At 37.9% G+C, this 45,758-nt stretch carries 42 protein-coding genes and 1 rRNA gene; 15 read left to right on the top strand and 28 right to left on the bottom strand.

The window, feature by feature from the left end; genetic code table 11:
* Nucleotides 1–110: ribosomal RNA gene (locus U8D43_RS17720) — 16S ribosomal RNA — on the bottom strand; the annotation flags it as partial.
* A gap of 757 nt (nucleotides 111–867) precedes the next feature.
* Nucleotides 868–1,734: a nucleotidyltransferase-like protein gene (locus U8D43_RS17715; RefSeq protein WP_335872510.1), complete on the bottom strand. Its 867-nt coding sequence runs from the start codon at nucleotides 1,732–1,734 to the stop codon at nucleotides 868–870.
* Between the two features lie 154 nt (nucleotides 1,735–1,888).
* Between U8D43_RS17715 and U8D43_RS17710 the strand changes: the two genes are divergently transcribed.
* Nucleotides 1,889–2,233, top strand: coding sequence for a YgzB family protein (locus U8D43_RS17710; RefSeq protein ID WP_335872509.1), 345 nt, complete (start codon nucleotides 1,889–1,891; stop codon nucleotides 2,231–2,233).
* A gap of 26 nt (nucleotides 2,234–2,259) precedes the next feature.
* Here U8D43_RS17710 and perR read toward each other — a convergent pair whose 3' ends face one another.
* The 6 genes from perR to U8D43_RS17680 form a co-directional block, all read right to left on the bottom strand.
* Nucleotides 2,260–2,700 (bottom strand): peroxide-responsive transcriptional repressor PerR, encoded by a 441-nt coding sequence (perR, locus tag U8D43_RS17705; RefSeq protein ID WP_335872508.1) that lies wholly within the window; start codon nucleotides 2,698–2,700, stop codon nucleotides 2,260–2,262.
* A gap of 829 nt (nucleotides 2,701–3,529) precedes the next feature.
* Nucleotides 3,530–4,006 carry a thioredoxin-dependent thiol peroxidase gene (gene bcp, locus U8D43_RS17700; protein WP_335872507.1) on the bottom strand — a complete coding sequence of 159 codons (477 nt, stop codon included), beginning with the start codon at nucleotides 4,004–4,006 and terminating at the stop codon, nucleotides 3,530–3,532.
* A gap of 62 nt (nucleotides 4,007–4,068) precedes the next feature.
* Nucleotides 4,069–4,473 (bottom strand): ion channel, encoded by a 405-nt coding sequence (locus U8D43_RS17695; protein WP_335872506.1) that lies wholly within the window; start codon nucleotides 4,471–4,473, stop codon nucleotides 4,069–4,071.
* A 175-nt stretch (nucleotides 4,474–4,648) separates the two neighbouring features.
* The gene (locus U8D43_RS17690) at nucleotides 4,649–5,434 is read right to left on the bottom strand and encodes an ABC transporter permease (RefSeq protein WP_335872505.1); all 786 of its coding nucleotides are present in this window, start codon (nucleotides 5,432–5,434) and stop codon (nucleotides 4,649–4,651) included.
* A 2-nt stretch (nucleotides 5,435–5,436) separates the two neighbouring features.
* A complete protein-coding gene (locus U8D43_RS17685; protein WP_335872504.1) occupies nucleotides 5,437–6,228 on the bottom strand; it encodes an ABC transporter permease in 792 nt (263 codons plus the stop codon).
* A gap of 411 nt (nucleotides 6,229–6,639) precedes the next feature.
* Nucleotides 6,640–7,650 (bottom strand): ABC transporter ATP-binding protein, encoded by a 1,011-nt coding sequence (locus U8D43_RS17680; protein WP_335872503.1) that lies wholly within the window; start codon nucleotides 7,648–7,650, stop codon nucleotides 6,640–6,642.
* A 135-nt stretch (nucleotides 7,651–7,785) separates the two neighbouring features.
* Here U8D43_RS17680 and U8D43_RS17675 point away from each other — a divergent pair, with 135 nt between their 5' ends.
* The 3 genes from U8D43_RS17675 to U8D43_RS17665 all read left to right on the top strand — a co-directional run bounded on the left by U8D43_RS17675 (nucleotide 7,786) and on the right by U8D43_RS17665 (nucleotide 15,285).
* Nucleotides 7,786–9,081, top strand: coding sequence for a glutamate-1-semialdehyde 2,1-aminomutase (locus U8D43_RS17675; RefSeq protein ID WP_335872502.1), 1,296 nt, complete (start codon nucleotides 7,786–7,788; stop codon nucleotides 9,079–9,081).
* Between the two features lie 267 nt (nucleotides 9,082–9,348).
* Nucleotides 9,349–13,800: a glutamate synthase-related protein gene (locus tag U8D43_RS17670; protein WP_335872511.1), complete on the top strand. Its 4,452-nt coding sequence runs from the start codon at nucleotides 9,349–9,351 to the stop codon at nucleotides 13,798–13,800.
* Nucleotides 13,801–14,217: 417 nt separating this feature from the next.
* Nucleotides 14,218–15,285: an FUSC family protein gene (locus U8D43_RS17665; RefSeq protein ID WP_335872501.1), complete on the top strand. Its 1,068-nt coding sequence runs from the start codon at nucleotides 14,218–14,220 to the stop codon at nucleotides 15,283–15,285.
* A gap of 81 nt (nucleotides 15,286–15,366) precedes the next feature.
* On the opposite strand, the gene U8D43_RS17660 is transcribed toward U8D43_RS17665, so the two are convergent.
* The 10 genes from U8D43_RS17660 to fabL form a co-directional block, all read right to left on the bottom strand.
* Nucleotides 15,367–16,269 carry an ABC transporter permease gene (locus tag U8D43_RS17660; protein WP_335872500.1) on the bottom strand — a complete coding sequence of 301 codons (903 nt, stop codon included), beginning with the start codon at nucleotides 16,267–16,269 and terminating at the stop codon, nucleotides 15,367–15,369.
* 15 nt (nucleotides 16,270–16,284) lie between these two features.
* Nucleotides 16,285–17,289, bottom strand: coding sequence for an ABC transporter permease (locus tag U8D43_RS17655; protein ID WP_335872499.1), 1,005 nt, complete (start codon nucleotides 17,287–17,289; stop codon nucleotides 16,285–16,287).
* Between the two features lie 109 nt (nucleotides 17,290–17,398).
* Nucleotides 17,399–19,006, bottom strand: a complete 1,608-nt coding sequence (locus tag U8D43_RS17650) for an ABC transporter substrate-binding protein (protein ID WP_335872498.1) — start codon at nucleotides 19,004–19,006, stop codon at nucleotides 17,399–17,401.
* 35 nt (nucleotides 19,007–19,041) lie between these two features.
* On the bottom strand, nucleotides 19,042–20,025 hold the full coding sequence (locus U8D43_RS17645; RefSeq protein ID WP_335872497.1) for an ABC transporter ATP-binding protein: 984 nt from the start codon (nucleotides 20,023–20,025) through the stop codon (nucleotides 19,042–19,044).
* Nucleotides 20,000–21,019 (bottom strand): ABC transporter ATP-binding protein, encoded by a 1,020-nt coding sequence (locus U8D43_RS17640; protein WP_335872496.1) that lies wholly within the window; start codon nucleotides 21,017–21,019, stop codon nucleotides 20,000–20,002. The genes U8D43_RS17645 and U8D43_RS17640 overlap by 26 nt, the downstream gene beginning before the upstream one ends.
* 733 nt (nucleotides 21,020–21,752) lie before the next feature.
* Nucleotides 21,753–23,501 carry an ABC transporter ATP-binding protein gene (locus U8D43_RS17635; RefSeq protein ID WP_335872495.1) on the bottom strand — a complete coding sequence of 583 codons (1,749 nt, stop codon included), beginning with the start codon at nucleotides 23,499–23,501 and terminating at the stop codon, nucleotides 21,753–21,755.
* A gap of 248 nt (nucleotides 23,502–23,749) precedes the next feature.
* Nucleotides 23,750–24,280 carry a nucleoside tri-diphosphate phosphatase gene (ntdP, locus tag U8D43_RS17630; RefSeq protein WP_335872494.1) on the bottom strand — a complete coding sequence of 177 codons (531 nt, stop codon included), beginning with the start codon at nucleotides 24,278–24,280 and terminating at the stop codon, nucleotides 23,750–23,752.
* 118 nt (nucleotides 24,281–24,398) lie between these two features.
* Nucleotides 24,399–24,650, bottom strand: a complete 252-nt coding sequence (locus U8D43_RS17625) for a YgaB family protein (RefSeq protein WP_335872493.1) — start codon at nucleotides 24,648–24,650, stop codon at nucleotides 24,399–24,401.
* Nucleotides 24,651–24,987: 337 nt separating this feature from the next.
* Nucleotides 24,988–25,200 (bottom strand): gamma-type small acid-soluble spore protein, encoded by a 213-nt coding sequence (locus U8D43_RS17620; RefSeq protein WP_442893630.1) that lies wholly within the window; start codon nucleotides 25,198–25,200, stop codon nucleotides 24,988–24,990.
* Nucleotides 25,201–25,275: 75 nt separating this feature from the next.
* Entirely contained in the window at nucleotides 25,276–26,022 is a 747-nt protein-coding gene (gene fabL / locus U8D43_RS17615) for an enoyl-[acyl-carrier-protein] reductase FabL (RefSeq protein ID WP_335872491.1), read from the bottom strand.
* Between the two features lie 144 nt (nucleotides 26,023–26,166).
* Here fabL and yfhS point away from each other — a divergent pair, with 144 nt between their 5' ends.
* The 3 genes from yfhS to U8D43_RS17600 are packed head-to-tail and all read left to right on the top strand — an operon-like array spanning nucleotide 26,167 to nucleotide 26,756.
* Entirely contained in the window at nucleotides 26,167–26,391 is a 225-nt protein-coding gene (yfhS, locus tag U8D43_RS17610) for a mother cell protein YfhS (protein ID WP_335872490.1), read from the top strand.
* Between the two features lie 36 nt (nucleotides 26,392–26,427).
* A complete protein-coding gene (locus U8D43_RS17605) occupies nucleotides 26,428–26,550 on the top strand; it encodes a hypothetical protein (RefSeq protein ID WP_335872489.1) in 123 nt (40 codons plus the stop codon).
* Entirely contained in the window at nucleotides 26,547–26,756 is a 210-nt protein-coding gene (locus U8D43_RS17600; RefSeq protein WP_335872488.1) for a hypothetical protein, read from the top strand. Before U8D43_RS17605 ends, U8D43_RS17600 begins: the two co-directional genes overlap by 4 nt.
* Nucleotides 26,757–27,309: 553 nt before the next feature.
* On the opposite strand, the gene mutY is transcribed toward U8D43_RS17600, so the two are convergent.
* Together mutY and U8D43_RS17590 are read right to left on the bottom strand one after the other, a co-directional pair.
* Nucleotides 27,310–28,416 (bottom strand): A/G-specific adenine glycosylase, encoded by a 1,107-nt coding sequence (gene mutY, locus U8D43_RS17595; protein ID WP_335872487.1) that lies wholly within the window; start codon nucleotides 28,414–28,416, stop codon nucleotides 27,310–27,312.
* Nucleotides 28,417–28,461: 45 nt separating this feature from the next.
* The gene (locus U8D43_RS17590) at nucleotides 28,462–28,767 is read right to left on the bottom strand and encodes a hypothetical protein (protein ID WP_335872486.1); all 306 of its coding nucleotides are present in this window, start codon (nucleotides 28,765–28,767) and stop codon (nucleotides 28,462–28,464) included.
* A gap of 68 nt (nucleotides 28,768–28,835) precedes the next feature.
* On the opposite strand from U8D43_RS17590, the gene U8D43_RS17585 reads away from it, so the two are divergent.
* Entirely contained in the window at nucleotides 28,836–29,819 is a 984-nt protein-coding gene (locus tag U8D43_RS17585) for a metal-dependent hydrolase (protein ID WP_335872485.1), read from the top strand.
* A gap of 26 nt (nucleotides 29,820–29,845) precedes the next feature.
* Here the strand turns inward: U8D43_RS17585 and U8D43_RS17580 are convergent, their stop codons facing one another.
* The gene (locus tag U8D43_RS17580; protein ID WP_335872484.1) at nucleotides 29,846–30,115 is read right to left on the bottom strand and encodes a YfhJ family protein; all 270 of its coding nucleotides are present in this window, start codon (nucleotides 30,113–30,115) and stop codon (nucleotides 29,846–29,848) included.
* A 132-nt stretch (nucleotides 30,116–30,247) separates the two neighbouring features.
* On the opposite strand from U8D43_RS17580, the gene U8D43_RS17575 reads away from it, so the two are divergent.
* Both U8D43_RS17575 and U8D43_RS17570 read left to right on the top strand, forming a co-directional pair.
* Complete coding sequence (locus tag U8D43_RS17575; protein ID WP_335872483.1) at nucleotides 30,248–30,415, top strand: small, acid-soluble spore protein K; 168 nt, start codon at nucleotides 30,248–30,250, stop codon at nucleotides 30,413–30,415.
* A 22-nt stretch (nucleotides 30,416–30,437) separates the two neighbouring features.
* On the top strand, nucleotides 30,438–30,596 hold the full coding sequence (locus tag U8D43_RS17570; protein WP_335872482.1) for a YpzG family protein: 159 nt from the start codon (nucleotides 30,438–30,440) through the stop codon (nucleotides 30,594–30,596).
* A 40-nt stretch (nucleotides 30,597–30,636) separates the two neighbouring features.
* On the opposite strand, the gene U8D43_RS17565 is transcribed toward U8D43_RS17570, so the two are convergent.
* Nucleotides 30,637–30,966: a YfhH family protein gene (locus tag U8D43_RS17565; protein WP_335872481.1), complete on the bottom strand. Its 330-nt coding sequence runs from the start codon at nucleotides 30,964–30,966 to the stop codon at nucleotides 30,637–30,639.
* Nucleotides 30,967–31,122: 156 nt separating this feature from the next.
* Between U8D43_RS17565 and U8D43_RS17560 the strand changes: the two genes are divergently transcribed.
* Complete coding sequence (locus tag U8D43_RS17560) at nucleotides 31,123–31,791, top strand: SDR family NAD(P)-dependent oxidoreductase (RefSeq protein WP_335872480.1); 669 nt, start codon at nucleotides 31,123–31,125, stop codon at nucleotides 31,789–31,791.
* 1 nt (nucleotide 31,792) lies between these two features.
* Here U8D43_RS17560 and recX read toward each other — a convergent pair whose 3' ends face one another.
* Nucleotides 31,793–32,593, bottom strand: a complete 801-nt coding sequence (gene recX / locus U8D43_RS17555) for a recombination regulator RecX (protein ID WP_335872479.1) — start codon at nucleotides 32,591–32,593, stop codon at nucleotides 31,793–31,795.
* A gap of 91 nt (nucleotides 32,594–32,684) precedes the next feature.
* On the opposite strand from recX, the gene U8D43_RS17550 reads away from it, so the two are divergent.
* The 3 genes from U8D43_RS17550 to U8D43_RS17540 all read left to right on the top strand — a co-directional run bounded on the left by U8D43_RS17550 (nucleotide 32,685) and on the right by U8D43_RS17540 (nucleotide 34,210).
* Complete coding sequence (locus tag U8D43_RS17550) at nucleotides 32,685–33,581, top strand: TIGR01777 family oxidoreductase (protein ID WP_335872478.1); 897 nt, start codon at nucleotides 32,685–32,687, stop codon at nucleotides 33,579–33,581.
* Nucleotides 33,582–33,808: 227 nt separating this feature from the next.
* Nucleotides 33,809–33,934 (top strand): YfhE family protein, encoded by a 126-nt coding sequence (locus U8D43_RS17545; RefSeq protein ID WP_335872477.1) that lies wholly within the window; start codon nucleotides 33,809–33,811, stop codon nucleotides 33,932–33,934.
* Between the two features lie 93 nt (nucleotides 33,935–34,027).
* A complete protein-coding gene (locus U8D43_RS17540; RefSeq protein WP_335872476.1) occupies nucleotides 34,028–34,210 on the top strand; it encodes a YfhD family protein in 183 nt (60 codons plus the stop codon).
* Nucleotides 34,211–34,402: 192 nt separating this feature from the next.
* Here the strand turns inward: U8D43_RS17540 and htpG are convergent, their stop codons facing one another.
* Nucleotides 34,403–36,286: a molecular chaperone HtpG gene (gene htpG, locus U8D43_RS17535; RefSeq protein ID WP_335872475.1), complete on the bottom strand. Its 1,884-nt coding sequence runs from the start codon at nucleotides 36,284–36,286 to the stop codon at nucleotides 34,403–34,405.
* Between the two features lie 571 nt (nucleotides 36,287–36,857).
* On the bottom strand, nucleotides 36,858–37,937 hold the full coding sequence (locus U8D43_RS17530) for an SDR family oxidoreductase (protein ID WP_335872474.1): 1,080 nt from the start codon (nucleotides 37,935–37,937) through the stop codon (nucleotides 36,858–36,860).
* A 1,133-nt stretch (nucleotides 37,938–39,070) separates the two neighbouring features.
* On the opposite strand from U8D43_RS17530, the gene trhO reads away from it, so the two are divergent.
* Nucleotides 39,071–40,048 (top strand): oxygen-dependent tRNA uridine(34) hydroxylase TrhO, encoded by a 978-nt coding sequence (trhO, locus tag U8D43_RS17525; protein ID WP_335872473.1) that lies wholly within the window; start codon nucleotides 39,071–39,073, stop codon nucleotides 40,046–40,048.
* Nucleotides 40,049–41,002: 954 nt separating this feature from the next.
* Here the strand turns inward: trhO and U8D43_RS17520 are convergent.
* The 3 genes from U8D43_RS17520 to U8D43_RS17510 form a co-directional block, all read right to left on the bottom strand.
* Nucleotides 41,003–42,145, bottom strand: a complete 1,143-nt coding sequence (locus U8D43_RS17520) for an IS110 family RNA-guided transposase (protein ID WP_335872472.1) — start codon at nucleotides 42,143–42,145, stop codon at nucleotides 41,003–41,005.
* Nucleotides 42,146–42,577: 432 nt separating this feature from the next.
* Nucleotides 42,578–43,324 (bottom strand): DUF4405 domain-containing protein, encoded by a 747-nt coding sequence (locus U8D43_RS17515; RefSeq protein WP_335872471.1) that lies wholly within the window; start codon nucleotides 43,322–43,324, stop codon nucleotides 42,578–42,580.
* 207 nt (nucleotides 43,325–43,531) lie between these two features.
* Nucleotides 43,532–43,918, bottom strand: coding sequence for a hypothetical protein (locus U8D43_RS17510; protein ID WP_335872470.1), 387 nt, complete (start codon nucleotides 43,916–43,918; stop codon nucleotides 43,532–43,534).
* Nucleotides 43,919–45,758: the final 1,840 nt, after the last annotated feature.

The following is a 45,758-nucleotide window of genomic DNA, read 5'->3' as shown; positions in this document are numbered from 1 at the left end:
ACCCGTCCGCCGCTAACAATGAGGAGCAAGCTCCTCATTGTTCGCTCGACTTGCATGTATTAGGCACGCCGCCAGCGTTCGTCCTGAGCCAGGATCAAACTCTCCATAAAAGTTAAGTTTGACTTGCTCATAAAACATTTTTTTGTAAGAATCAAGTTCTTACGTTTAAATTAACGTTGACGTTTCGTCTTTTCAGTTTTCAAAGTTCAATCATTCTTCGTAACCGCTTCTCTCTCTCGGCGACTTTATTATCTTAACACCCTCACTCGTTCGTGTCAATAACTTTTTTTCGGAAGTTTTTTAAGTGTTTTAGAGATAATTATCAGTCGCTACCAACCAAGTAAGATGCTCGTTCAGCAGCGACGTTTATTAATATAACATCATTCAAAAATAACGTCAATCTTTTTTTGTTATTTATATATTTTTTTATCATCATAAAATGCAACATCCTTATACAGTCATAGGGAACCTCAAATGTACAACTTTGGTTGAATCGTTCAATAGGTGTTTCATAACCCGAAATTTTTCACGGAATTCATCCATCTATATTCCTACTCTTTGGAGTGTCGTTTCTAAAGTAATTGATGAAAGGGATACCTATTTTTAATAAACCTATGTATTTCGCCTTTAAGACGTCCTATTGTTTATCTTGCATACGACACATATGGGTGAGTAATATAAACTGGTATGCCCTCCCGAATTACCAATTACCATTATTGCACTAAACTCTGATCCATTATCGGCAGTAATACTTTCGAATACATATGTGAGGCAATCTTCAAAAGAGTTAAATAACAACAATATATCCGAAAAGAGGCTTTAATAAAGAAGTGACTAATTCACAATTCTCACAATTAAAAACTAACTTCATTTAACAGATTTGTATAGTCGATGATACACGTACTGACCTTTTGTTTCCGTTTTATGAATATCAATGAACTTCTTTTCTATTAAGTATTCAAGTAACACACCAAGATCAACAGAGTAGTGCTGTAGATGCTTGTGATTTTGCAACTCTTGAATTGTCCAAATTTCCTGTTCCTTCATTATGTCCATAATATGTGCTGAACAACTCGCTGTCCGAGAATGAATCATAAATTCACTAGCGATAAACAATAGCTCTAACCTTTTTTCGATTGGCTCTTCACTACTTACTAACTCACTATATAATTTAAATATTTCGGGTTCAATTTGTTTCACTTGCTTCCAAACTGTAAGTTCAGGATGGAAGCCGTTTTCAATAACAGACAAACGCGCTAAGTGATGTAATGAATGAACTATATGATTATAGGCATCTAAATAATGTTTTGCTTCAAAGAAAGCTTTCCCATCAATATACCGTCTTATTAATTTCGCAAATTCCATTCCCATCTTAATTTTCCTTCCATAGAAAGGGAAATCTCTTAACTCGATTTTTAGTTTCTCTATATATTCATTTCTGTCGAATAATACCTTTCCGTTAAATAGCCAGTCAACCATTTTTCGATTAGATCCTAAGAGTAGCCATTGATTTAATTGGGCTTCTGTAATAACATGCATTGCTGCCTTTTTTTCTTCATAAATGTAATGTTTGGTAAACACTTCATTCTCTGCTTCTTTCACAATAATTAGTAACACTGCATCGAATAGGTCTGTTACTGGGCTAGTGTCTCTCCTTTTTTCAACCAGTAACACACCTAAAGTATTCGGTTGACTTGCCCTTTCTTGATAAATCGGTCTCAAAATGTGTTCCATATCAAAACTCCTTCAACTACTTGTTTGGTACTAAATAATTTCGACAGTGATTTAGAATCTCCTGCTGCGAAATCAGACAAAAATCGACAATGTGCGTTATACATATTAACACAACACAATAATATGGTATAGTAGACTTTTAGGAGGGAAAGAAATGGCAAAATACTCTAATAAAATTAATAAAATTCGTACATTTGCACTAAGTCTCATCTTCATTGGAATTATCATTATGTATGTGGGTATCTTTTTTCGAGAAACGCCCCTTATCATGACCTTCTTTATTATCTTCGGGTTTCTAGCCATTATTGCTAGTACCGTCGTTTACTTTTGGATTGGTATGTTATCGACTAAAGCAGTACAAGTCGTTTGTCCGAACTGTGGCAAAACAACAAAAGTACTTGGTCGAGTTGATATGTGCATGTATTGCAACGACCCTTTAACCTTAGATCCTAACCTTGAAGGTAAGGATTTCGATGAAAAATATAATAAAAAAAAGTAGCTGACATTGACTTGTCAGCTACTTTTTTAGTGAGATTTTTTTGTGTTTTGACATGTTGGGCAAAGCCCATATATTTCTAAACGGTGATGACTGACAATAAAATCAGTTACATGTGAAGCTAAATCTTCCACTTCATTAAGGCCTGGATAATGAAAGTCTACAATATTACCGCATCCTTCACAGATAGCATGATAATGCTCTGTTGTCACAAAATCAAATCGACTGGAAGAATCACCGTAGGTAAGCTCCTTCACTAAACCCACTTCGCGAAAGACTCTTAAATTATTGTATACAGTTGCAACACTCATGTTTGGAAATTTCCCTTCAAGTGCTTTATAGATATCATCTGCTGTTGGGTGCGACATTGATTGAATTAAATATTCCAAAATGGCATGACGCTGAGGAGTGATGCGGACTCCAGTGCCTTTTAAAGTATCAATCGCTTCTGTTAACTGTAAGCTTGACATTGCCCCATGCACCTCTCTTCTAATAAAATTATGATTACTACATTATAATATTTATAAATAGTGTACTAATTACTAATACCTTTTGTCAATATTTCTACTTTCATATAGAAGAAATATCCGCTTTCCCATCGTTAATTATACACTACTTTATGTATCTTTGTTTTGAGCATCATTTAAGAAAAGCGGAAGTGGCTCGCCCAGCAGCGGCAGGCAAATGTTATTCAACGGAGAAGGTCCTAACCTTTGGAGTTGGATGTTATTTGTCCCATAGCTGCTAGCCACTGTAGCTGGATCACGAAAAGCGGAAGTGGCTGCCCAGGGACGGCAGGCATCTGGCAGGACACGCAGTGAAGCCTGCTTCACGTAGTGGACTGACAAATGCCCGAGTCCCTAGCCACTGCAGCTGGATCACGAAAAGCGGAAGTGGCTGCCCAGGGACGGCAGGCATCTGGCAGGACACGCAGTGAAGCCTGCTTCACGTAGTGGACTGACAAATGCCCGAGTCCCTAGCCACTGTACTGGATCCGTCTATTTTTGAGGGAAATCAACAGTGAAATGGAAGGTTTAATCAAAAATATGATGAAATAACCACACTATATACGAAAAGAGCCATAATAAAAAACTAGCCCTTCGATTAAAGGAGAATACCACACTGTTTTCCCCTATACATCTACGACCCACGCTCTTGTTTGAGGCTAAAAAAAAGACCAGAGTTACTGGTCTATCAAAGAAATTTCTTGTTGAGGAGGTATGCCCTACTTTAAGGTATGTACTTATTGCAAAAATGAGTGGACAAACGCCTTTTTCTTTTAAAAATAGGCTGTTTATCTTAATTATTCACTATATCGCTTTTGATAAATGCCAATGCTGCTTCAACATGATCCTTTACTCTAACTTTGCGCCATGCCTTCACTAGCATTCCTTCTTCATTGATGACAAACGTCGATCTCTCAATTCCCATGTATTCTTTTCCAAAACTTTTTTTTAGTTGCCAAACATTATATAACTCTGCAACTTTGTGGTCTTCATCCTCCAAAAGGGCAAAGGGTAAATTGTACTTATCTACAAATTTCTGATGTCGTTTAACTGGATCTGGGCTTACCCCGAGTATGACAGTATTCAGAGCGCTAAAATCTTCGTGCAAATCTCTAAAATCACACGCTTGAGTCGTACACCCTGGAGTCATGTCTTTTGGATAAAAGTATAAAACAATTTTCTTCCCAAGATAATCTGATAACTTAACCAATTCACCTGTGTTTGACATCAATTCAAATTGTGGTGCCTTTGTTCCTATTTCCACAGCCATTATTATCCCTCCATTTTTCAATTCCTTTTAAGCGTACAGAATACTATCATGAAAAACAATGATTAGCTTTTATCAAGATTAAGGACAGTTCGAACAACAAAGGCAGCTGGAATGATATAGCCTAACAATGATTCAACTAGAGCAATTGCTCGACCAATTCCTATTGGTGATACATCTCCATAACCTAGCGAAAAGAGAGTCACACCGCTAAAATAGAGCGATGTAAAGAATTGATGACTATAGTCCCCTTTTAAATTATGACCATTTTCTAATAAGATGGATATCCCTTTCATTTCTACAATTAAATATAGCAATGCAAATCCGAGCATAAAAATCACATACACAATTGCTAAAAATAGAAAATGATGTAAAGAGATATGGTGTGCACGAGTCTCGGTTGGAGTAAAAAGTGTCCGGAGGCTAGCAAACATTAGAATGATAATTATCATACCTATTATATAGAGCATTCTACTTCCTCCTCATCTAATAGCTTGTCACCACATTGTACGCGAGGGAAGGAAGAAAAATGCTTATCTACTAATACTAAAAGCAGATTGCACCATGAGCTAAACACGAAAAAAATTTGTGAGAATTTTATACTTCTCTACCCAATAAAAAAACGATCGCCTTGTTAGACAATCGTTAGTTTCCAGCACCTCTGTACTGCTTGACGCCTGAATTCCACAACAGGACGGCAAAGGACAAGAAAAAGATGCCCATGATAGGCGTTAAAAAAGCATATCCATACCACTCCTCTTTTCCTAAGAAAAAAGCTGATGGATATACCCCTACAAAAGCAAAAGGTAAAATCCAAGTTAAGATAAAACGAATAACTGAATGATAGATATCAACAGGGTAACGTCCATAATTCCCGATATTATACATCATTGGCATAATTGACGTTTTCGCATCTGACCAGAAACCAATACTAGCTAAAGCAATGAAGATGCCCGCATATATCATCGCACCGCCGAGAACAAATAAAACAAAAATAAGAGGGTCATACCAAGATAACACAAGGCCTAGAAGATGCCCTGAATACAACATGACCCCTAATCCCGTAATAATCCCAAATAGGGATTCCAACTCCATTCGTTCTAGCACAACTTGAAAAAGACTATGAATGGGGCGAGTCAATATGCGATCCATCTCTCCCTTTACGATATAACGATCATTAAAATCCCATATATTAAAAAATGAAGTAAAGATTGCATAAGGAACGAGAAAAAAACCATAGATGAAGATTATCTCTTCACGGCTCCATCCACTGAGAAATTGCGTGTGGCCAAAAACCACTAAAATAAATATTAAGTTAACAGCTTGAAACAAAAGATCAGAAAAAATTTCAACCACCAAATCGGTTCGATATTGCAATCTTGTTTTCATATACTGGGCGACATACTGAAAAAACATTGATACATAAAACATAGTCACCCTCCTTGAATAATGAGTTGTTTTTTAGCTATCTTCCACAGAAGGTTTATCGGAATAAATAAAATCACTACCCAGATAAACTGAAGAAAAAGTGCCGTTAGAAGCTCATTTCCGGAAAAATTTCCTGTAAAAATCATGCTAGGAATATAACTTATTCCTTGGAAGGGAAGATACTTCATCACGGATTGTGCCCATATAGGGAAAAAAGTGATTGGTAATAACAGTCCAGAGAACAAATCAATCACGACTCGTTTGGCTCGAATCAAACCGTCATTATTGTATAAAAAGAAGGTCGTTATACCGGTTAATAAATTTATTTGTGTGTTAATTAGAAAGCTAAACATAAGTGAAACTGCAAAAAACAGCCATGTGATGATGTTGGTTGAAAGCGTTAATGAAAAAACGAATGAAACAATAACCATTCCTGGTATAGAGAAGAATAGCAACCGAAAGACGCCCTCACCAAACCCTTGCATTGTTTTCATCCCTAAGTAACTATACGGTCTAATCAATTCCACAGCCACTTTCCCTTCTTTAATTTCTGTTGCAATTTCTCGATCGATATTATTAAAATAAAAGGCTCTTGCCATCCACGCTACAGCTACATAAGTGGTCATTTGTGAAACAGATAATCCTTGAATGTCTTCTTTACCTCCATAAATCGCTTGCCATAAAAAATAATAAGCGCCGATATTAATAGAGTATATTAATATTCCACTATAATAATTCGTTCGATACGCTAGCATCATCAAAAAACGAATGCGTATCATTTCTATATATTTTGCCATGAGTGTTCTCCTTGAGTTAGTGATTGTCCTATCCAACAAAGAACTGTTAATACCCGGTTATAAAGAAAGGCTATTTCCGCCGATATGGTCATCTATCCGATAAGTAAAACAAACGTGAGATTCATGCCTCCTAACTCTTTTCCTCACGCGATGCAGACCTTTATAGCTTGTATATTTCTGACAGGGTAAAGAGACCTACTTGCTGCCGATTTTTTTGGAGAGTGACATAGGCTAGCAATGAAAACGAAAAAAGCCAAATGGAAAGAAATATACATCTCTAGAGTACATCAATTAATTCCCTACACAATTTGGATCTATCTATTTTCATGGATTCATTCTGGATCTCCGAGTGATTTCAGCTTTTCAAGCCAAGCTAAAATACTTAGAAGCCTTGAATATTTCTCTTTATGTTTACGATTCATTTCCCTTTACATAAATGTTACGAATAATTTCCTCTGTTGTTGTTTCTCTAACCTTCATATCTCTCACCTTATATGCTGTTACAATTCTACCGATTAGATCCGCTATTTTTTCATCTCTAGCAGGAATGGTCGCAATAAATGCTTGCTCCCCTGGGTCTTCTTTCCACGCTACTCCTAAATCTTTTGTTAAATTGATTAACTCTGTCACCGCTACCGTTTCTAAAAACTGAAACTGAAACTCTTTATAGTCTCCTGAACTTTCTTTTAGTTGCTGAAGAGAACCATCATAGATAATTTTCCCTTCATCTAGCATCACGACGCGTTCACAAAGGGCCTCAATATCGGATAAATCATGTGTAGTTAATAGGATGGTTGTATTAAATTTTTTATTTATTTCTTTTAAAAATTCTCTTATTTTTAACTTAACCAACACATCTAATCCAATGGTTGGTTCATCTAAAAATAATAAAGGGGGATTATGTACGAGAGCCGCGGCAAGTTCACATCGCATTCGTTGACCAAGTGAGAGTTTCCGTACTGGCTTATCCAGTAATGGTGCAATGTCTAACGTTTCAATTACATGTCCCATATGCTCTTCATAATCTTCGTCTGACACTTTATATACTTTTTTTAATAATTGAAACGATTCTTGGACAGCAATATCCCACCATAACTGTGATCTTTGACCAAATACGACTCCAATTGTGCTAACAAATTTTTCTCTTTCTTTATGTGGGTTCATCCCATTTACTACTATTTCCCCTGCCGTCGGGGTTAAAATCCCCGTTAGCATTTTAATCGTGGTCGATTTCCCCGCTCCATTTTCACCGATATACCCGACCATTTCACCTTGTCTGACCGTAAAGTTGATGGCATCAACAGCAACCTTCGTTTGATAATTTCTAGTAAATAAATCCCGAAACGCTCCCTTTAAGCCTGAGCGGCTGGAATATGATTTAAATTCTTTTGTTAATGCATCTACATATATGGCATTTTCCATCTATTGTACCTCCCTCACTAAACTGCCAGAACTAGTTTATCATATCCTCTGCTAAAATTAAGACAAGTATGCTTGTTGCGCAAACAAAAGCGGAGGTCTAGAATATAAGCATGTTAAAAGATTAGGAGGCTTTTCATGAATTTTTCAAAATCAGAACTTTTACATAGTGAGGCTCTGGAGAATATTTTAGGTGGGGTCAATAGTCCATCAAGATCCTTTAAAGCAGTAGGAGGGGGCTCACCAGTGGCAATGGAAAGAGCAAATGGAGCTTATTTCTGGGATGTTGATGGCAATAAATACATTGACTACTTAGCTGCATATGGCCCCATCATTACAGGTCATGCTCACCCCCATATCACAGAAGCAATCACCAAAGCGGCACAAAACGGGGTGCTTTACGGTACCCCCACCCCTCATGAAGTAAAATTTGCTAAAATGATTTGCGAAGCAATTCCATCGCTTGAAAAAGTTCGGTTTGTGAACTCTGGAACAGAAGCCGTGATGACAACAATCCGCGTGGCGAGGGCGTATACAGGTCGTGATAAAATCATTAAATTTGCTGGTTGCTACCATGGTCATTCAGATTTAGTTCTCGTTGCTGCCGGTTCAGGCCCTTCGACTCTCGGAACACCTGATTCAGCTGGTGTTCCGAAAAGTATTGCCAACGAAGTGATTACCGTTCCATTTAATGAAGTGGAACCATTTAAGGAAGCATTAGAAAAATGGGGCGATCAAGTCGCCGCTGTTTTAGTCGAACCGATTGTCGGTAATTTCGGAATCGTCGAACCAACACCAGGCTTCCTTGAAAAAATAAATGAACTAACGCATCAAGCTGGTGCACTTGTGATTTATGATGAAGTGATAACCGCCTTCCGTTTTATGTACGGTGGAGCACAAGATTACTTAGGTGTAAAACCTGATTTAACAGCGCTAGGAAAAATTATTGGCGGTGGCCTTCCAATTGGGGCTTATGGGGGCAGAGTTGATATCATGGAAACTGTTGCTCCACTAGGTCCTGCTTACCAAGCTGGAACTATGGCTGGCAACCCCGCATCCATGTTATCTGGAATAGCGTGTCTTGAAGTTTTAAAGGAAGATGGGCTATACGACCAATTAGATCGACTCGGAAAAGTATTAGAAGAAGGAATACTTGCATCCGCAAGATTGCATAACACCGAGATTACCATCAATCGATTAAAGGGTGCATTAACGATTTATTTCTCAAATGAAAAGGTAGTTAACTATATTCAAGCAGAGAACACTGACGGGGAGATGTTCGCTAAGTTTTTCAAATTAATGCTACATCAAGGAATCAACTTAGCCCCGTCTAAATATGAAGCTTGGTTTTTAACAATTGCCCACACAGAAGAAGATATAAAGAAAACACTCGTCGCAGTTGATAATGCCTTTCAACAGCTTTCAAACGAATAAACATGCAAAACACCCTCGGCTTCTCCTAAGATGTTGAGGGTGTTTTTTTCACTCATTTTTGTAAGCGGTTTCATTCGTTATGCCAGTTTTACTGTTTAATTTTTATCCATAAATATGCATGAAAAATTGAATTTCACAAAAAATTATGATAAGATTGCATTACTGTTCTGAAAATTTAAAATTATTAAATTGTTATGGCTTAATACTAATTATCCTTCTCGGAGGTGTCAATCATTGGTAATAAATAATCAAAAATGGAATCCAAGCATGTTTCAAGATTTTCACAAAGGCGCACATGATGCTTGCGGAATTGTCGCGAGTATTGAGAAAAAAAACAACCCTAGTTTCGCGAATGTACAGCGTTGTATTGATGCGCTGATTACCCTCGATCATCGGGCTGGCTTCATCAATGGCGAAGGTGACGGAGCCGGTATCCACACTGATATTCCACGTGCTCTCTGGAAAGAAAAGCTCATTTCAAACGGAATATCAGCTGAAATATCGGATTCTCCTCGATTCGTTATTGGACATATCTTTATCACTCGTAATTCTAAGACGACAGACATCCCTAATAATATTCTTACATTATTCCAAGAAAATAATTTTACCGTTGTATATGAAGACACAGAAAATGTTAGTCCGGATAAGCTTGGGCCAATTGCGCAACAAGAAAACCCGATATTTCTTCAAGTCGCACTACTTGCCCCCAACTCATTCACTGAACAACAATTATATAAAAAACTTTTTGAGCTCACGATTGAACTTGAGCAGAATGAAGAAATTCACGTTGCTTCACTTAGCCCTGATTTTGTTGTCTATAAAGTTATGGGATCGGGAGAAACCTTACCCGAATATTTTCATGACTTATGTAATCCCTTAATGGCTTCAACTATGACACTTGGACATAATCGATACTCTACGAATACTCTATCTAACTTTTTTCGTGTACAGCCATTTAGCGTATTAGGCCACAACGGGGAAATAAACACGATTGCTAAGCTCCGCGACGAGGCTATGATGATTGAAGTCCCACTCGTGAAAGGCGGTAGCGATTCACAAGATTTGAATCGGACGATTGAGACTCTTATTTCTCGTGATGGTTTTAGTTTATTTCAAGCTATGGAAATGGTTTTTCCACCTATTAATAATGAAATGGGTCAATATCCTACTTACCTTCAAGATCTATATACTTATTTACGTGAATCATGGGGACATTTCGCACAAGGACCTGCCGGTATTGTGTCACGCTTTAAGGATGAAGCTGTCTTTAGTGTTGATTCCCTCGGTTTACGTCCACTATGGATGCTAGAAACTTCAAGCTCTTTTGTGTTCTCTTCTGAGCCGGGTGTCATCGCATCTCATGAATTTGTCTCTGACCCTAAACCATTAGCTCCAGGTGAAAAAGTTGGACTTAAGTGGATGGGAAATGACATAAGAGTTTTTTACTATCAGGACTTTCAACAGCAAGTCTATCAATCTTTTGCCACTTCTCTTAATCTAAAAGACTATGCGAAAAGACTACAACCCCAGCATTTAAACAGAGAAGTGTTGCTGTCATCTTCTCCAAAAATTCATAACGGACAATACCATGCCTTTGGATGGGAAAGAGATCATATCCAATTAGTCGAACAAATGGCAGAAAAGGGAATCGAGCCGATTCGCTCTCTTGGTCACGATTCACCACTTGCAGCGATTAATCCCAATCGAAAGAATATACCTGACTTTATTAAGGAAAGTGTAGCAGTCGTTACGAATCCAGCGATTGATCGTGACCGAGAAACCGAGCACTTTTCGACAAGAACTATGCTAGGCAAACGTCCTTCTTATACAGAAAAGCATGAGCCTGATTTATTTATTGAACTATCCTCCCCTATTTTATTAGAAGGAGCATTAGGGCTAGAGTGTGGTATTCAAACTCAACAACCTACCCTTGACCAGATACAATCATTTTACACAAGCAAAGATGAGTGTACGATTCTTTCCACAACCTATTCACCAAATGAGAACGTTGAAGATGCGCTTAAACGGTTAAGTTTAGATGCTATTGAAAAGGTTGAAAAAGGTATGACACTCATTATTCTTGATGACTCTCTTAGCCATCAGAATCAGCATTTATGGCTAGATCCCCATCTATCTCTTGCTGCAATTGATCAAGAACTTACAGCTGCAGGCTTAAGACGAGATTGTTCAATTATTTTACGTTCAGCAGCCATTCGATCTCTGCATGATTTGATTACAGCTTTTGGTTTAGGTGCAGATGCAATTAGTCCTTACCTAATGTTTTTAACCGTAACGGAAGAAAATCTATTCACACCACTCTTGAATTTATTCGAAGCATTGAATAAGGGCTTGGAGAAAGTCATTTCAACAATTGGAATACATGAGCTCCGTGGATACGGACGACTCTTTTCCTCTATAGGTCTCGATGCTCGTATAGCTGACACACTAAATATCGTCAATTTTTTTGGTGGAGAAAACCTCTCATTTAATTTTACAGCTATGAAGGAAGATTCGATTCAACGCTCAATCGATTATTCCAATGAGTCACTTCGGATAGCAAAAAGCTTTAGTATTTTCCCCCGATTGTGGAAGTCAATTGGCGACGTTGCAAGAACAGGTGATTATACAAACTATCGCGAGAAGCTTTCGCAATTAGAAGGGAAAAATCCAATTACGATCCGACATTTGCTCTCATTAAAGACTATTCCTTCGACCATCGCTCCCGCAGAAGTCGATTTGTCTGTTGGAGAACATAGCTTACCATTCATTATTGCTTCAATGTCCTTTGGATCTCAAAATGAAGTGGCTTTCCGTGCCTATGCAGAAGCCGCAGACCAATTAAATATGGTGAGCCTTAATGGTGAGGGCGGAGAGATAAAGGATATGTTAGGTAAATATCCAAAAACCCGTGGTCAACAAATTGCGTCCGGTCGTTTTGGCGTTAACGCCGAGCTATTAAACTCCTCCAACCTTTTAGAAATCAAGATTGGGCAAGGAGCTAAACCTGGTGAGGGTGGTCACCTTCCTGGTTCAAAAGTGACGGCTAAAATCGCTGAAGCAAGAAATGCAACGATAGGATCTGATTTAATTTCTCCATCTAACAATCATGATATCTACTCAATTGAAGATTTAGAGCAAATGATTCATGAATTAAAAACAGCCAATGACCAAGCCAAGGTAGCTGTAAAAGTACCAGTTGTTCCAAACATCGGCACCATTGCGGTTGGAATTGCCAAAGCTGGTGCGGATATTATTACCCTCAGTGGGTTTGACGGCGGAACAGGGGCTGCGCGAATTCACGCACTCCAGCATGTTGGCTTACCTGTTGAAATCGGGGTCAAAGCTGCGCATAATGCTCTTTTAGAAGCGGGGATACGAGATACTGTGGAAATTTGGGCAGATGGTGGAATCAAGAGTGCTCAAGACGTAATAAAAGTCATGCTATTAGGGGCTAATCGCATCGGTTTTGGAACCTTATCAATGATCGCAATTGGCTGTACGACTTGTCGTGGTTGTCATTTAGATACGTGTCACGTCGGAATCGCTACTCAAATTGAAACCGAAGCTCAAGCAGAAGAACATGGACTGCGCCGTTTTGTTCCTCGAGAAGGTGACTTAGCTGTTCAAGGTCTGATGAATTTATTTTCAGCTTTCGGCGCAGAGCTACGAGAATTATCTGCTTCTCTTGGTGTGAAAAAATTACAAGATCTTGTTGGACGTTCAGACCTTCTAGAGCAAACAGTAAGTGAGAATCGTTTGAATCTCACTACACTATTAAAAACCTTAGATTTACCACAACTTCAACATGTGACTTCTTCACTGAAAGAGGCAATGCTGACAACAGCTGCAACCGCTGTAGGTGCAGAGTATAGGGGAGAAGATATTACTCAAAGTTCTTCCGCATCTTTCAGAACCGTCAATTCGAAGCAACGAGTACTAGGTAGCCTTGAATCTGGTCACAGAGCGAAAGGTCGTATCCAAAGTAACTCTTCTTCCTTAGATCCTGTAAGTTTATCTTTCGGAAATGGATCAATTCCAGGAAACGGCCTCGGAGCTTACACCTCCGAAGGAATGACCATTTCTGTATCAGGTGGAGGTCAAGATGGTATCGGCAAATCCACATTTGGTGGAGATATCGTTATCTTAAAAGGAATAGGTCCTAATGGCAACTCTCTAAATGGTTCTGTTGGGAAAGGGTTTGGATATGGAGCTCAAAAAGGACTACTTGTTGTTCAGGGCAATGCAGATGCAAGAGCAGGAATCCGTCTCTCTGGTGCCGATATGATTATTGGAGGATTAATCAAGCAGCAAATCACCGCAAATGAAATGGGTAATATTGGTGTCAATGCAAATATTAAAGGATTTGCTTTTGAATATATGACTAACGGTCGTGGATTAGTGTTAGGAGATCCTGGTCCTTGGATTTGTGCAGGTATGACAGGAGGGGTCGTCTATTTACGCTATCAACCTGAACTTGGACTTACAAAAGATGCCTTACACCGTCGAATAGCAAAAGGGGCAAAAGTTAGCATAAACCCCGTCGATGAAAAGGCTTCACTAGAAATTAAGGAACTATTATCAACCTATATTTCTCTTTTAGAAGAAGCTAGGCAGGATGAAGTACACGAGTTAAAAGCATTGCTTAGCTCACCTGCACAGCACTTCCTACAAGTCAACCCAGTCAAAGAGCAAGCTGATCCATCCGTTTCTACAGAATAATAAATCTATAAAAAAGGGGCTTCATTTTAGCCTCTTTTTTGTTAGCTTAAAATTCGAACAATCAAATGTATTTATTCTATTTGGCTGTTTTCACAAGGGTTGCTGTTTTTCGAACGAGTATTTAAACAATGATTAGCTTTACTATGGAGGTATCTTCTCGTTTATTTTTGATTAGAATCACCAGAAAAATAGAGGAATCCATTAAAAACTAGACTAATTTCAACAATCTATACGAACATATCCTACTTTTAACGGATGAACTCTGTCCTTTTGAAAATGGGAAAAGTAGTTACTATTTTTTGCGGATTTTTCTTGCATATCTGCTCATATGGATGTATAGTCTATTTTGTTTATCCTTAACTGCTAAGGAAATTAATATGTATATTAGTCTTTTATATAGAAAGGAACCTTTCCATCATGAAGCTTGGAGCCCGAATAATGAAAACGGGAATTGCAATTGTATTATCTTTATACATTGCAGAAGCATTTGCACTACCTTCTCCTGTGTTTGCTGGAATTGCCGCTGTTTTTGCAGTTCAACCGACTATTTATCGTTCATTCTTAACCATAATCGAACAAATACAAGCTAATTTGATTGGGGCTATTCTAGCTGTAAGCTTCGTCTTATTGTTTGGAAATCATATTGTCATTATTGGTTTAGCTGCGATTGTTGCCATTTTAATCATTTTGAAATTGAAGCTAGAAAACACCATAGGCCTTGCACTAGTGACTCTAATCGCCATCATGGAAGTAACAGAAGAAAACTTCTTCGGCTTTTCAGTTATCCGATTCTCAACGATTATGATTGGAGTGCTATCTTCTTTTGTCATAAACTTATTATTTCTACCTCCAAAGTATGAAACAAAAGTGTATAGTCAAATTGACAGCATCACAGAAGAAATCCTTAAATGGACCAGACTAACAACTAGGCATGCCTCTGAACACCATTTATTGAAGAAAGATATTGAGAAAATCAAAGAAAAAATAATCAAACTAGATTCCTTGTATTTAAACTATAAGGAGGAACGTAATTACTTCAAATCCAATGAAGTCGCAAAAAACCGCAAACTTGTGATCTACCGACAGATGATCGCTACCACGAGACGAAGCTTTAATATATTGAAAAAGCTAAACCGTTTTGAAAATGAAGTCAATCACCTTTCCGATGAAATCGATACCTTCATTCAAGATCAGCTCGATCGCTTACAAAACTATCATGAACAACTTCTGTTGAAATTTATCGGTAAAACACGCAACGATATTAATACTGAAGCTGTCTGTTTGGATCGAACTACATTTGCGACCGTATTAGCCCAAGAAGTTGAGTTCCTCCAGAAAAATCAGCATATGAACTCTTATCATTTACTTCATATTCTCACTTCCATTATGGAATATGAAGAACATCTGATTCATTTAGATAAACTGATTACAAGTTTTCAATCCTTCCATATTGATGAAAATGAAATTGATATTAAAGAAGAATAAAAAACGCTCCAATATCGGAGCGTTTTTTCGTTGTAAAAGAAGATATCCAGATTGAATTCAAGAATGTCTATTCTGCAGTGCCTAGTTCTTCATCCTTGGATCTAGCGCATCACGTAGTCCATCTCCCATTAAGTTAAAACCTAACACCGTTAACATAATCGCAAGACCTGGGAAAATCATGGTCCATGGAGCTTGTATTAGGTAGTTCTTAGAATCAGCGAGCATTTTCCCCCATTCAGGGTCTGGTGCTTGAGCTCCTAACCCCAAGAAACCTAGCGCCGCTGCTTCAATAATCGCCGTTGCAATTGCTAGTGTTCCTTGAACAATAATGGGTGCCATACTATTTGGAAGTACATGGGAGAATAGAATTCTTCTGTCTTTCATCCCAATAGCCTTGGCAGCCATCACATACTCCTCTTGCTTGACACTCAATACCTTCGAACGAATCAGTCTCCCAAAATTCGGGATATTAATGATTGCTATTGCAATTAAGGCATTTCGCAAAGATGGACCAAGAGCCGCTACAACAGCAATCGCTAACAAAATACTCGGGAAAGCCAACATAATATCAAAGAAACGAGATATTATGACATCGACCCACTTACCGTAATATCCTGCAATAATTCCAAGTGTACTCCCAACGACAGCTGAAAGAACAACCGCAAAGAACCCTACCGATAGAGAAATACGTGAACCATGAATGATTCGCGACATTATATCTCTTCCGAAATCATCTGTACCAAACCAATATTCGGCAGAAGGAGGTTGTAATACTTGTGTACGATCCCCAAGCTTTTGATCATTTATTCCTTCTGGTGCTATCCATGGTGCAAAAATGGCCAAAAGAATAAAAAATAATACAATAATAAACCCTACAAGAGCTAACTTATTTTTCTTGAAGCTTCTCCACGCATCTTTCCAGGGAGATATGGTTTCCTCTTTTGGAAGGGCAACCGTTTCTGTATTTGTCGCTATTTGTGCCATCTTTTCTGCCTCCCCCTAGTTGTATTTAATTCGTGGGTCCACCGCTGCATACAACAAATCCACAATCAAATTAATTACGACAAAAATGGTGGCAATCACTAATATTCCTGATTGAATAACCGGATAATCACGGAACGATATGGCTTCATAAATATAACGACCAATTCCTGGCCATCCAAAGATTGTCTCTGTTAAGATTGCCCCACCTAAAAGTAATCCCATTTGTAAACCAATAACCGTTAATACCGGGATAATAGCATTTTTCAATGAATGCTTGTAAACCACCCAAAACATTTTAACTCCTTTGGCTCTCGCTGTTCGAATGTAATCTGAACGCATAACTTCTAACATACTTGAACGAGTCATACGCGCAATAATTGCCATTGGAATTGTTGCTAACGCCACCCCTGGTAATACTAAATGCTTTAGAACCTCGCCTAATTGATCAAATCGCCCTTGAAGTATCGTGTCCAATACATATAAATGCGTAATGGATTCAACTGGATTTCGGATATTATCCCTTCCAGTCGTAGGGAGAATATCTAGCTGAAGCGCAAAGATCCATTGTTCCATTAATCCTAACCAAAATATAGGCATGGAAACACCGATTAGGGCTAGAACCATAGCCGTGTAATCAAACCATGAATTTTGAAACCAAGCCGAAATAATACCCGCATTCACCCCAATAATAACAGCGATAATGAGAGCAAAGAGAGAAAGCTCAAATGTTGCTGCTAAGTATGGCCAAATTTCTTCTGAAACCGGTACTTTCGTGCGAAGAGAATCGCCTAAGTTTCCTTGAAGCAACCCTTTCACATAATCTACATATTGAACATACAAAGGATTATCTAATCCTAAACTTGCTCGCAATGCCTCTATTGCTTCTTTTGTTGCCTGCTGACCTAAAATTACTTGGGCAGGATCTCCAGGTATCGCATGAATTATAAGAAAAACGATAATCGTAATCCCAATTAATACTGGAATTAACTGAAGCAATCTTCGAAATGTGTATTGGAGCATATAGTTCACCTCTTTTTTCTACTAGGAAGTAATACAGCCACATTAGAGTTTATTATTATGTAGGAAAGGGAGAGGCAAAATGTCCTCCCCCCCCCCCGTTCATTTCTTCTTATTTAAATTCAACTTCGTGTAATTTATCTGATCCCGTTGGATGTGGATAGAAGCCACTTAACTCATTTTTACCTGCTAAGATAGGTGTTGAGTGAACAAGTGGTACCCAAGGTGCATCCTCATGAATGATAACTTGAGCTTCTTTATAAAGTTCATTTCGTTTATCTTCATCTGTTTCTGTTTGTGCTTCAATTAATAGGTCATGAACTTTAGGGTTTTTGTAGTAAGCATAGTTATTACTTCCGATATTATCCTCATCTAGTAGTACATAAAGGAAGTTATCCGCATCACCGTTATCTCCTGTCCAACCAAGTAAGAAAGCATCTGCTTCTCCGTTACGAGCTTTTTCTAGATAAGTTGCCCACTCAAATGATACGATTTCAGCCTTTACACCAATGTCAGCAAGATTTGCTTGAATGGCTTCCGCTGCTTTTTGACCATCTGGCATATATGGACGTGGAACTGGCATTGCCCAAAGTTCCATTTCAAATCCATCTTCCATACCCGCTTCTGCTAACAATTCCTTCGCTTTTTCAGGATTGTAATCATAACCTTCGATATCGTCGTTGTAACCAGAGATTACTGGCGGCATTGGATTTTTCGCTACTTCTGCTTGACCTTCATAGAACGCATCAATAATCGCTTGTTTGTCAATTGCATGGTTTATCGCTTGACGTACTAATGGATTATCAAACGGTGGACGCGTACTTGTTAACCCTAAGTACCCAACGTTCATTGATGGACGCTCAAATAATTGAAGACTATCATCCGAATTGATTCCTTCCGCATCGCTTGGGTTAATGCCATCTGCTAAGTCAATTTCTCCTGCTTTTAAAGCATTTAATCGAGCAGAGTTTTCAGGTATTGACTTAAATACAACTTCGTCTACTTTCGGAAATTCACTATTCCAATAGCCGTCATACTTTTTAATGACAACCTTATCATTTCTCTTCCATTCCTCGAATTGGAAAGGACCTGTTCCAGCACCTTTTGGCTCGTCTCCAAATTTATCGCCAAGATCTTTAACTGCTGTAGGACTTGCAATCGCAAATGGGCTCATCGCTAAGTTCTTTAAGAACGGAGCCTGTGGACGTTTTAATGTAAATACAACAGTTGTTTCATCTTCCGCTGTTACAGCTTCAATAACATGACCTTCGTCTCCCTTAAATCCGCCAAACATAGATCCATAGTACGGAAACTGGTCCTCTGTTCCATTCATCCAACGTTCAAAGTTAAATACAACCGCTTCAGCATTAAAATCCGTACCATCTTGGAATTTCACGCCCTCACGTAGCATAAATGTATAGGTAAGTCCGTCTTCAGAAGGTTCCCATTCTGTTGCAAGAAGTGGTTTGATTTCTGTATCTTGTTGACCGAAATCAACTAATGTTTCGAAGATATTCTTTGTTACTTTTAGTGACTCTCCATCTGTTACAACTGCAGGGTCTAAGGCCACTGAATCTCCACCGCGGCCAAAAATTAGTGTTTTGTTTTCCCCATCAGAATCTTTACTTGAATCACTGGATGACTTATCCCCACAACCAGCTAGCACCGTGGAAATTGTCAGTAAAAGCATAAGCATGAATAACCAACTTTTTCTTTTCAAAAAAACCCCTCCTATATTGTCTTTTTATATTTACGCTACGCACCTTCTGTTTCTGTGAACAAATGGCATGCAGCGAAGTGACCATCTTCCTGTTTCGTTAATGCTGGTTGCTTTACAGAGCAGACATCCAATTTATAGGGACATCTTGTATGAAAGGCACAACCAGAGGGAGGATTTGAAGGGCTTGGTATGTCTCCCTGTAAAATAATTGACTCTCTTTTATATTGTGGATCTGGAATCGGTACCGCTGAAAGAAGTGCCTGAGTGTATGGGTGCTTTGGATTATCATAAAGATCCTCACTATTTGCAATCTCGACTACTTTTCCAAGATACATAACAGCTACTCGATCACTAATGTGTCGAACTACACCTAAGTCATGTGCAATAAAAATATAAGTGAGACCAAACTCTTTCTGTAGATCCTCCATTAAATTCAGCACTTGAGATTGGATCGATACATCTAGGGCAGAGACAGGTTCATCCGCAATGATCAGTTTCGGTTTGGTCATCAGTGCACGAGCAATCCCAATTCGTTGACGTTGTCCTCCACTAAATTGATGTGGGTATCTTTTAGCATGATAAGAACTAAGTCCTACAATTTCTAAAAGTTCATGGACTCTCTTGATTCGTTCTTCTTTAGTTCCAATTCCATGCACAATGAGAGGTTCTTCAAGAATTTTCTCCACATTATGTCTAGGATTTAACGAGGCGAATGGGTCTTGGAAAACCATCTGCATATCACGTCGAAGTTTTCTTAAATCACCTTTTGATAGATTGGTAATCTCTTGATCCTCAAATCGTACTCTACCACCTGTTGGTTCGATCAATCTCATTAGCATGCGACCAGTCGTAGATTTCCCGCAACCACTCTCGCCAACAATCCCTAATGTTTCTCCCTTATTCACTGTAAAAGAAACACCATCGACTGCCTTCACTTCATTAACCGTCTTCCCTAAAAAGCCACCTTTAATGGGGAAATTTTTCTTTAAGTCTTCAACTTGTAACAGAACTTCGGTCATCGCTACGTCCCTCCTTTGTGTCTTCATATAAGAAGCAACGCGTACAATGGCCATTTTTTGTTTCATATAAATCAGGAGTTTCCATTGTACATCGCTCAAAGACCTCTTCACATCTTGGAGCAAAGCGACATCCTACTTGAATGGATCCGGGCTTAGGTACATTACCAGGGATGGAATAGAGTTTATCCTTTTTAAATCTCATATCTGGTACAGACTGAATGAGCCCTTTGGTATAGGGGTGTTGAGGGTTTTGAAATATCTCCGCAACAGTACCTTTTTCTACCACTTTTCCTGAGTACATCACAATAATTCTTTCGCAAACTTCAGCAACCACACCCAAGTCATGCGTAATTAACATGACCGCTGTATTCGTTTCTTTATTTAAGTTCTTCATCAAAGCTAGAATCTGAGCTTGTATCGTCACATCCAATGCTGTTGTTGGTTCATCAGCAATTAATAATTGTGGTTCACAAGCCATGGCCATCGCAATCATAACCCGTTGCCTCATTCCACCTGACAATTGATGAGGATATTCCTTTAAGAGTTCCTCAGCACGTGGTAAACCGACTTGCCTCATAATTTCAACCGCACGTTTTTCAGCTTGGATTTTACTACTATTTTTATGTATTTTTATCGCTTCTACTAGCTGGTTCCCAATTGTGAAAACAGGGTTAAGAGAAGTCATTGGTTCTTGAAAGATCATCGCAATTTCATTTCCTCTTAAATCACGCATTCTTTTCTCAGAAGCCTCTGTTAACTCCTCATCTTTAAAAAGAATTTTCCCTTCAACAATTTTTCCTGGTGGACTCGGAATTAATCCCATCACCGAAAGCGACGTAACACTCTTACCGCACCCTGATTCTCCAACAATTCCTAAAATTTCTCCGGGATAGATATCAAAAGAAATAGAATCTACTGCTGGTACTTCTCCGTCATCTGTGAAAAACGATGTTTTAAGTTTTTCTACTTTGAGCAAAGGAGTTTGGTTTGCCATTGGCGACCCTCCTACATTGTTGTAATGTTTTAATTTTTCTGAAATTATTACCTTATTATACATTTAATTCAACAATTATCAACCACTTTTACAGAATTTTCTTAATATAATTTAACTTTTTTACAATATTTAGGTTTTTTGTCACACATTTGTAATGTTAATTCTCAAAATTGATTCTGTATCAATAGGAGAATTTTCATTCACCTTAAAGTCGATGTCGCAATAATAGCCCTTCTACAGTTGTCAGTATCATACTGAAAGTGTTGATATTTTCATTCAAGGCTTTTTTTGCAAAGTTTGTTGCTTCTCTAAACAGAAAAAACCAGAGCAATCTTGTATGATTGCTCTGGTTCAAATCCCTATTCACACTGTAAACTAAGTGTTTCCAGAAGGCTCTTTTCGTATATTTTTTTGCTATCGACACAAAGAAAAAACAGGCAGACAGGTTTTTTCGACTGATTTCTTACATTTCATCTAGTAATGAAGAGTTTTTCATTAGGAAAAGAGCATACATTCAGACAGGTCAAAGGTAATATTCCAACTCGTAAAGCGACAATCTTTGCGAAAACAGTCTTTCATAAAGAATGTTGCTTTTAGCAATATATATATCATTAATAGGCTTGGTTCCGAGGCATCTTTTTGAAAAAAATCTACTCAAAAACTGAGATTCCATCGATAATTTAGTTGAATAGCAACAATGTATACGAAAAGACTATTCTAGAAGAGCCTTAAGTTAAGTATCCAATTGTTGAACCTGAAATAATTTATAATATTGACCTTTTTTCTTCATCAATTCATCATGCTTTCCAATCTCTGCAATTCGACCATTATCCATTAAAATAATTCTGTCGGCATGTGTAATCGTTGATAGTCTGTGAGCAACAATTAAGGTTGTACGAGAATGTACTAAGTTTTCTAGCGCTTCTTGGATTAAATGCTCACTTTCTAAATCCAACGCCGAAGTAGCTTCATCTAAAATAAGAATAGGTGGGTTTTTCAGAAAAACTCTCGCAATAGCTACACGCTGTTTTTGTCCTCCGGAAAGCTTCACACCACGCTCTCCTACTTTCGTGTCATATCCTTGTGGTAAATTCAAAATAAAATCATGAGCATTCGCAGCCTTTGCAGCAGCAATGACATCTTCTTCTTTGGCAAAGGGATTTCCTAACAGAATATTCGTACGTACGGATTCACTAAACAGAATATTGTCTTGCAAAACCATCCCAATTTTATCCCGCAAAGACCTTACTTCAAATTGACGAATATCGCTTCCGTCTAGTAATATCTCGCCATCGGTTACATCATAGAAACGAGGAATTAAGCTAATCAGGGATGATTTCCCGCCACCGCTCATCCCGACAAAAGCAATGGTTTCACCCGACTGAATTGTAAGGTTGATGTCTTTTAGAATCATCTCTTCATTATCATCATATGAAAAACTAACATCATTGAAAGAGATTTGACCTTTCGTATTTTTACATTCAATTGCCCCAGGAGTATCGTCAATATCATATTGTTCATCAATAAATTCAAATACTCGGTCCATGGATGCAATTGCCTGTGTCAAGGTTGTAGATGAGTTGACCAGTCTTCTTAAAGGATTGTATAACCTCTCGACATAGGCAATAAAAGCAGCCATTGTCCCAATCGTTAAGTCTCCTTGAATTACTTGGTACCCTGCATATCCAATGACAATGAGGGGAGCCAGATCTGTAATCGTATTTACCACAGCAAACGCTTTGGCATTCCAGCCCGTATGAGCCATCGCTTTATTAAGGAAGTTTGTATTTTGAGATTGAAATTGCTTTTGCTCATAATCTTCCAACGCAAAACTTTTAATGACCGGCATTCCTTGAACACGCTCATGAAGATAACTTTGCAAGTCTGCCAAGGCTTGAGATCTTTCTTTAGTTAAACTGCGTAGATTTCCGAAAAAATACCGAACCGAAATCGCATAAAGCGGAAATACTATAAGCGATACTAGCGTTAATGAAACGTCTTTACTTAACATAATGGATACCGCAATCACAATTGTTGCTGCATCTAACCAGAGGTTCATTAACCCTGTAATCACAAAATTCTTCGTTTGTTCTACGTCATTAATAACTCTTGAAATAACTTCTCCTACTCTTGTGTTCGAGTAATACTTAAAACTCAACTTTTGGATATGAGTAAACAATCGATCCCGTATGTCATACAAGATCTTACTTGCCGTCCACTGAGCATAATATTGACGATAATATTCAACAGGTGGTCGAAGAAAAACAAAGATGAATGCCATCCCACCCATTGCTACAAAAAGCTTGGTGATTTTTTCATCTTGTGACAAAGCCGCATTTCCGACCACATCATCAATCACATACTCGATTAAAAGGGGGATTAATAAAGGAATGGCAAATTTAAAGAGGCCAATCATTAATGTTCCAATAATTTGGAGCTTATAAGGTTTTACGAATTCCATGTATCTCTTGATGCTACCCACCTAAAAAACTCCTCCTTCCATGCTTAATAAAGCAAGATTAAAACCTATTTATTTGTTCTTTCCATTGTTCATTGTTGGTTTTGAAGTAAAATATTGATGGAACCCTCAATTTTGACAATGAATTCTTCCAAAAAAATTAATAATTTTCACCACAATCTACTTTTGTCTAAGTTTTCATAGGCTAGGAAAACAGCCTAACATAAAAAAACCTGTTGATCTCTTGCCAACAGGTTTTTGCCTGTATAGGTTTAACGTCGATGCGTTAGATAACGTTCATACCATATATCTACAAAATCAGGTGCAAATGGTCCTTTTCTTTGACGAATCCAGCGAACAAGTTTATCTACATTTTGTTGTAGAATCTTATCGATAACATCTGGGTAGCCCATCTGTTTTCCATGAGTTTCATATTCATCTTCATCGAGTAGCGTAAAGGTCATATCTGGATATACTTTGATATCAAGATCATAGTCAATATATTTTATTGCTTCATGATCAAAAACAAATGGTGAGCTTAAATTACAATAATAATAAATGCCATCCTGTCGAATCATACAAATAATATTAAACCATAGTTCTGAATGAAAGTAACAGATTGCCGGTTCTCTCGTAATCCAGGTTCTCCCATCAGATTCCGTAACCATTGTACGATCGTTTCCGCCTATGATCATATTACGAGTTCCCTTTAACACGGTCGTCTCTTCCCAGATTCGATGGACCTTCCCGTCATGTTTGTAGCTATGTATTTGTAATGCTTCGCCTTCAGTGGGAACAGCCATTGAATTTCCCCTACTTTCTTAACAATTTCCTGATCAAATAAGTCTATTTTCTTATTATAACGCTTTAAAAATAATTTTAAAACAAAAGAGCTATCGTTTTTTACGATAGCTCTCCATTCTAGTGCGTGGCTTTTTCTTCACTATAGGTACGAATCACATCATTTGTCTGTCTATTAAATTCTGCCTGAATGACGTTAATTTCTTTATTCATCTCTAATAATTCTCTTTTTATTTGCTCTAATTCTACGAGCTTCCCTAGTTCAATGAGTTCTTTTTCTGCAAGCTGATATCGCTCAATTTCAGATTGAAGCAAAAGCAACTTCTCCATTGTTTTTAATTGCTTCTCTATTAATTGGTTAAAAGCACTCACTTTCCCTCTCCCACCTTTAAAACAATTTTCTATCTTTATACAAGACTGTTTTCGCAGAGGTAGTGGCAAATAAAACCTTTGACTTGTCTGACTTCGTGCTATCTTCCTAATGAAAAACTCTTCATTACTAGATGAAAAGTAAGAAATCAATCGAAAAAACCTTACTCCCCTGTTTTTTCTTTGTGCCAAGAGCAACAAAGTATACGAATAGAGCCTTATACAATGTTTCGGTTTATCTTAACAAAGTCCTTTGACTTCTTTTGTCGATAAAAGAGAAGTTTTAATTCCTTCAATAAACAAAAAAGCCTAGGCGATTTTCCTAGGCTTTTTGATTCTATTATTGATTTGGTTGGTTCTGTTGACTTGGTGCTTGTGCTTGTGCTTTTTTTGCTTGTGATTGTGCGTTTTGCTGTTTTACTTGCTGTAAGTCTGTTTCAGATGCAAATTCTGTACCGTATTGCTGAGCTTGTTGACCTGCTTGAGCATTTTGTTGTTTTACCTGTTGTACGTTTGTTCCAGCTGCAGTTTGTTGTTTGTTGTTTTTTGCCACTGATATCACCTCCACGAATAATAATCTAACCATGAAGGAGAGGAACTATCCCAAAAAACAAAAGAAAAAAATATTTTACATCAAAATAGAGCGACCACCATCTACAATAATTGTCTGACCACGAATCATAGAAGCTTCTTCTGAAAGAAGAAAAAGAACAGAGTGAACTAAATCATTTATTTCCACCATTCGACCAGCCGGTGTTTGATTGCGCGCATCCTCTAATAGTTCTTCACGATTAGGAAAATGTTTTAACGCATCTGTGTCAATGGCTCCTCCTGATACGGCGTTAACGACAATATTTTTTGAAGCCAGTTCCACAGCTAAGTAACGAGTTAGAGCTTCTAGGGCTGCTTTCGAAACCCCTACTGTCGTATAATTTTCTAAATAGCGAATCGATCCTAATGAGGAAATGCTAACAATTTTCCCTCCCCCATTCTTCTCCATTCTTTTTGCTGCCTCTTGAGCACAAAACAGAAGTGCTTTGCTATTAATGTTCATCGTCCAATCCCAATGAGACGGTTCAAGCTCCATCACAGGCCTTAACACGCCTGAAGCAGCATTACTGACAAGAATATCGAGTCGCCCAAATTCTTCGTCTATTCTGGTAAACATGTTTTTGATTTTATCAACATCACCTACATTCGCTCTCACAAGTAATGCCTTCCTTCCGAGCGCTTCAATCTCATTTGCTACTTCCTCAGCAGCACTCTTACTTCTCGCATAATTTATAACAATATCGTATCCTTTTTTCGCAAGTTCCAAGGCTATAGCCTTCCCCAATCCGCGACTACTTCCTGTTATAAGTGCAACCTTATTCATCTTTTTTCATCCCTTCTTCGTATATTTTCCCGTTTTTTTCAAAAAATAGAGTATGGCAAATATCAAGTAGTACTTCACACTACCCTCTAGAATAGCACGAAATCTTTCAACTTCTAAATCACGATACTAATGGAGGTTAAAACTATGTACGTCGGACGAGATATGACCGAGCTTTCTATGCTACCAAAGGACCAATGGAAAAAAAGTGAACTTGCCTTTTTTCATCATTCCTTCCAACAAATTGTGCCTTATTTAAACGTAGAAGGTCAAACCATCCATCAACAAATAGTCGAAGAAATCGAAGAACGAGGCGGGTTAAAAAGAACCGAAGCCAACTGGACCCACGGAACACAAACCACATATGAATAGAAAAGCGAAAGTGGCTCGCCCTGCGGCGTCAGGCAAATGAAGAACTCGGAGGTGATGCCTGCATCGCTGGAGAGTTATTCATTTGACCCAGAGCCGCAAGCCACTGCAGCTGGATCAAGAAAAGCGAAAGCGGCTCGTCCTGAGGCGGCAGGCAAATGACAGAACACGCAGTGAAGCCTGCTTCACGTAGTGGGCTGGCATTTGACCCGAGCCTCAGAGCCACTGCAGCTGGATCAAGAAAAGCGAAAGTGGCTCGCCCTGCGGCGGCAGGCACCAGGTCAGTACACGTAGTTAGGTGTGCTATCAAAAGTAAGGCAAACGTATTCTTTTGTGATAGCATTTTTGGAATACATTATTTCTATTAAATTCAATAGCCCCTGAGACCCTCTTTTTCCTCAGTGATCTCACCAAAAAAAATCTGAAAGTTGACTCAAAACCTATCTTTGTATCGGTATATATTCTTCTTTGAAAACAGCCTTTTCTAAAGTGTGTTCTCTTGTTTTTCAGAGATCTATTGTCATTACTTCATTTGAAATTGATGAGACCTCTGAGTTGATTTCACTAATAAAGCTTGTTGAAAAAGACTATTCCATCAAAGTTTGTCGCTTTTCAAGCCAGTCTCTAAACATTGGTATAGCTCTGCATCGGGTCAATTTCCCGTCTATTTTTGATGGGAATCGACAGTGACTTGAAGGGTTCAATCAAAAATGAGATGAAATAGCATACTGTATACAAAAGGCTGTTTTCGCAAAAATTGTGGCTTTTCGAACCAGCCCATAAGCTGTTAGATAGCTTTGCTTCGAGCAGCCTATGGGCTATTTTTGATGAATATAAATAACAAAACGAAGAATTTAATCTAAAAATAGATAAAATAGCAACTATACATACGAAAATTGCCTTAAAAAAGAAAAAAGCCTTCTATTCAGGCTTTTCTCCAGCTGCTTTAAAAGCCTTCCACATTTTCTGATGTGAGACCGGGAGAGCAAAATCATCTTCAATTTGTTGAGAGGTGATTGATCGCAAATCATCACGTTCAACGAAGGATTTCACTTTTCCCCGATAGACCTCCACATTCCAAGTTAGGTGTGAAAATACATGATCAATCTTTGTTAAAATTGCATTCTCAAAGCTAGCTTCAATGTTATATTCTTCCTTAATGAATTGCTCTAATTGTATTTTTCCATATCCAAATGAGTTAATCTCACAATTTGGAAATTCCCATAGATTTGCGAGTAAGCCTTGTTTTGGTCGTTTATGGAGAATGACTCTTCCTTCTTCATCTTCCAATATGACGGCTGCGAGTTCTACCTTTTTTGTGCTTTTTTTCTTTGTCTTAACGGGAAGTTCGTTTTGATTCCCCTGTTCAAATGCTTGACAATGCTCCCGAACCGGACATAACAGGCAAGATGGAGAGGTTGGACTACAGATTAACGCACCTAGTTCCATAAGAGCTTGATTAAAAAAGGATGGATTCTCGTGTGAGATCAACTCTCTTATTGCGGATTCAAAGACCTTTCTTGATGAAGATTTCGCGATATCATCCCAAATAGATAAGATTCTAGAGATGACTCTCATCACATTCCCGTCCACAGCAGGCTCTGGAAGCCCGTAAGCTATACTTAAAACTGCACCGGCAGTATAAGGTCCGACACCTTTCAATGTTGAGATTTTAGTTGGAGTATTCGGTACAATGCCGCCATACTTTTCATGTACTTCCTTAACAGCCGATTGGAGATTGCGGGCACGAGAATAATATCCAAGACCTTCCCATGCTTTTAACACACTTTCTTCATCCGCTTCAGCAAGAGCCTCAATCGTTGGGAATTTACTGAGAAAAGCAAGAAAATAAGGAATAACCGTATCCACCCTTGTTTGCTGGAGCATAATTTCAGAAACCCATACTTTGTATGGATCTTGGTCTTTTCTCCATGGTAGATCTCTTTGTTCAGCTTCAAACCAACCGATGAGGTCTTGTTGAAATTGCCGTATATCTATACCTTCTAGCTGTTGTTTTCTTTTTTGCATGTTTTACCTCCATGATGTTAGCGATACTTCATATTTGGGAATATACTAACTGTATACTTTTCTCAACCCATAACACTGAATTTTTTTGACACCACCATTAATACAACGATCTAATTTTCCAAATAATAAATGACAGGGAGTCGTTCTCACTTTTTTAATGGCATGAAAATAAGCTTCTGTTGGGATATTGAAGCTCTCCATATATATATTTTCTCCTAGTACTTGCCATTGAACATTTACTGCACCATAATCGGAAAGACTAGTCAAAATATACTTTATCTCATGTTCATAGACGTTTTTTTCTTCGGCTATTATTTCATATTGAATGACCATTTGATAAGTATTATTCATTGAAATTCCCCCTAGTTTTCCTTATCATTTTTGATAAACAACTCTATTTTACGAAAGGAGATGGTGGCTTGGACACTGGCACGCACGTTGTGATGGGGTTTGCTTTAGCCGGTTTAGCAACATTAGATCCCGTTGTAGCAGAGAGCACCGCCACATCGCAAGCAGTATTAATTACCGCCTTAATCGGATCACAAGCTCCTGATATAGATACCCTGTTAAAATTACGTAATAATGCTGTATATCTCCGCAATCATAGAGGTGTGACCCACAGCATTCCTGCGGTATTGCTCTGGCCTTTAGGTATCGTCGCCATTATTTATCCATTTTTTCCTGAAGCAAATTTGCTACACTTATGGATTTGGACATTTACCGCTGTTTTCCTGCATGTATTTGTCGACATTTTTAATGCCTACGGTACCCAAGCATTACGTCCTATTTCACCGAAATGGGTCGCATTAGGGGTTATCAATACATTTGATCCCTATATCTTTGGTTTTCATGTCGTAGGACTGGTATTATGGGGAATCGGATTTGATCCTGGATGGACGTTTATCGTCATTTACGTCATTCTTATTTTCTATTACATCATACGATTTGCTGTTCAGTTTACCGTAAAAGCCGCCGTACTAAAAACCATCCCCTCAGCCGAAAGAATTATTATTTCTCCAACGCTCCGCTTCTTTCAATGGCGAGTGGCTGTGGTCACAAAAGATCGATACTTCGTTGCGAGGGCATTTCGACGTTCTGTAACGATTTTAGATGAGTACAAGAAGATACCGGTTCCATGTACAGCTGTCATTCGCGCAGCAAAAAAAGATAAAAACATTTCCGCTTTTCTTTCTTTTTCACCTGTATTCCGGTGGGAAGTTGAAGAGCATGACGATAAATATGACGTTCGGTTTATTGATTTGCGCTATCGTAGCAATGGTCATTATCCCTTCGTTGCGGTCGTACATCTAGATCACGACTTAAAAATCTTGAATTCTTATACAGGTTGGATTTTTAGCGAAGATAAACTACAAAGTAAGTTAGAACCTTTCACAGATAGGTAAAAACGGTGATTCTACATCACCGTTTTTTAATGTATTTCATCTTCTTCATCTTCAAGTAAATGACTATATTTAGGGTTTTTAGCCGCAAATACATGCAGTTTATCACCGTAATTTTCAATCATTTTCCTGACAACTTTTTCTGTCATTTCAGTACCTTTGTACTCTCTCCCTGCCTTTGCATAAGTCGTCTCGAAGTCTTCCCATAGTAGTTCTGCCCAAGTCCGTGCACGCAAAGGAGAAAGTTCTGAGTTTTTTTCTAATAAAATCTTTGTTAGTCGTTCGTATATCTCATTCATCTTTATTACCTCCATTGCCAATATTTTATCATGTTTTTTAGTCATAAGCTTGCCTAGTTATCTTCATAATAAGAGTACGTAGTTAAGCTTTGTTATCTTTGTTTTTCTACGATGAGATGGGGAGGTAGTACGATGCGAAACAAAAGTAAAGGATTTCCAAACCAAAATAATAATAAGTTTGAAGGGGAACCACGAGCTAAAGCAGAGTACGCTTCTAAACGAGCAGATGGTACCATTAATTCCCACCCTCAAGAACGGATGAAAGCTTCTGGTAACCGTGAAAGTGATTCGATCCAATAATAAATAATAGGGGGTCGTGTTTATGGGAAACATGAAGAATAATTTCTTCAATAATAAATATTCTAGTCCATTTACAAAAGGGTGGTTTAACCCTAAGCATGCGCATAAACAAGCAAATGGACAAACAACCCAAACACAAAGTCTTATTATTTTAGAAAACGAAACACGAAAAAGATCTTAACTACGTGATACGAAAAGGAGCTATGTTTCATAGCTCCTTTTTAAATTACTTTTCCGTCCTTTAACATCGAAATAGGTAGTGCTTCTTCTTGTTTTCCACCTTGAAGGCGATAGCCCCAAGCAAAAATCCCATTCAAATAATCAATCTTATAATACTCACCTGGAGTGCCTTTAATTTCATAGATTTCACCAGGCACAAACTGAGTTGGATCCAGTAAATACGCTTGGGCCATAATAGATTTCCTTTCTAAGACAGCGAATTCATTCACAATTCCCAGTTGTTCTGCTTTGCGAGCTTTTTCTTTTAATGAAGCAATTTCCTCTCTTAATTCATGTTCTTTCATTTGGCTATATCGTTTTTCTTGATCCATTTATGTTCCTCCTTATTATGCGACGAGAAATTGAGCGAAAGAGGCTAGAAGATTTCTTCCTCTTTTAAACGATTCGCTTCAAACCGAATCCCTGAAAATGGTACAATGAAAGCGAAACAATGATCCAATTACCTTACCTCTAAAAGGAGTGCTATTATGAAAGCTGTACTAATTACAGGTGCTAGCTCTGGTTTAGGAAAAGAGTTTGCTTTATTGTATAGTGAAAAAGGCTATAAGATTTATGCTCATGGTCGATCAGAAGAAAAACTGTCTTCCTTAAAAGATCAACTTCATCGTGACGGTGGACAAGTAGAGATCATCACTGCCGATTTAACCAACGTAGATCAGCTACAGTCGATTTTCTCCCACATTTCACCGGATGATAAAGTTGAGATTTTAATTAATAATGCTGGTGTTGGTCATTTTGGACCTTTAACCTCTTCTTCACCAAAGGAACTGGAAGAAATGTTTTCCACCAATGTGATGGCTCCAATCCATTTAACAAAAGAATATATTACACACGTAGAGACCGGAAAAATTATTAACATTATCTCCACAGCCGGCTTACGTGGCAAAGTGAATGAATCTCTTTATTCAGCCAGTAAGTTTGCCCTAAGAGGATTCGCGGAAAGTATGCAAAAGGAATTAGCCACTACCAATATCACGGTTGTTAACGCCTATATGGGTGGCATGAACACCCCCTTTTGGGAAGAAAGTCATCATGTTTCTGATACATCCCGCTTTCGTTCACCTAAAGAAGTGGCCAACTATATTTTCGAGCAAGCTGAATCTCAAACTGAAATTATTCTAGAATCCAAAAAATAATTTACTCTTCCTGCAATTTGTCTAATAATCGCTCAATGTCTTCCATCCCAAAGCCCTTTTGATACAGGGCTTTTTTCATTCTTTGCACGTAGTCATACCCTTCATATTTAGAACTGTAGCGTTTATGAATTTTCAAGCCTTGATGATATAGTGCTGTCCAGTTCTCCTCTTCTTCATTTTCAACACTAATTGCTTCGTGAACACCTTTGAAAATAGAAGGAGAATACCCTTTGCGCATAAGGGTCTGATCTACTTTTTGCTTTTTTTGTAGAGCGGAGAGTTTCATATTTTTCTTCACGGTTTTTTCGGCTACCATTATTGCTTTTTCAAGCTCCTCTTCCCGTGTGAAGACATTCATAACTTGCTCGGCTATCGATTTTGATACACCTTTTTCAGCTAGCTCTTGTCTCACTCGCCCTGGACCCTTATCTGTCGTTGCCATCATCGTATTGACAAAAGCTGAGGCAAATTCTTCATCTTTTAGATACCCAAACTCTTTTAACTTATGTACAACCTCAGGAATAATCTCTTCTTCATATTCTTTTTTCAGAAGATAATCTCTTATCTCTTTTTCCGTTCGCATGCGATGGCTTAAAAAGACTAGAGAGGAATTAAAGGCTTTTTTGATGTCATCTTCATACTGAATTTGTGACATCATGAGCGCATCTATTTCTAATCCTTTTTGTAAATTAAACGAAATTAATACTCTCTCGTCGACGCTAAACGCATATTTTTCATCAATAAAAATATTGTAGCGTTCCAAGTTTTTCTGCTGAGTTGTTATTTTTGTGATCTTTCCCATTTGCAACACCTCTCTTCTACTTTAACACATTCAAAAAGGTTTTATATTAACTACGAAGGTAAAATAATAGTATTCAATTGGGGGCATTTCAATGAAAATCGCCATTACAGGTGGTACAGGTTTTGTCGGAAACCATTTAGTGGACTTATTGAAGAAAAATCATCAACTTTATGTGCTCACACGTAATCCAGAGAAACATCACCAACCAAACGTGACTTACGTCAAATGGCTCACTGCTGATAGTCAACCCGAACTAGAGTTAGCAGGAATTGATGCAGTCATCAATTTAGCTAGCGAGTCGATCAACAGTGGTCGCTGGACAGAAACACGAAAAAAGCGCATACAGCACTCGAGAAGCGAGGCGACTCAGGCTGTTTTCTCGATTATGAATGCTCTACCTGATCCGCCAAAAATACTTATTAATGCAAGCGCAATCGGCTATTATCATGCATCAAAGACCATCACCCATAAAGAAGAGTCCAAGCATACTGGCAGTGATTTTCTAGCTAAAACGGTTATCGAGTGGGAACAAGAAGCAAAAAAAGCGGAAGAACTAGGCGTGCGAGTTGTCATTACCCGTTTTGGCATTATTTTAGGAAAAGAAGATGGCGCACTTCCACGAATGGTCTTGCCTTATAAACTATTCGCCGGTGGTCCTGTCGGGTCTGGTGAACAGTGGATGTCTTGGGTTCATATTAAGGACGTTTGCTCCGCCATTGAGTTTCTATTGCATCATGATATCACTGGTCCAGTCAATATTGTGTCTCCAAACCCCGTTACCATGAAAGAGTTCGGATCAATTTTAGGGAAGGTTCTACATCGTCCGCACTGGCTTCCTGTTCCGTCCTTTATCATCAAGGCTGCTTTAGGTGAAATGAGTACCCTTATATTAGATGGCCAAAAGGTATCCCCTTCTGTGTTAGAAAAGACTGGATACGCTTTTTCGTTCCCACTCCTTTCGACTGCTTTAAAAGACCTTTATTCTTAAGGTTGTTATCGCTAAGTTTGTTGATTCTCAAACCAGTCAAACGGTTATATAGCTTTGTTTCAATGCTTTTTTTCGCCTTTTTTGATAAAATTCAACAGCAATTTTGAGGACTCCATCTAAACTACATGAAATAGCAATAATGGATACGAAAAGGTCGATTCTTACGTATGTTTCTTCGTAAAGAAGGAAAAAATGGAGAAGAATACATATGAAGGGAAGTTGTCCACATGGATAAGAAAAAACGACGAGATAAAACCAAATCAACTCTTTCAAGTGCTCAAGAGGTCACGTATTCTCGTGAATTTAAAATGGCTGATCGAGCAGGTGGTTATACCGCTAAAAAACCATTTTAGGTAAAACCTACCTTCATAACAAACTGTAAAAAGACCATAATAAAACCAGAAGGCATTAGCCTTCTGGTTTTATTATGATTAGGGGGAATTCACATGGGCAGAGCACACAAACATAAAACTCGAGATAAAAACAAAAATTCATTGCCACAAGTACCAAAGAACATGAAAATTCCAACTTACGGAGAAGAGTTCTCTGGTGAACAGGCGTCCCTTGAAGCGCAAGCAATGGCCAATGCAGCTAATCAACGAATTCAAACGAAGCGAAAGAAAAAATAAGCAGTCAAGAATCAGTTTAGCTTGACTATATTAGGAGCAGCAGGAAGTTCTAATCAGGTGAACGATAGACCTTCGTATTTCACTGTATAGGTAATAACCAAACCGGTGCTCACCAAGATTCATATCTAGATTCAATTTTTGTGTTTTTTTTATTTAAAAAGGGAGCTTTAAGCTCCCTTTTTAAATGTATTATCACACCATAACTTTACAAATATCATTCGTAAATTCCACTGGATCCTGAATTGTTAATCCCTCAATCAGCAAGGCTTGATTATAAAGTAAGTGCGTATATAAGGTTAATTTTTCTTCATCTTGCCCAAATGCATTCTTTAATGAAGTAAAGACGTCGTGATTTGTATTAATCTCAAGAATCTTATCCGCCTTCACATTTTGATTATCCGGCATGGCGCTTAGGATTTTCTCCATTTCTATGGTTACTTCTCCTTCTGTTGCTAGACAAACAGGATGATTTTTTAATCTTTTTGAGACGCGAACGTCCTTCACTTTACCTTCTAGCTCTTTCTTCATAAAAGCAAAGATATCCTTATACTCATTTTCATTCGATTCTGTATCGCTCTCTTTTTCATCAGACTCAATGCCAAGATCTCCACTAGAAACCGACTTGAATTCTTTTTCGTTGTAATTCATTAGCATTTTAATTGCGAACTCATCTACATCATCATTAAAGTATAAAATTTCATAGCCTTTTTCCGCAACCATCTCGGTTTGAGGCATTTTTTCAATTCGCTCGTAAGAATCACCTGATGCATAATAAATGTATTTTTGCTCCTCTGGCATTCTTTCTACATACTCCGCTAATGTAACCAGTTTCTTTTCTTTCGAAGAATAAAACATTAACAGATCTTGTAAGGTTTCTTTATGCATACCGTAATCACTATACACACCGTATTTCAATTGTCTTCCAAACGCATTAAAGAACACTTCATATTGTTCTCTCTCATTTTTTAATAATGCTTTCAACTCTTTTGTAATTTTGTTGTTCAAGTTTTTAGCGATGAATTTTAGTTGCTTATCTTGTTGAAGAATTTCTCGAGAAATATTAAGCGATAAATCCTCTGAATCGACCATACCTTTTACAAAACTATAATAATCTGGAAGCAGGTCTCCGCATTTCTCCATAATCAAAACGCCATTAGAATAAAGCTCTAACCCTTTCTCAAACTCTTTTGAATAGAAATCAAATGGGATATTTTCAGGAATATAAAGAATAGCGTTATAACGCACCGCTCCGTCTACACTAATATGAAGATGCTTAAGCGGCTTGTCGAATCCGTAGTGCTTTTCTTGATAAAAATGTTCATAATCTTCAGTGGTTAATTCATTTTTATTCTTTCTCCAAATTGGAACCATGCTGTTAACCGTCTCTTCTTCACGGTACTCGACAAGGTCGTCGCTTTCATTCTCTTCGTTTTCTTTTTGTTTGGTTGTCTCCATTTTTATTGGATAGCGAATGAAATCGGAGTATTTTTTGATGATACCTTTCAAACGTTGTTCATCTAAATATTCATCGTAATTTTCATCGTCCGTATTATCCATTATTTTGAGAAAGATTTCTGTACCAACATTTTCTTTTTCAACTTCCTCAATGCTATACCCATCGGCACCATGAGATTCCCATTTATATGCCTGCTCAGTGCCTAGAGCTTTACTAATCACAGTGACGACATCGGCAACCATAAATGCGGAGTAAAAACCGACACCAAATTGTCCAATAATATCGTGTCCATTCTCTAATTCATTTTCATTTTTAAACGCAAGAGATCCACTACTGGCAATTGTTCCAAGGTTCTTCTCAAGCTCTTCCTTCGTCATTCCAATTCCGGTATCGCTAATTTTCAGGACTCTGCTTTCCTTATTTGGTTCCACTTTAATGAAATAATCATCTTGATTGAAGCTCATTGATTCATCCGTTAAGGCTTTGTAATAAATTTTGTCGATCGCATCACTTGAATTGGAGATCAGCTCACGTAGGAAAATCTCTTTTTGAGAATAGATTGAGTTAATCATCATTTCTAATAAACGTTTAGATTCTGCTTTGAATTGTTTTTTGGTCATTTTTCATGCTCCTTTCAAATTTAAACACCCAATATGTATGTTAGCACTTAAGACCCTCGAGTGCTAACCACTACATAAATACCATAGATTTTGGAAAGATGTCAACTTGTACACCTTCATTACCGATCATCATCTACTCCGACTCTTTCCTTTCCCCTAACAATACATACTAGAGATGAAAAAGAAAAACACTAGGTAGTACAGTGGTTTTCTGAGCTATTTTTTCAACGAGGCTACTTTCGCAAAAATTGTCCCTATTCGCAGCAGTATTTATCTTGTTAATAGTATAGGTTTCGCGGCGTTTTTTCGTCTGTTTTGATGAATATCAGCAGTGAAATGGAGGAATCAATCAAAAACATGATGAATAGCCCCAATGTTTTGGAATAGAGCCTTCCTTAAGTTGAGGAATAGGTATCTCTACTACTCTGAAATAATGATTATCGCATTTTCACAGGGTTATACCCTTGTTCTCCGTACGGTTGATAGTGTTCCAACCACTTTTTTTCTAGCTCTGATAACGGTTCTTTTTCGTTAAAATGCTGGTCATTTAAGGTGTTGAAGGGTGTGTAGTTCACTTCAGCTCTATATAGTCGCTTGTTTCTTTCCGCTCGCAACCCGACCGTATTATCATTTCAACCGTCTCATGTGACATATTCAAATGAGCAACCCCCGTGTCCTCTATCAGTGCTTGAGTATTACAATCATCAAACGTCAAGGCACCTTCAAGATAAACCTTTAACACGTCAATTAAACTATTCAGCCTTGTCTCTGCCTCATCTAATTCATACTCTAGCGTGTTTTCAACTACAGAAAGATTTTCAAATTGAAGGGCTTTTTTAATCATTTTTAGTAGCTCGATGTTTTCTGGAGGGTTCGAATTGGTTATATGATAGATTTTGTTGGCTTCCGCTTTTTTAGGCGCTATGCTTAGAATATCCGCTACGTAATCTACCGGAACAAGATTGGATGTACCATTCTTCTTTGCAACCAGTCTATAGGTACGTTCTTCTCCCCGGCTTCTATCCATTTTGCGCTTGAATACATCAAGAGCACGCATAAATCCGTACAAGGTAAATTGGGAATCCGCTTCTCCAGTTTTTGAATCACCAACGATAATGGACGGACGGAAAATCGACACCTCCATTTTGTCTCTGTAAGAAAAAACAAGATGCTCCGATTTCACTTTGCTTTCTTCATAGGGATTATGAAATTCCCCGTGGATTGGGTAGAGCTCTTCTATTCCTGCCGTTAGCTTTCCGACTGTATAGGCCGTACTCACATAATAAAATTTTTTCACCTTTAAAAGTGTGGCCAGTTGAAGAATATGATTTGTTCCATCATAGTTCACAGCAAATAATTCATCTCTCAAATCCAAATCAAACTTCACAAGAGCAGCAAGATGATAAACCACCTCTATTTTTCCTGTTAACCACGCAAGATCCTCCCTATTCAGCCCAGCGTTTGGTACGGTGATGTCTCCTTGAAAAATATGAATTCGCTTTTGTTCATCCGCTTGGAAAGAACTTCTTAATCGATCAGCCTTTTCTACATTTCTCACTAAAATATAGATTTCGTTCCGTTGAGTTTGTAAAAGATTCTTAATGAGCCTACCACCAAGAAAGCCTGTTGATCCCGTCAAAAATATATTCAAATTGATCACTCCTGTTGATTTCGACCTAGTCGCTTATTTGGTTTATCATACCACAAATTGAGTCGAAATCGCTGTGAATGAGCGGGTTGGAAGATGATTACAAGGAAATCATAAACAATTATATAATTGATTTTATTCAAGTATCACTAGAAGCTGTAGTAACTAGAAAAGAGAATGTCAAACAACAATCTCCTTTCTGTGATTAGCTGTAACAATTCCTCAATCATTTTATTTCCACCTATCACAACATTCCTTCGTCCGCTCAACCGTATCCAATTTCACAAATTAATTCCATGTGTTAGTAGGGGACGTACAGCGATGAAAGAAGAGTAGCTAGTGATTATAGTGGCAAATAAAAATTGAATATCATACAACGGGTGTTGATTAAATCGCCCATTTTCATGTTGGTTCGTATTAAAAATAGACGAAATGATGCCCGAATCAAAGCGATATCATATTTTATAGACTGGTGCGAAAACAGCGTTGTGAAAAAATAGAGATGGGAAAAACGATTGTAAATGGGTGAGTTGATGAGATTTTAAGAGAAGTCGATGATATATCTGTATAGTTGGTGATAAATCTCGAGAAGTTGGTGATAAAAACTGAAAAGTCGGTGATATCTTCGTATATATTGTGGCTATTTCATCTGGTTTTTGATTAAATCGCCCATTTTCATGTTGGTTCCCATTAAAAATAGACGAATTGATGCCCGAAACAAAGCTATTTCACCGTTTATAGACTGGTGCGAAAAGCAACAATCTTTGCGAAAACAGCCTTTTAAAAAGAGATACGGTTGTAAAGGGGTGAAAATAGAGGATTTGGTCGTGAATTTCAGCTCGGGATGCGATTACTCACCATTGAACGGGATGAAATGTCGTGATGGATATTATTGGTTAATCAACACGCTTGATATAACACCTACATTCTAACTCAATTCACATGCTCTACCTTTAGCTCCTTCCTTTCCCAAAACCCAGTTTCCACCACTATTTCCTCACACTCCCTCCCCCGCTCAAATTCATACATAATACATTTCTTTAAAAAACTTGTTATAATAGAACATCGTAAGAGTAATAAGGAACAGAATCCTAAGATTATATCTTGCAAATATATATCGACAGGTGGAAATAATCATGAAAAATTATCGAGTACTACTGTATTACAACTATGTAACCATTGAAAATCCTGAGGAGGTTACGGCCCAGCACAAAGAACTGTGCGACGAGCTTGGACTCAAAGGAAGAATCCTCATTTCATCTGAAGGAATCAATGGAACATGCTCCGGTACAATTGAGCAGACAGATGCTTATATGAAAGCGATGAGACAGGATCCTCATTTTGCGGACACTGTGTTCAAAATCGATGAAGCAGATGAACATGCTTTCAATAAATTAAAAGTAAAGCATCGTCCAGAACTCGTGACCCTTCGTCTTGAAGATGATGTGAATCCAAATGAAGTAACAGGTAAATATCTTGCTCCGAAAGATTTCTTCGAGCAGATTCAACAAGAAGACACCATTCTTCTTGATGCACGGAACGACTATGAATATGATTTAGGACACTTTAGAGGAGCCGTGAAGCCGGATATCCGCAACTTCCGCGACCTTCCAAATTGGGTTCGTGATAATAAAGATAAATTAGAAGGCAAGAAAATCATTACGTATTGTACAGGTGGTATCCGTTGTGAAAAATTCTCAGGTTGGTTAGTAAAAGAAGGTTTTGAGGATGTCGCACAGCTTCATGGTGGAATCGTCACCTATGGTCAAGATCCTGAAGTAAAAGGGCAACTATGGGACGGGCAACTTTACGTATTCGACGAACGCATCGGTGTCCCTGTGAACCAAACAGAGCATGTAATCGTCGGAAAAGACTACTTTACAGGTGAACCTTGTGAACGCTACGTAAATTGTGCTCATCCACCATGCAACAAAAAGATTCTATGCTCTGAAGATAACGAGCATAAATATATGAGAAGCTGCTCGGACGAATGCCGAAAGAGTCCTGAAAACCGCTATATTCAAGAGCATGGCTTAACAGAAGAAGACGTAGCAGAGCGTTTGGCATTGATTGGTGGCCAAGGCGACGGTTCCTCCGGTATGATTATGAGATAAAAGATCCGAGTGTGGATTGTTTCTGATGCTATTAAGTTATTGTTTTTGTATTTGAGAGAAGCGATTGTTTAACATGTAACCTAGGGGGACAGTGATCTGTACACCTATTTGAATTTAAACTTGCTAAGGAACCAAGGTACCTGCCCCCTTGGCTCGAGTAAAAAATGTAAAAGAGCCACTACTCAATAAGTTTGAGTGGTGGCTCTACAATGCGTTGGCAGGGACAAGCTATCTGTCAATCTATCCCTCCATTATGAAAAGGAGCCAGAGGAAGAACGAAATCGCTAATCTCGATGGCTTAAAAAACTTTATCCCAATGATATATAGGTAAAATATAGTATAGTGATGACTATATAAAGTGGTGAATCAAACACAAGAAGGCTACTTAATTGAAATTCCATTATTCATTCGACGCAAATCAATAAAATCCTTCTTCTAAAATAAACAATTTAGTGAATAAACAAGGGTTGAAATTTCATATCCAGGGACCGCGACTTCCTTCTTCTTTGGCAATCAAAAATTTTGCCGTAGTGAATACCCGATCAACACAACAAAGGCACAACTAGCATTTATACGCTAGTTGTGCCTTTGTGACGCAAAATTTCCAATTGCTCCCTCTGAGAACTGCCCCCCGGCACCCCTGGCAATAATGTTCGCTTAACCTGGTAAATCCCTTCAAGAACAGTGGTAAAATCTTGTGAATGTAATCACCGTTAATCAAACAACAGACTATCACATTACAGTCAGGAATCTATTGTTTTTGTCTTTCTATCTTTTGTAAAGGCTCTTTTTCTGTGAAAATAAAAAACAACAAAAGGCCAATGGTACAAAACTCTTCAATGAGGGAATTTTTGCTCTTAAAGTGGATGAATAAAAAAGTTCATAGAAAAATAAGGGTGTGCCCTCCATTTTTTAAAAAACACAACCTCGTTAAGTATAGAATGAATGAGCGACTTAGCTGGCTAAACGTGGTTCTGAAAAGGTTTGCTTATTGAGAAATAACGTGTAAATAATTCTAAGAATCTTATGAGCGATGGCTATTAATGCTTTTTTCTTTCCTCTTCTAGCGGATAGTGCCCAAAAAGTGGAGGACATGGCTGTCTTCTTCGATCTTGAAATGGCCCACGCTACTTCACAAAGTGCGGTTTTTATATGTGGGGTTCCTTGTACGCTCTTGGTGCCTTTCTTTTCACCTGCACTTTCGTTGTTTTCTGGAGATACTCCAGCCCATGAAGCTAAATGTCTAGAAGAAGGGAATTGTGTCATATCTGTTCCCACTTCAGCTAGGATGCAAGCTGCTGTATGTTCCTTTATGCCTGGAATAGATAACAGAATCTCTTTTTCCTCTTGATAAGCTAGAAGAAGATTGTTGATCTTGTCTTCTAGTTCTTGAATGGACTCTTCTAAGAATTCTATATGGTTCCAAGAGCTTCTAATCATAAACATTTGGTGCTCATTGAGTGTTCCAAATAGAGATTCGGTAATCGTATTCGCTTTTTTTCGGAGAGAATGATGAATCGTTGAATCAACATCCGCCGAATCAAGATACCCTTTTTCCACTAATTGATTTAACAGTTTGCGCCCGGAAACCCCAAATATGTCGGAAATCACAGACCCAAGCTTAATATTTGAACACTCGAGTACTTTTGAAATCCTATTTTTTTCAGCCGTTAAATTTCCAATCCATTTCTTACGTAAACGAGTTAGATTTCGTAATTCCCGAAGGTCCTGAGAGGGAACGAAGCTCTTCTCGATTAATCCGTGACGAAGTAGTTTAGCAATCCACTCTGCATCTGAAACATCCGTTTTACGACCGGGCACATTCTTAATCCGTTGGGCATTGGCAATCGTAATATCGAAAGAGCCTTCCAGAATATTGTAGATCGGCTTCCAATAGATCCCGGTACTTTCCATTGCGATGTGAGTGATTCCTTTTTCTTCTAACCACTTTAATAATTCAAAAAGACTTTTAGTTAAAGTAGAAAAGGTTTTGGTCTCCTTTTCAGTGGCATCCTCATGATTGCCAGTGAGCGAACAAACGACAATTTCCTTTTGATGAATGTCCATACCCGCACAATGGGAAAGCAAAACGTCCATTAAAATCATCTCCAATTAAAAATGAAGTCTATGGAAAGTGGAATAAGCTTGGTCAAAAAGCATTTTTCTGTCCATGATCACCTTCAAAGCTAGAAGGGTCAACAAAGGGGTGTAACACAAGGCAAATTCCAAACAGTTTCGTATTCAGAGTTTAAACCACCACAAAAGAGCACGTAAAGTCTACTTTCCACAGCTTTTATCAGTATCGGCAAATGGAAAAGTGAAAAAACATGAGAAGATAAATTTTCATCCCGGGAGTGTGAGTGTGAAATCATCTGGGTTTCGTATACATTGTGGCTATTTCATCTGATTTTTGATTAAATCGCCCATTTCACTGTTGATTCCATTAAAAATAGACGAAATGATGCCCGAAACAAAGCTATATCACCGTTTATAGACTAAATTGAAATGGTGGGACGCAGAACCTGTCCCCTAGGAAGTTCTTTTACGTTTCTTATTCATGGTCCTCTTTTCGAATAAATTGGTATAAAAAGCAATTGAACCCAAAAGACAAGCATAGATGGTGAAAACAGGGAGGATTCCTACAAGGATAACTGAAAAATGATTTTCATGACCTTCAGTCCCGCCGCTTTTATCAACTTCTAAAACCGGGTCACTAAAAAACTCCGTCGTTACATACGTCAGTTTAAATACTTGTACCAACAAGAAAATTGTCCCAATAATTAATAATAAACGTAACAGTATTTTCCCAGAAGGTTTACGAAAGAATAATAGTTTCTTGAATCTAGTGTACTGGTTTCCAATTTGTTTGATCCAGTTCCAATGTAACCCTAAGTGGATTCCGACTATTAGTAGTCCGAGGATAGCCGAAATAATATGAAGAGCAAGCCAATTTATACCTGTAAAATATCTTAAATTAGGAAAGATAACCTCGGATATGAGTAACCCACTGATCATTATAATCAACATATCTAGTAAAAGGGTTATGTTTAATAAATAAGACAGTAAGACTTTTCCTTTTATTTTTTTTGAGACTATTCTTTTGCTCATCCCAATGATCCAATCTTTGTTTAACACTAAATGAATAATTAGTGCTACTCCCAATAAAATACTAGCTATTTCATGAAATGCTACACTGGTAACGGCTGGAGCATATAATAATATAAATGTAATTGCAATCGATAAATCAAAACAAAACTTAAAACGATTCTTTTTCATTTTCAATCCTCCTAAAAAAACACCTTTGATTTTGGCTCTTTTCGCATACTTTGTTGTTTTCGATTGTTTATCCGTACCTCTTTTAAGCTCGAACTCGAAAAGAGCATATGAGCATGCTTCTTTCAGACTTCAAGAGTAGGTACAAAAAGCAACAACCTTTTTTAAACGAGCATTAATTTTATTCATTAATGTCCTTCATTTCACTATTTAAATTTCTTTCAATATCATCCTAATTGCCACAGAACAGTTTACATCGTGTTCCTTTGCGTAATTGTTAAGTTTCCTAAAAGACTCTTCATCCAATCGAACATGTAATGGATAATTAAGTTTTTCTGACTTTTCTTTTCTAGGTCTTCCTCTTTTCGTTCTCCTATTTCCTTCTTCATCCATCCATACCTCTAGTGTAATAGTGCCATTTTGTTCGATAATTTGTTGACAATTATGCTTGTCCCAAAGATCTTTCGCTTTCTTTTTATAGATTTTAGATAGTTGAATATCTTCATCACTTAAGCCGATAAACTTTGCTTTCTTATGAAATTTTTCCTTCAACATATTCTCTAATTCTTCGTATGATGAAAAGGTTATTTGGTTCATTTTTTCACTCCTTTTTTATAGCACAAAAAATATAAATACAGTATAACATTTTTCGTGCTACAAAAAAAGAAAGAAATATGAATTTCTTTTGTCTTGGGATGCACAGGGACGGTACTCGTGCTTCCTTCATATATTGTAATTTTTGCATGATTTTTATTCTTGGTCACAGCGACGACTCGGAATTTGTCGAATGTGGATAGGCTGGGGATAGTGGATGGAATTGCAGAAATGAAGGCTGCTGTAACTGAAGTACTTAGAAATGGGATTTACGAATTGAGAGTACAAAAGGATCCACTACTGAAAAAAGAACTCAATAATTTGTTGTTCTAGAAGCTCAATATCCGCAATGAAACAGACTAGTACATTTGCCTGTGGCACCGAGGGTAACTGATAGTGTGTTACTGGTAAACAATTTGACATTGAGGGTAGCTGTCGACACTATGCCTTGCTACTTGCTTCATGGCTGTTTATTGCCACAGTGAGAGCAAGTTTTAACCTTTTCTTCTAATTATTTATCATCCATTTTAATATTTGTTATTGTTAAAAGCTCTTTTCGTATAAATTGTGACTATTTCATCTGATTTTTGATTAAATCGCCCATTTCACTGTTGATTTCCATCAAAAATAGACGAAATGATGCCTAAAACAAAGCATATCACCGTTTATAGACTGGTGCGAAAACAGCCTTGTTAAAAGCATGTCAGTCTGCCCAAGTCGTTTTTCTTAATCGATCAACTGTTAAGCAGACATGAATGTCGGCGACTAAAGTTACAGTCTAGACTGAAGTCTATTTAAAAGTCTTAGGTTAACTGCATGACTACTTTCTTTACCGGTCCATACTATCACCTCATACTCAAGTGTAGATACCAAATTGGAATGTTAAAGGAATGTACTGCCTAAAGACAGTGGAGTTCGCCCCCCCATTTATAATTTAAAAGAGGAAGCACTACAATCCAACTGCTGCACTTCTAACCTACTCTTCGACAAAACTCGAGGCGTCGCTGTGACCAAAATTTTTGTTCCTCGAAACAAAAGAGACTCGTCACCCAACACACTATATTAGTAGCATGCTAAAGGACAAGCCCCATTCATCATTTTAGTTAACGTAACACCAACTGCACCACACACTCCACGTGTGTTATCATTTATGGTTGATACATTTTCACGAAAGTCTATTTTCGCGTTAATGTGTTCCCCCAAGAAACGCCTAAAATGGGATACCCTATTGATTATATTTATTTTTCGAAGAAATATCGCTCTATATCGGGTATTTTTTTTTAACGCGATCGATTTAAAAAAATAGCCCTAAAAAATACATCTTAAATCATACCCCTTTTTAAGGGTTACATTCCCCCAAGATCAGTCATTTCTAATGTATGATAGCAACAATTCTTCTAACCACTTAGGTACATAATCAACCTTTTTGCTCTTCATAATTTTGTCTAAAATTTCTGCTGCATCTTCTTCTTTAAAAAATCTATCTCTAACGTAGCAGTCATTACTGCAAAACTTTCGCTTTTGTACTCTTTTAGATAGATATTCGTTTCTACAGTAGTCACACTGAAGTTTATATATTTTTGGATTTTCCTTTTCAAATTTCCTTTTACATTCAGTTGAACAATATTTCCTTTTTGCTCCTCTACCTTTTTGCTCTAATTTTTCTCCACAACTCAAGCAATATACATGGGTTATTTCTCTTAAACGACCACCCGCTAAAGCAGGTGGATTTAGACATAAATGTCACCGACTAAAGTCGCAATTCAAGACTCAAGTCTTCTCAAAGTACCTAAGCTGAAGCATACTGAATTTGACTAAACTCACTCCTCAATCTTGAATATAT

Source organism: Bacillus sp. 2205SS5-2, assembly GCF_037024155.1.
Taxonomy (GTDB): domain Bacteria; phylum Bacillota; class Bacilli; order Bacillales; family Bacillaceae_K; genus Bacillus_CI.
The sequence above is the reverse complement of the archived record's forward strand: the minus strand, read 5'-3'. Positions and strand labels throughout refer to the sequence as shown.

Coding starts and splice junctions, on each gene's coding strand:
- mutY (WP_335872487.1), bottom strand. CDS start 28,416: ATGCAAAAAAGAAAACAACAGCTAGAAGGTATAGATATACGGCAATTT.
- U8D43_RS17575 (WP_335872483.1), top strand. CDS start 30,248: ATGCGAAACAAAAGTAAAGGATTTCCAAACCAAAATAATAATAAGTTT.
- U8D43_RS17590 (WP_335872486.1), bottom strand. CDS start 28,767: ATGAATAATACTTATCAAATGGTCATTCAATATGAAATAATAGCCGAA.
- U8D43_RS17680 (WP_335872503.1), bottom strand. CDS start 7,650: ATGGAAAATGCCATATATGTAGATGCATTAACAAAAGAATTTAAATCA.
- fabL (WP_335872491.1), bottom strand. CDS start 26,022: ATGAATAAGGTTGCACTTATAACAGGAAGTAGTCGCGGATTGGGGAAG.
- U8D43_RS17560 (WP_335872480.1), top strand. CDS start 31,123: ATGAAAGCTGTACTAATTACAGGTGCTAGCTCTGGTTTAGGAAAAGAG.
- U8D43_RS17640 (WP_335872496.1), bottom strand. CDS start 21,019: ATGGCAAACCAAACTCCTTTGCTCAAAGTAGAAAAACTTAAAACATCG.
- U8D43_RS17655 (WP_335872499.1), bottom strand. CDS start 17,289: ATGCTCCAATACACATTTCGAAGATTGCTTCAGTTAATTCCAGTATTA.
- U8D43_RS17600 (WP_335872488.1), top strand. CDS start 26,547: ATGACAGAACACGCAGTGAAGCCTGCTTCACGTAGTGGGCTGGCATTT.
- U8D43_RS17670 (WP_335872511.1), top strand. CDS start 9,349: ATGTTTCAAGATTTTCACAAAGGCGCACATGATGCTTGCGGAATTGTC.
- U8D43_RS17605 (WP_335872489.1), top strand. CDS start 26,428: ATGAAGAACTCGGAGGTGATGCCTGCATCGCTGGAGAGTTATTCATTT.
- trhO (WP_335872473.1), top strand. CDS start 39,071: ATGAAAAATTATCGAGTACTACTGTATTACAACTATGTAACCATTGAA.
- U8D43_RS17665 (WP_335872501.1), top strand. CDS start 14,218: ATGAAGCTTGGAGCCCGAATAATGAAAACGGGAATTGCAATTGTATTA.
- ntdP (WP_335872494.1), bottom strand. CDS start 24,280: ATGGCTGTTCCCACTGAAGGCGAAGCATTACAAATACATAGCTACAAA.
- U8D43_RS17645 (WP_335872497.1), bottom strand. CDS start 20,025: ATGACCGAAGTTCTGTTACAAGTTGAAGACTTAAAGAAAAATTTCCCC.
- htpG (WP_335872475.1), bottom strand. CDS start 36,286: ATGACCAAAAAACAATTCAAAGCAGAATCTAAACGTTTATTAGAAATG.
- perR (WP_335872508.1), bottom strand. CDS start 2,700: ATGTCAAGCTTACAGTTAACAGAAGCGATTGATACTTTAAAAGGCACT.
- U8D43_RS17580 (WP_335872484.1), bottom strand. CDS start 30,115: ATGAATGAGATATACGAACGACTAACAAAGATTTTATTAGAAAAAAAC.
- U8D43_RS17675 (WP_335872502.1), top strand. CDS start 7,786: ATGAATTTTTCAAAATCAGAACTTTTACATAGTGAGGCTCTGGAGAAT.
- U8D43_RS17660 (WP_335872500.1), bottom strand. CDS start 16,269: ATGGCACAAATAGCGACAAATACAGAAACGGTTGCCCTTCCAAAAGAG.
- U8D43_RS17685 (WP_335872504.1), bottom strand. CDS start 6,228: ATGGCAAAATATATAGAAATGATACGCATTCGTTTTTTGATGATGCTA.
- U8D43_RS17565 (WP_335872481.1), bottom strand. CDS start 30,966: ATGGATCAAGAAAAACGATATAGCCAAATGAAAGAACATGAATTAAGA.
- recX (WP_335872479.1), bottom strand. CDS start 32,593: ATGGGAAAGATCACAAAAATAACAACTCAGCAGAAAAACTTGGAACGC.
- U8D43_RS17715 (WP_335872510.1), bottom strand. CDS start 1,734: ATGGAACACATTTTGAGACCGATTTATCAAGAAAGGGCAAGTCAACCG.
- U8D43_RS17690 (WP_335872505.1), bottom strand. CDS start 5,434: ATGTTTTATGTATCAATGTTTTTTCAGTATGTCGCCCAGTATATGAAA.
- U8D43_RS17710 (WP_335872509.1), top strand. CDS start 1,889: ATGGCAAAATACTCTAATAAAATTAATAAAATTCGTACATTTGCACTA.
- U8D43_RS17515 (WP_335872471.1), bottom strand. CDS start 43,324: ATGAAAAAGAATCGTTTTAAGTTTTGTTTTGATTTATCGATTGCAATT.
- U8D43_RS17510 (WP_335872470.1), bottom strand. CDS start 43,918: ATGAACCAAATAACCTTTTCATCATACGAAGAATTAGAGAATATGTTG.
- U8D43_RS17545 (WP_335872477.1), top strand. CDS start 33,809: ATGGATAAGAAAAAACGACGAGATAAAACCAAATCAACTCTTTCAAGT.
- U8D43_RS17540 (WP_335872476.1), top strand. CDS start 34,028: ATGGGCAGAGCACACAAACATAAAACTCGAGATAAAAACAAAAATTCA.
- U8D43_RS17695 (WP_335872506.1), bottom strand. CDS start 4,473: ATGCTCTATATAATAGGTATGATAATTATCATTCTAATGTTTGCTAGC.
- bcp (WP_335872507.1), bottom strand. CDS start 4,006: ATGGCTGTGGAAATAGGAACAAAGGCACCACAATTTGAATTGATGTCA.
- U8D43_RS17550 (WP_335872478.1), top strand. CDS start 32,685: ATGAAAATCGCCATTACAGGTGGTACAGGTTTTGTCGGAAACCATTTA.
- U8D43_RS17520 (WP_335872472.1), bottom strand. CDS start 42,145: ATGGACGTTTTGCTTTCCCATTGTGCGGGTATGGACATTCATCAAAAG.
- U8D43_RS17570 (WP_335872482.1), top strand. CDS start 30,438: ATGGGAAACATGAAGAATAATTTCTTCAATAATAAATATTCTAGTCCA.
- yfhS (WP_335872490.1), top strand. CDS start 26,167: ATGTACGTCGGACGAGATATGACCGAGCTTTCTATGCTACCAAAGGAC.